Genomic DNA, 56,366 nt, shown 5'->3' with positions numbered 1-56,366 from the left:
GACGGGTATTGCGGAGTGCGGCAATGAGGCGTCTGGGCGAACGGGCCGGTTCGGTCCCCGGGACGCCCTGCCGGCCGATGGGACTTCACGCGAGAGCAGCGTGTCGATGGGAGTAGCGATGTCCAGAGTGGTTGGCGCACTGGAGAAGACCGATCTTGACAGCCGCGAGATGCTCGACCACCCGCATGCGCGCTACGCACATCTGCGGGAGAACCACCCCGTGTCCTGGGCGACGGCGACCGGCCTCCTGCAGGGCAAGGGTGGATACCTCGTGACGCGTTACGACGACGTTCAGTTCGTCTTCAACGATGAGCGGTTCTCCACCGACGTCATGAAGAACTCCCCGGCCGGCAAGTTCATCTGGCTGCTGCCGCCGAGCCTGCGCATGCTGGCCCAGACCATGGTGTTCAAGGACGACCCCGACCACAAACGCCTGCGCACGCTCGTGCACAAGGCATTCACACCGAAGCTGGTCTCGACCATGGCGGCCGACGTCACCAAGATCGCCGAGGAGCTCGCCGATCAGGTCGCCGCCAAACGGGACGTCGACCTCGTGCACGAGTACGCCATCAAACTCCCACTCGCCGTGATCGCCACGATGCTCGGCGTCGCGGATGAGGACCGAGACAAGTTCGCGTTCCTGGTGGAGAAGTTGGGCAACCAACAGGGCAACATGCTGCGCGGGTACCCGACGGCGCGCAAGCTCGCGAAACTGTTCGAGGAGCTCATCGACGACCGGCGGCTGAATCCCGACGACGGTCTGATCTCCGATCTGGTGCTTGCCAACGAGGGCGGCGATCGGCTCAGTCACAAAGAACTCGTCTCCATGGTGTTCCTGCTGCTGCTGGCGGGACACGACACCACGGCCAATCTGATCGGCAACGGCGTGCTGGCGCTCATCGAGAATCCCGAGCAGCAGGAGTTGCTGCGCGCACAGCCCGAACTCCTGGAGTCGACCGCCATCGAGGAACTGCTCCGATTCACCTCACCGGTGACCGGCGGTGCGGCGCGGTTCGCGTTGGAGGACATGGAGATCCAAGGAGTGCCGATCCCGCGGGGATCGCAGGTGCTGGGCGCGATCACTTCTGCCAACCGCGACGAATCGGTGTTCGAAAAACCCGAAGAACTGGATCTGACCCGGAAACCGAACCGCCACTTGGCCTTTGCATTCGGAATCCACTACTGCCTGGGACACCAACTGGCCCGGATGGAGGGGCGGACGGCCCTGGCGACGCTGGTTGAGCGTTTCCCGAACTGGGAACTCGCGGCCCGGTCCGACGACCTCCGCTACAAGCCCACGGTGACGCTTCGCGGGCTGACGAAGCTGCCGGTCCGAATGTACTGACACGCCCCCGTTGCGAAAGCACAGAAACGACACCTGTGCGGAAGCACCAAACGACACCTGTGCGGAAGCACCAAACGACACCTGTGCGGAAGCACAAATCGACTGGGAAGAGGAGACGATGACACAGACCGACGAGGCCCAGGACTTCGACCACGCGATCAAAGACGAGGACATCGAGCGCGCCAAGCTGCTCCTGGGCGTCGATGCGCCGACCAGTATCGACGAGTACTACCGCGAACTGAGCGTTGACGGCATCCGCAACTTCGCCCGCGCCTACGGTGACGACAACCCGTTGTTCGCGGATCCGCGTTACGCGGCCGGAACGCGTTGGGGCGGACCAATCGCGCCCCCGATGATCCACATCGCGATGTCGCGCAAGATGCTGGGAGACCCGGTACCGGACGACATCCGCAAGGCCACCAAGGGCCTGTTCTCCGGTGTGCACATGTTCGTCTCGGGACAGGACACCGAATGGTTCGCCCCGGTGTACCCGGGGGACACGCTGTACGGGTTCGGCGGCCTGGAGTCGATCGAGGAGAAGGCCAGCGAGTACGCGGGCCGCTCCATCATCCGGATCATCCGCTCGGTGCGGGTGAACCAGAGGGCCGAGGTGGTGGCGGTCACGCGCATGATCCTGATCGCGACCGAACGCAAGAAGTCGCGTGAACGCGGCAAGTACATGGATCTCACGGCCGCGACCTACACCGACGCCGAGATCGCCGAGATCGACGAGATCTACGCCGCGGAGGGACCCCGTGGCGCCGAACCCCGTTACTACGAGGACGTGAACGTCGGCGACGCGCTGCCGAAGATGGCCAAGGGACCGTTCACCCTGACCGACATGATCTGCTTCCACACCGGCGGATACGGATTGGCGCCCTACGGCATCGGGCCCGCCCGCGTCGGCTACAAGAACCGTCAGCGTGCACCGAAGTTCTACATCAAGAACGCCGCGGGCATCCCCGACGTGGCCCAGCGTCTGCACTGGGAGAACGAGTGGTCGCAGTCGATCGGCAATCCGATGGCCTACGACTACGGCGTCATGCGGGAGTGCTGGCTGACCCACTACCTCACCGACTGGATGGGGGACGACGGTTGGCTGGTGCGCCAGCACGACGAGATGCGCAAGTTCAACTTCATCGGCGATGTCCAGATCATCACCGGTGAGGTCGTCGGCAAGCGGGTGGAGAACGGCAACGGCGTCGTCGACATCGAGTTCCGGGCCACCAGTCAGCGCGGGGAGGTCACCGCGCCGGCCACCGCCACGGTGGCACTCCCGAGTCGCGAACTCGGGCCCGTGGTGCTGCCGAGGCCCGGCGAGGAACTCCAACGCAAGGCGGTCGCGATGACGGCCCGTCACAACGAGTTGGCTCTCGGAACGCCGCGGTGACCCAGGCCGACACCCACCGCATCGAAACGGGCACCGACACCGTTCTGGCGCAGGTCGCCGACGGTGTCGGAGTCATCACCCTCAACCGACCGCACCGGCGCAATGCGCTGCACAACGAGATCTACGACGCTGTGCCGCGCCTGCTCGAGCGATTCGGCGCCGACGACGGCATCGGCGCGGTGGTCATCACCGGAGCGGGCGGTGCGTTCTGCGCCGGCGGCGATGTGCGCGACGGCGGATCGTCCCGTCAGGTGTCCAGCGCTGACCCCGAGGGCGAGGTGGCGGCCCGCAGTGACCTGCTCTCCGAGAACGCGCGAATGGTCAAGCTGCTGAACGAGATTCCCAAGGTGACCATCGCGGCACTGCCCGGTGCCGCCGTCGGCGCCGGAATGAGCATCGCGCTGGCCGCCGACCTGCGCATCGCGGCGCGCTCGGCGAAACTGGTCCCGGGCTGGAGCAGGCTGGCGTTCTCGGGAGACTTCGGCGGTGCGTGGTTTCTGACCAGGCTTCTGGGACCGTCCAAAGCCTTGGAGATCCTCGTGGCCGACGTCCCGATCGAGTCCGCCGAAGCGGAGCGGCTGGGTCTGTTCAATCGCGTGGTCCCCGATGACGCACTGTCCGATGCCGCGCTGCGCTGGGCCGCCGCTATCGCTGCGGGGCCCACCGCTGCCTACGCCGGAGTCAAGGCGAACATCGCTGATGCCCAACAACTGCCATTGGATGTCGCACTGCGTCGGGAGAGTGAGCGGATGGTGCGCAGCGCCCTGACCGAGGAGCACCGACAGGCCGTCAAGCGGTGGCTGGCCGCGGCATCCAAGTCGGAGGAGCGCGGATGAGCAGACCCAAACCGGAAGTCCCAGACGACCTGCTCCGGTGGATCGGCGAGATCAGCGGTGCCGAGCACATCGAGGTCAAGCAGGTGTCCGGCGGCGCGAGCAGGCAGGCCTGGTTCGTCGATGCGGGCACGGGTGCCGACCGGCAGGAACTGTTCCTCCGGTACGACCCGCGAGATCCCGAGCCCGGCAGTGCATTCCACCCATTGCAGGTCGAGGCCGACATCATGACGGAGCTGCACCGCCACGGTGTCACAGTGCCGCGCGTGATCGCCGCGCATCCCGCCGCGCAGGCCGTCCTGATGGAACGGGTCGGCGGTGAGACCTGGTTCCGCCTCATCCAGGATGAAAGCGAGCAGGTGCGCACCGCGCAGGACTTCATCGCCAAACTTGCTGCGCTGCATCGGATCGATGCCGCCGAACTGCGCATCGACAGCCTGGGTCCGGCCGGTCCCGTCGAGACCCATGTCCGTGCCGAGCTCGACGCCATGCGCAGGCGTGTCGACCGATACGGCAAACCCGCACCGCTGCTGCGCTTCTGCATCGACTGGCTGGAACGTAACATCCCCGACTACGACGGCCCGACCGTCTTGGTGCAGGGCGACACCGGCCCCGGCAATTTCATGTACGCCGACGGTGCCGTCACGGCCATCGTCGACTGGGAGTTGGCGCACTTCGGCGACCCGATGGACGACATCGCCTGGTTGTCGCTGCGCACCGTGCAGGACACCTTCACCGACTTCCCGGCGAGGCTGGCCGAGTACGAGCAGCTCTCCGGGCACCGGATCGATGAGGCCAGGGTCTGGTACTACCGCCTGTTCGCCGAGACCAGGCTCGCCTCGGTCAGTCCCGGCAGCATCGACGTCCGCGCCTCGGCACCCGCGGGCTCGCCCGACGCGGGCAACAGCCTGATCTACGGCATGCTGCACCGACGTCTCCTGGTGGAGTCGCTGGCGCACGTCGTCGGGATCCCGGACGTTGAGGTCGAATTCCCCGATGAGGGGCAGATTTCGGAGAACGCGTCGGTCTACGAGGCCGCGGCTTCGGCCATGGCCGGTGCCGCCGCGAGATCCTCCGACGCGCTCGCGACGCGGTACGTCAAGGGTGCGGCGCGGCTGATCAAGTACCTGGCGGAGGTCGATCGCATCGGCGCCGTCGTCGACGCCGCCGAGACCGCCGAACTGGCGGCGTTCCTGGGCGCCGTCCCGTCTTCGGTGTCGCAGGGCCGCGCGGCGCTCGCGGACTTGGCCAGCCGAGGCGAGGTCGACGAACGGGACTACGTTGCGCAGTTGTGGCGGGGCATCAAACGCGACGACCACCTGACCCGCACCGCCTCCGGCGCACTCGCCCGGCGGACATGGCCGCCACTGACTCATCAGAGCAAGTTGGGAGAGCAGGACCGTTGGGCATCGCGATCACTGAAGACCACCGTGAATTAGCCTCTGTCGCGGAGTCTTTCCTAAAGGCCCGCGGCGCACGCGGGGCCGCGCGGATGCTGCTGGACGCCGCGGATGAGGACCGGCCCGACTTCTGGATGGAACTGGCCCGGCTGGGCTGGCTGGGCCTGCACGTGCCGGAGGAGTACGGCGGTGCCGGTTTCGGGCTTCCCGAACTCGTCGTCGTGGTCGAGGAGTTCGGCCGTGCGGTGGCGCCCGGCCCCTTTGTTCCGACCGTGATCGCGTCGGCGGTCATCGCGGCGGCGGGCAGCGACGAGCAGCGGGCCCGCTGGCTGCCGGGGTTGGTGGACGGCACCGTCACGGCCGGAGTCGGGATTGATGCCCACCTGACCGCTGAGGGCGACCAATTTTCGGGCGAGGCCGTGGTGCTCGGTGCCGGACTGGCCGATCTGGTCCTGCTGATCGCGGGCGACGACGTCCTGGTCGTTGATGCCACGGCCGATGGCGTGACAGTGGACGTGCCTGCCAGCCTGGACCCCACCAGACGGTCGGGGCGGGTGCGTCTGGCCGACGTCGAACTGGGGAGCGCCGAAAGTCTGCCCGGTGAAGCCGGGCTTGCGGTGGCGCTGACCCGGACCATCACCTCCGCCGAGGCTGTCGGCGGGGCGCACGACTGTGTGCAGGCAGCGGTCGAATACGCCAAAGTGCGCGAACAGTTCGGCCGGACCATCGGGACCTTCCAGGCGATCAAACACCACCTGGCCAACATGTTGGTGGCGGCGGAGACGGCGACCGCGACGGTCTGGGACGCCGCACGCGCGGCGACCGCGGGCGAGGACGAGTTCGAACTCATGGCGGCCACCGCGGCCACGCTGGCGTTCCCGGCCTACGTGCACAACGCCGAACTGAACATCCAGGTGCACGGCGGCATCGGGTTCACCTGGGAACACGACGCGCATCTGCACCTGCGCCGGGCGCTGACCCTGCGGGGGATCTTCGGCGGCCGGACGGCGCCGGCCGACGTGTATCGGCTGACGGGCAAGGGTGTGGCGCGGATCAACTCGATCGACCTGCCACCCGAGGCTGAGCAGTTGCGCACCGAGATCCGCGCGGAGTTCGCCACGTGGGCCGGCCTGGACGACACACAGTTGCGCGAGAAGCTGATAGACAGCGGCTATCTGATGCCGCACTGGCCCACGCCATGGGGCCGCGCCGCCGACGCCGTCGAGCAGTTGGTCATCGAACAGGAGCTGGCGGCAGCGGGAGTCAAACGTCCCGAACTCGGTATCACCAGTTGGACGGTGTTGACCCTGATCCAGCACGGCAGCCCGGAACAGATCGAGCGCCTGGTGGCCCCGGCGTTGCGCGGCGAGCAGGTGTGGTGCCAGCTGTTCTCCGAACCGGGGGCAGGCTCGGATGCCGCGGCTGTCAGCACGAAAGGAGTTCGGGCCGAGGGTGGTTGGATCGTCACCGGCCAGAAGGTCTGGACCAGCGGCGCGCAGCACTGCCAACTGGGGCTGGCGACGGTGCGCACCGATCCGGCGGCGTCCAAGCATGCGGGTATCACCACGATGATCATCGACATGTCAGCGCCCGGGGTCGACGTGCGGCCGCTGCGGCAGATCACCGGCGTCTCGGAGTTCAACGAGGTGTTCCTCACCGACGTCTTCGTGCCCGATCGCGACGTGGTCGGTGCACCGAACGACGGGTGGCAGGTGGCCCGCGCGACGCTGGGCAACGAACGCGTCAGCCTCGGTGGGAGCGGAGTGCCGGCGGGACGTGGCGGTGCGGCCGCGATCGTGGACGTGACACAGCGTTTCGGCGACCGCGTGGCCGGCGCGGCGGAGCGCGCCGGGAAGTTCCTGGCCGACGACCACGCGCTGCGACTGCTGAACCTGCGCCGGGTGGCGCGCAGTGTGGCCGGCGGCGAACCCGGGCCCGAGGGCAACGTGACCAAACTGCTGACCGCCGAGCACTTTGTGGCGCGGACTGGTCTTGCGGCCGAGATGTACGGAGCCGACGTCGCGCTGATCGCACCACCGGCGAAGGTCGCTGGCCTGTTCGTGCTGGGGTCGCGTGGCATGACGATCGCCGGCGGGACGTCGGAGGTCACCCGCAATCAGATCGCGGAGCGCATCCTCGGTCTCCCACGCGACCCGCTCATCAGGTGATGGGTCCGTGCGGTCAGTTCACAGGGGCGAACACCGGTACGAACACCTCGCCGTGCTGTTCGAAACGGACCGAGACGCGCAGGCCCGAGGTCACCGCATCGGGCTCACAGTCGACGATGTTGGCGACCACCCGCAGGTCCGCCTGCTCATCGAGCTCGACGAGCGCGACCACGAATGGTGTTGGCACATCCGGGCGGAACTGCTGATGCGCCACGGTGTAGGTGAACACGGTCCCGGACCCGGACACCGCTTCGAACGTGATCGGGCCCGAGCAGTCCGGGCACACCCGCGGCGGCGGATGGATGAAGCGGCGGCAGGCCCCGCAGTGCGCGATGCGCAACTGCCCCGACGCTCCCGACGTCCAGTACGGCCGCGTCGTCTCGTCCAGTTCGGGCAGGATCCGCGGTGCCGGGGCCACAGCGGCCGATTCGGCTGATACGGGCGATCTGGTCACGAATTAAGAGTACACTGAATTAACTTTATCCACGGAGGGTTCGGATGGTGGGTTCGGGCGGACGCCCCCCGGTGATTTCGGGCACCGGCATTTCCCAGATCAAACGCCGCAGCGGCATCCCGGCGGTGGAACTGACCGTGGAGGCGGCCCAGGCGGCCATCGCCGACGCCGGGCTGACACCGGCCGACATCGACGGCATCTGCACGCTCGGAGACACTCCGGCCGCCGAAGCCGCTGTCCGACTGGGCATCCCGGAGCCCGCCGAACTCGGCAAATCGATCGGGACGAGCGGCCTGCTCACCCCCTTGGTCCAGGCGTGTGAGGCGGTGACGGACGGGCGGGCCCGGCACGTGCTCGTGTACCGGACCGTGCAGATGATGGGCGGAACGGCCGACGCAGGACCGCCGAAGCCGCGCGGAGCCAAGGGCATGACGGCAATACCGGGCATGGGTGCCGACGTCGGACACCTCCTCGCCGCGCACGCGTACTCGGCGGCCAACTGGCTGGCCATGCACTGCCGCAGGCACATGGATCTCTACGGCACCACCAAGGAGCAACTCGGCTGGATCGCGCTCAACGCGCGCCGTAATGCGGGCCGCAATCCGCTTGCGGTGTACCGGGATCCGATCACCATGGACGACTACCTGACCGCACGGCAGATATCGTCACCGTTCGGGCTGCTGGACTGCGACGTTCCTGTGGACGGTTCGATCGCGGTGGTGGTCTCCACCCCAGAGCACGCGGCAGATGCCCCGAACGGTGCGGTCACGGTCGAGGCGACGGGGGGTGCGCCGGGCACGGGTGGCTGGATCAGTCGGCCCGACTACCCCAAGATGGCGGCCACCGACGCGGCGGCCGACATGTGGTCGAAGACGGCGCTCACCCCCGCCGACGTCGACATCGCCGAACTCTACGACGGATTCAGCTTCCTCACGCTGGCCTGGCTCGAAGCCCTCGGCTTCTGCGCCGACGGCGAGGGCGGGCCGTTCGTGGACGGCGGCGAGCGCATCGCGCTCGACGGTCAGCTGCCGCTGAACACCTACGGCGGCCAACTGTCCGCAGGTCGCATGCACGGCTATTGGGTCCTGCATGAGGCCTGCCAACAACTGCGCGGCCTGGCCGGGCCCACCGCTGTTGCTCGCCGTCCCGAAGTCGCGGTGATCTCGGCCGGCGGCGGACCGATCGCGGGATGCGCACTGCTGACATGCTGATCACCACCGTGGCCGACGAGATCTGCGCGACGGCCAGAAATCACCCGGGATCGCGGGTCGAGGTCCACAGCGACATTCGGCCCGACGCCACGAACCTGGCCGAACTGTTCGAGGAGAGCCGTCGGGTCGCGGCAGGCCTGACCGCCCAGGGCATCGGGCCCGGCGACGTGGTCGCGGTCCAACTGCCGAACTGGCGTGAATGTTTCACCACCCACGCGGGGATCTGGCTGGCCGGGGCCGTCGTGCTGCCGATCGTGCCGATCTACGGACCCGCCGAGGTGGCCTTCATCGTCAGGCAGTCCGGTGCACGCGCGCTGATCACCGCGCGTCGGATCCGCGACAGAGACGCCTCCGAGGTGTTCGCCGCTGCTGCAGCGGATCTCGCCGTGCGCGTTGTGGTGGGTGATCCGTTGCCCGACGCGGTGTCCTTCGCCGACTTGGCCGACACCTCGTCGGACGGCTTCATCCCCGTCACCGGCGTCGATCCCCACAGTCGGTGCCTGCTGGTGTACACCTCCGGAACCACCGCGGAACCCAAGGGAGTCCAGCACACGCACGCGAGCCTGCTCGGCGAACTGGCCTCCATGGACGAGATGCGCGGCACCGTCACGAAGTCCACCACGCTGTCGGTCTTCCCGGCCGGTCACATCGCAGGCACGCTGGGGATCCTTCGGATGTTCTGCAGGCCCGGCACCACGCTGGCGCTGGATGCCTGGAACGCGGAGAGGGCCGCGCGGCTCATCGACCGGCACGGCGTGACGACTTCCGGCGGTGCACCCATCCACCTCAGCGGCATCCTGGACATCGCCGAGCGCGACGGCCTGGACCTGAGCAGCCTTCGGGAGTACACCACGGGTGCCGCGGGTGTGGCGGGCGCTCTCATTCGTCGCGCCGCCGACAGCGGAGTGGGGGCGTACCGCTGCTACGGATCGTCTGAGCACCCGACGATCAGTTCGGGCCGGCCCGAGGATCCCCTGGACAAGCGTGCCGACACCGACGGCAGGATCACCCCCGGCACCGAGGTGCGGATCGTCGACGACGACGGCCGCGACGTCGAATCCGGATGCGCGGGTGAGATATTGACCCGGGGTCCGGAGCTGTTCACCGGGTACACCGATGTGCGGCACACCTCGGCGAGCATGCTCGACGGCTGGTTCCGCACCGGTGACGTCGGCCGCCTGGACGCCGACGGGTACCTCACCATCACAGACCGCAAGAAGGACATCATCGTTCGCGGCGGCGAGAACATCTCCTCCAAGGAGATCGAGGATGTGCTCAGCGCGCATCCCGCCGTTGCCGAAGCCGCTGCCATCGGTGCCCCCGACGACACCTACGGCGAACGGGTGTGCGCGTTCGTCGTCGTGAACCCGGGCCGCGACTTCGCGGTCGCCGACGCCGCCAGGCACTTCGCTGAGTGCGGGTTGGCTCGGCAGAAGACTCCCGAGCGCATCGTGCTCGTCCCGGAACTGCCGCGGACAGCCAGCGGAAAGGTGCAGAAGCATCTGCTGAGAGCGCAACTTGATCCAACCAATCGATCGAAGATCACGAACTGAAAGGTGCAGCAGATGGGTCGTGTCGAAGGAAAAGTGGTGCTGGTCACCGGTGCGGCGCGGGGCCAGGGCCGGCGCCACGCGGTCAAGCTGGCCGAAGAGGGCGCAGACCTGATCCTGTTGGACATCTGTGCCGACATCGAGCACAACTCGTACCCGCTGGCGTCCAGGGACGATCTCGAAGAGGCCTGCCGTGAGGTCGAGAAGTCCGGGCACCGAGTCATCTCGGCCGAGGTCGACGTCCGCAACCGCGAGTCGCTGCAGGCCGCCCTGGCGCCCGCGGTCGCCGAGATGGGAAGGCTGGACGTGGTGGTCGCCAACGCGGGTATCTGCCCGTTGGGTCAGGGGCAGCCGATCGGCGCCTTCGCCAACGCCTTCGACGTCGACTTCGTCGGTGTGGTGAACACCGTGCATGTGGCACTGGAGTACCTGACCGCGGGAGCGTCGGTCATCACGGTGGGTTCGGTGGCCGGTCTGCTGGCGGAGAAGGCCGGTGCGGGCGGCGGCATGGGGCCCAGCGGTGCCGGCGGTGCGGGTTACAACCTGGCCAAGCAGTTCGTCGATCGCTACACCATGGCCTTGGCCGCGCAACTGGCGCCGCTGTCGATCCGGGCCAACGTCGTCCATCCCACCAACGTGAACACGCCGATGCTGCACAACGAGCAGATGTACCGGATGTTCCGCCCCGACCTGCCCAACCCAGGAGTCGACGACGCGCTGCTGACCTTCCCGATGTTGCAGGGCATGCCGATCCCGTATGTCGAGCCCGAGGATGTGTCGAACGCCATCTGCTACCTGGCTTCTGACGAATCCCGCTACGTCACAGGGGTTCAGCTCAAGGTTGACGGCGGTGCGAGCGTGAAGTTCTGACGGTCGACCGCCATGCGATGGGGGATGCCTTGGCCTGGAGCGGATCTGGCAGCGGAATGCGAGGCCGCCGGGGCGGCAGCGTTCTGCTCAGGTGAGTTCGCCGACACCAGTGCGTATGTGACGGCCACCGAGATGGCGCGATCCACCAGCACGGCCCTGACGGGACCGGGAATCGCCTATGCGTTCGCCCGCGCCCCGTTCGTCCACGCGTCCTCGGTGCGGCACCTGAACAAGATCGCACCGGGCCGGGTCTTCTTGGGCCTGGGTTCGGGCACGGCGCGGATGAACCGGGACTGGTTCGGGGTGGACTCCAGCCATCCGGCCCGCCGGATGGCTGAGCTCGTCACCTGTGTCCGGGCCTTCCTGGAGGCCGAGAACGACGAGAAGATCAGCTTCGACGGCGAGTTCTATTCGCTCAACGCTCATGTTCGGGCGCCTGTGCTGGGCCGGATTGACGTGCCGATCCTGTTGGGGGCCTTCAACAAGCACATGATTCGCACCGCGGGCCGGGTTGCCGATGGCGTGCTCGGCCATCCGCTGTTCACCGACCGGTGGTGGGCCGAGATGGTCGAGCCGCAGCTGCGCGACGGTGCGGCCGGTGCCGGGCGTGATTCCGCCGGGCTGCGGCGCTGGGGCTGGATCACCACCGCGATCGACGACGAGGACCCGCAGCGCGCGGTTCAGGACGCCAAGCGCCAGATCGCCTTCGAGCTCACTGTCCGGACGTACGACTCCCTCGTGGAGCTGCACGGATGGCAGGACGAGGTGGCCGCCATCCGGACCGAGTTCGCGGGCGGTGACCTGAAGAATCTGGGCAGACACGTCTCCGACGAGATGCTGTGGGCCATCGCGGTGTGCGGCGACACCGACCAGGCCAAGGAGATGCTGGCCGCTCGCAACAGGTTGCCGGACATCGGATTTCTCTCGCCGCCGGGATTCCTCGTCAGCCCGAGGCGGCGCGGCCGCTACGGAACCCAGGTCGTCAGACTTTTCACCGAGGCAGGAGTGCAGGAATGACCACCGAACCGAAGACCAGGAGTGAGTCGGAGAACTTCGACCGACTGTGGACGGGCGCCAAGGACTCGCCCCCGATCGTCTGGCTGGCCAGGCTGGGGGCGGTTTTCGTCGTCTTCCAGACTTATGTCTACCTGCGCTGGATCTTCTCCGACAAGTTTGCGCCCGCGCCGAACGGACCCGACGAGATCCCCGGCTCAACCATGGCGTGGATCCGGTTCTGGGAGATCGGCTGCCTGGTGCTCGGCGTGGGACTCTTCTGGTTCATCATCCGAAAGATGCGCCGGGAGAGGGAGTTCCCCACCCTCGGTGTCTTCGTCCTGGCCTGGCTGCTGGCGGCGTGGCAGGACGTCGGCGTCAACGCAGTTCGACCGGTGTTCGGCTACAACGGTGGCTTCTTCAACATGGGCACCTGGGGCGAGTTCATCCCCGGCTGGGTCGAGAAGGGTGCGGAGAACCCGCAGCCACTCATCTACTTTTTGGCCAGCTACATCGTCCTGACGCCGCTGGCCATCATGGGTATCGACAAGCTGATCGAAACCGTGCGCAAGCGGTTCCCGCGGATCAACAAGGCGGGCGTGATCGCGTTCATGATCGCGCTCTTCACGTTTCTGTGCATCACGCTTGAGCAGTTCTTCCACCGGATCGGTGCCTGGCACTACCTGCGGGTGAACTCCGACTGGGCCATCTTCAGCGGCACCATGCACCAATTCCCGCTCTACGAGGGCATTTTCTTCGGCGGTGTGGTGACCGTGCTGTCCATCGGCATCTACTGCTTCCGCGACAACGACGGCCTGATGATCACCGACAAGGGGATAGAGCGCCTGGGCAGCACCAGATGGCTGCCCGTGATCCGGGTTCTCGCCCTGACCGCGGTGTTCAACCTGATCATGATGGTGTTCATGCTGGGCTTCAACTTCATCAACCAGCACGCCGACACGCAGCCACCCGCGGACGACATCCCGAGCTATGTACATCACAACATGTGTGGCATCGGCCATAACCCGCCGTGCCCGCCGCCGGCATGACACCGACTGACTGACACACCCATCGCTCGTGGGAATGAAAGTGAGCTGACATGCAGATCAGGCAGTGGATCGACTCCGAGCGACCGGCCGTCATCCTGCATCCGTCCGGAATCCGGCTCAGTTTCGCCGAACTCGAGGCCAGGGCCAACCGGTTGGCGCATCACTTCCGCGCCGCCGGCATGCGGGAGGGTGACACGGTCGCGGTGCTCATGGAGAACAACGAGCACATGCACGCCGTGATGTGGGCGGCGCGACGATGCGGGCTGTACTACGCCACCATCAGCACGCACCTGCACGCCGCGGAGACGGCGTACATCGTCGACAACAGCGGAGCAGATGCGATCATCGGATCACGTGCCACCGCAGGGGTGTGCGCGGAGTTGGAACAGTATCTGCCCAACGGCCTGCCGAAGCTGCGTCTGCTGGCTGACGACGATCTGGACGGCTGGCAGCGCTACCCGGACTGCGTCGCACACCAGCCGGCCACCCCGGTGCCCGACGAACGCGAGGGTGATCTGCTTCAGTACTCGTCGGGAACCACCGGACGGCCCAAGGGGATTCGTCGCGAACTGCCGCATGTGACCCCCGAGCAGGCGGGGGTCATGCTGGCGCCGCTGCTGGGTGCGGCAGGCATCGACGGGACGTCGGTGTACCTGAGTCCGGCGCCGCTGTACCACACCGCGCCGTCGTTCTGGTCGATGTCGGTGCAGGCACTCGGCGGGACCACGGTGGTGCTCGAGCACTTCGACGCCGAAGGTGCGCTCGAGGCCATCGAGCGCCACGGGGTGACGCACGGTCAGTTCGTGCCGACCATGTTCGTCCGAATGCTCAAGCTGCCCAGTGCAGTTCGTGACCGCTATGACGTGTCCAGTCTGCGACGCGTCGTGCACGCCGCAGCACCGTGCCCGGTGGACGTCAAACGCGCGATGCTGCAGTGGTGGGGTCCGATCGTCGACGAGTTCTACGGCTCGTCCGAAGGGGTCGGGGTGTCCTTCATCCGTGCCGAGGAGTGGTTGCAGCACCCGGGTTCGGTCGGCCGGCCGCTGGGCGGTGCGGCACACATCATCGGCGAAGACGGCGAAGAACTGCCCCCGGGGGAACCCGGCGAGATCTACTTCGAGGGCGGTCTGCCCTTCAGCTATCTCAAGGACCAGGAGAAGACCGCCGCGGCCCGCAACGCCCGCGGGTGGGCGTCGGTCGGTGACATCGGCTACCTCGATGCCGACGGCTACCTGTACCTGACGGATCGCCGCCACCACATGATCATCTCGGGCGGGGTGAACATCTACCCGCAGGAGGTCGAGGATCTGCTCATCGGACACCCCCGCGTGCTCGACGCCGCGGTCTTCGGCATCCCGGACGCCGCGATGGGCCAGTCGGTCAAGGCCGTGGTCCAGACGCTGGACCCGGCGGACGCCACCGATGACTTCGCGGCGGAGCTCATCGAATGGCTGCGCGGCCGGGTGGCCCACTACAAATGCCCGCGCTCGATCTCCTTCGAGGCGCAGTTGCCGCGCACCGAGACGGGCAAGATGATCAAGCGTGACCTTGTGGCGCGATACAGCGGGGGCGAAAGCCATTCTGTGACAACACCCGTGTAGCGCCCACCGCGCCATGCGGTTCAATGGGTCCATGAGCGACGGCACCGCAGAACGATCGGCTGGCCGGCCGCGCGACAGTTCGATCGACGAGCGGGTGTTGGAGGCGACCCGACAGCTTCTCCTCGAGGTGGGCTGGGACGAGCTGAGCATCCGCCTGGTGGCGGCCCGGGCCGGCGTCGGGCGATCCAGCATGAACCGGCGGTGGGCCACCAAGGCCGAGTTGGTGCTGCACGCGATCCTGGGTGAGGCCCCCGACCTGTCGCCGTTCGCCGGAACCGATCTCACGGGCTGGATCCAATGGCTGGTCGCGGGCAGCCATCAACTGTTCACGCGGCCGGACGTGCGGGCGGCTGTGCCCGGCCTGATGCTCGCGTTGCGCGAGAACCAAGAGCTTCGCACGACGCTGTGGGCGGACTTCAGCGGGCCGGCGGTGGCTCTCTACGCACAGCATGTCGCCGCGCGGACGCCCGCTGCGCGCCGACGCGCGGAACTCGACGCCCGTGCCCTGCTCGTGCTGGCCGCTGGGGCGTCACTGATCCTGACGACCGTTGCGGTGGAGGATGATTCGCCGGAGCTACGGAAGCGGATCGCTGCGCTGCTCACCGCTGCCGGCGGTCTGCCCGCGGACTGACGCAATGATCGCCGCACGCGGGTCCCGCCAGGTGATCCCGAGGTCCTCCTGAGTGCTGCGGTCGTCGGTCGGGGTGGCCGAGGTGAGCAGCATCGCGGCCTCGTAGCTCAGACCGTCGGTCAGCGGCACCAACCGGCCCGCGATGTCGGCGACACGGCCGAGCCCACGCAACACACTGGGATGCAGGGGGATTCGGCGAACCGGTCGACCCAGGCCGTCCTGGAGTGCGTCGATCATCTGGTCGAAGGTCAGCAGCACGCCCCCACAGACGTAGCGATGCGGTCCGCGGCCCTTCGACATGATGCGGGTGTGCACGTCGGCCACATCGCGCACGTCGATCATCTGCATCCCGCCCCGGACGCTCGGCGCGACGGCATAGCGCATGATCGGGGCCCACCCGCGTTCGGTCACCCCGGCCGCGGTGTGGAACGCCGGGCCCACGACACTTGACGGATAGGTCACCACCACGGGCGCGCCGTCGGCCTGCAGACGCCTGGCGACCCGGTCGGCGTAACCCTTCGTCTTGGCATAGGCGCTGCGCCCAGAAGCGGTCGGAGAGTCCGCCGAGATCACACCGTTCGGTGGCGGGTACAGCGCGCTGTAGCTGCTCACCGACACCACCGGATCGAGTCCTGCCTCGACGGCGCGGGACAGGATCTTCTCGGTCGCGTAGGCGTTGATCTCCCACATCGCCTGCGCCTGTCGCTCACTGGTCCCGACGATGCCGGCGGCGTGCAACAGTGCGTCGGCGCCGGAGAGCAGTTCGGTGATCGCGGATTCGGCCCGGATGTCACCGGACACCACGGTCACCGGACCGAGCAGTCGAAGCTGGTCCAGCACGGCGCCACCGGTGTCCCCGGGGGCGAGCAGCAGCCTGACCTCGTGCCCCTCGGTCAGCAGGGCCCTGACCGTATGGGCACCCAGGTATCCCGTCCCACCCGTCACCGCAATACGCACTGGCTGCTCCCTCATCTCAGATTTCGAGGCCAATGGTATCGAAACGGCCCGCATGGGTGACACGCAGCACCGCCGCGCCCTGCTCGTCGGACTCGCGCAGGTCGACCTCGACGGTGAAGCCCCAGTCGTGGTCACCCGCCGGGTCGTCCAGAATCTGCCGTACTCGCCACCGGTCCGGCTGGCGGTCGAAGACCAACAGGGCCGGGCCTCTGGCATCGGCTCCGGTGCCGACCTCGTCGTGTTCGGTGAAGTAGTCGGCGCCGACCTCGCGCCAGCGTTCCGCGGTCCAGCCGTCGCTGCCGTCGAGGGCGCCGAGGTCCTCCCAGCGCTCCCTGGCGAACAACTCCACCCGCCGGAACAGCGCATTGCGGACCATCGCGGTGAACGCACGTTCGTTGGAGGTCAGCGGACGGGGCGGCGTCGTCGGCGCCGAAACGGCGTGCGGTTCCTCGCCACTGGTGAGCTGTTCCCACTCATCGAGCAGGCTGGAGTCGACCTGGCGAACCAGTTCGCCGAGCCATTCCACGATGTCGGTGACCTGTTCGGTGCGTGCCGCGGCGGGGACGCCCGAGCGCAGGGCTTTGAACGCGTCGGACAGGTAGCGCAGCACTGCGCCTTCGGACCGGGTCAGACCGTACGCGCTGATCAGTTCGCGGAATGACCAGGCCTGCTCCCACATCTCGCGCACCACGGACTTCGGCGACAGGTGACCGTCGGCGGCCCACGGATTGGTCTGCAGGTAGACCTCGAAGGCGTGGTGCAGAAGCTCGTCGAGGGGTCGTGGATAGGTGATGTCGTCGAGGAGTTCGATGCGCTCGTCGTACTCGATGCCGTCGGCCTTCATCTCCGCGATCGCCTCGCCGCGCGCCTTCTTCAACTGTGCGGCCAGGATCTGCCGAGGGTCCTCAAGGGTGGCTTCGATGACCGACACGACATCGCAGGCGTAGGTCTCCGACTCCGGGTCGAGCATGTCGAGTGCGGCCAGTGCGAATGTCGACAGGGGCTGGTTGAGCGCGAAATCCGTTGGCAGATCAACGGTGAGGCGATACCGTCGCCCGTCCGGATCCGGTGTGGCGAGGCGTTCGACGACCCCGGCCTGCAGGAGCGAGCGCGCGATCCCGACGGCCTCGCGGATGTGTTTCAACTGTCGGCGGCGAGGTTCGTGGTTGTCGGTCAACAGACGTCGCATCGCCTCGAAGGGGTCCCCCGGACGATCGATGACGTCGAGCAGCATCGCGGTGGACACCCGCATGTTGCTGGTCAACTGCTCCGGTGCCGCCTCCACCAGCCGGGTCATGGTCGACTCGCCCCACGGCACCATTCCCTCAGGTGCCTTGCGGCGCACCAATTTTCGACGCTTCTTGGGATCGTCGGCGACCTTGGCGAACTGCTTGAGGTTGGCCACCTCGTGGTCGGGCGCCTGTACGACGACATTTCCGACGGTGTCGTAGCCCGCCCGCCCGGCTCGCCCGGCGATCTGGTGGAACTCCCGCGCGTTGAGCAGGCGCGTACGGGTGCCGTCGTACTTGGACAACGCGGAGAAGACGACGGTGCGGATCGGCACGTTGATGCCGACACCCAGGGTGTCGGTGCCGCAGATGACCTTGAGCAGGCCCGCCTGAGCCAGCTGTTCCACGAGCCGGCGGTACTTGGGCAGCATGCCTGCGTGGTGGACCCCGATGCCGTGCCGCACCAGTCGTGACAGGGTCGACCCGAATGCGGTGGAGAAGCGGAAGGCGCCGATGTGTGCGGCGATCGCGGCCTTCTCCTCCTTGGTGCAGACATTCACGCTCATCAGGGCCTGCGCCCGCTCCAACGCCGATGCCTGGGTGAAGTGCACCACGTAGATCGGTGCCTGATGGGTCTGCAGCAGTTCGCCGATGGTCTCGTGCATGGCGGTGGTGGCGTACGAGTAGAACAGCGGCACCGGGCGCTCAGCCGTGGCGACCAGCGCGGTCGGGCGGCCCGTGCGCCGAGTCAGGTCCCTGCGCAGGAATTCGACGTCGCCCAGGGTGGCCGACATCAGGAGAAACTGAGCGTCGGGGAGTTCCAGCAGCGGAACCTGCCAGGCCCAGCCCCGATCGGGATCGCCGTAGTAGTGGAACTCATCCATGACCACCATGGCGTCAAGGCCGCCGCCCCGCACTCCGCCCTCGCGGAGTGCGACGTTGGCCAGGATCTCCGCGGTGCAGGCGATGATCGGCGCTTCCGCGTTGACCGACGCGTCACCGGTCAGCATGCCGACGTTCGCCGCTCCGAAGACGTCGCAGAGTGCGAAGAACTTCTCGCTCACCAGGGCCTTGATCGGCGCCGTGTAGTAGCTGCGCCGCCGACCCGCGAGTGCGGCGTACAACGCTCCGGTGGCCACCAGGGACTTTCCGGACCCCGTCGGCGTGGCCAGCACCACGTTGGCGCCACTGACCAGTTCGATCAGCGCCTCCTCCTGGTGGGGGTAGAGCGTCGTGCCCGCCGCCTCGGCCCACGACGCGAACGACGTGTACAGCGCGTCGGCGTCGCCCCCCAGCGCGTGCAGTGATGACAGGTTCGACGGATCGTCGAGCAGGGCGGTGGGAGAGGAGTTCATCGTGAGGACAGCCTGCCTGATGCCGTGAGTCGGGGGAAACCGTGCGCAGCGGTTCAGGCCCGTCGGGTTTACCGGACGAGACACGGTATAGGTTCGGCGTATGAGCAGCGTTTCGGTGATCACCGGCGGGGCCGGTGGTATGGGAGTGGCCACCGCGAAGATTGTGGGTCGAGAGCACGCGCTGGTGCTCTGCGACAACCGCAGAGACCGTCTGGACCTGGCCGAGGCCACGCTGCGTGACCTGGGGATCACCCCCACGATCGTGCACGCCGACGTCACCGATCCCGCCGCGGTCGCCGAGGTGTTCGCCACCGCGGCCGACCTGGGGGCGCTCGCCTCGGTGATCCATACGGCCGGGGTCAGTCCCAGCATGGGGGACGCGGAATATGTGATGCGGACCAACGCCCTGGGGACCGTGAACGTCAATGAGGCGTTCTTCAGCGCGGCCCCGGAGGGCGCCGCGGTGGTCAACGTCGCCTCGATGGCCGCCCACATGCTGCCCGACGAGCTGATCCCGGTTGCTCGGTTCCCGCTGGCTCAGGACAACCCCGAGGAGTTCATGTCCGAACTGCTCGCCGCCTGCAACATCGTGCCGGAGGAGGCACGTTCGGGGATCAGCTACGCCCTGAGCAAGTCGTACGTCAAGTGGTACAGCAGCGCGCAGGCCGAGCGCTTCAATGGCCGTGGGCTCCGGGTCGTGTCGGTGTCACCGGGTTCGATCGACACCGAGATGGGCAGGCTCGAGGAGCAGGCCGGCGCCGGCGCGATGGTCGCCGACGCTGCGGTGCCACGCTGGGGCCGACCCGAGGAGATGGCCGAACTCCTGGCGTTCTGCGCCAGCGACAGGGCGGGTTACCTCACCGGTACCGACATCCTCAACGACGGCGGGGTCATCGCCTCGATGCGCGAACGTGCGCGCATCGCCGCCGAAACCGGCTGAGTCGGAAGGCCATTCACCCGCCAGCCGGCACGGGGTCGCGGTCGTTGACGTCGGCATTGGTGTCCTTGCGCGCGCAGTGCGCGCAACAGAAGATGCCGGCGTCCGTTTCGATGCCGTGGCCGAGGATCCGGCAGCCGCAGTGCCCGCATTCCGGGGCCAGCTGAGCCGCGGCGCACTCGACACAGTCGAAGGCCTCCGAGTGGCCGTCGGGCCACGTCACAGTGAACGTCTTGTCGTAGTCGTTTCCGCAGGTGGCGCAGATGGTCATGAGTCGATCTCCCTCCTCGGCTGACGGCGGCTCGCGTGGCCCTCATCGGACCCGCCCGACGGCGTGGCTTCCCACCTGGACCGCGCGCTACCCGGTTCGAGGCATTTGTCACACCTCGCTGATCCGGTTACCCGTGCTGCCGGTTCGGGTAACCGACTCCGGGAGCGGTACCTACGCCGCTGACACACCAAGCCAAACAAAGGGGTGGAACAGAACTATGGCAACAACGAAGACACAGGTTGACACAGGAACCCTGTTGGCTCAGCTCCGGACTGTCCTGGATCTCACGCACACCGAGATCCAGGTCGCCGAGACGCGAGTGGCACAGGCCCGCACCGAAGCGGTGCGCACCGAACTGACCCAGAACGCCGAGCACGGCCGCCTCCGCGCTGAGGCGATCGAGAAGGCGATCCGCGACCTCGGCGGATTCCCGGATGTGATCGGGCCCTTCCTGGGTCGCGCCGCGGCGGCCGTCAAGGCGCTGACCGAGCAGGCCGAACCGTTCGACGAGGCTCTTCTCGGCGATCTTGCGCTGGAGAACCAGCTGCTGGACCGGTCTCGGTACATCAAGGCGCTGGCCGTCGCCGCGAAGAACAAGGACATCGAGGAACTCGCCACCAGATTGATCACGGCGCACTCCGCGACCGTCGACTGGTTGACCACGGTTCTGGCCGAGGATGCGCTCGGAGGGCCCGCGGCGCTGCGGCGCACTCCGGTCCAAGCCGCCGCGGGAGCGGTCGTGAAGGTCGTGAACCTGCCGATGACGTGGTCGGCCCGCGGAGTCGAGCGGGCGGCCGAGGCTGTACGTTCTGTCCGTCCGGCCTTCTCCGAGTTGGTCGACCGCGGCTCACGCACCACGGAGATCGCGACGAAAACGCTGGCCGGGGCGCGTGATTCGGCGCTTGAGGCGGCCGAGAAGATCACCCGCGACGAGGGCGCCGGGCGCGCGGCTGACGCGATCCACGCGACCCGCGGAGCCGCAGGAGTTCTCGAGGCCGACGAGCTTCCCGTCGCCGATTACGACGACCTGAACGTCAATGATGCTGCGACGGCCGTCAAGGACCTCACCGACCCGTCCGACATCCGGGTGATCATCGCCTACGAGGAGGCGCACAAGAATCGCGCCCGGGTGGTCTCGGCGGCTCAGACCAGACTGGCCGCCATCGCGCAGTCCGTCGTTGGGATCAACTGAGCCCCAACCCAGGACACTGTCGGATCCAGACGCACCGCCCCGGGACCATACGGCCCCGGGGCGCTGCGTTTGTTGCGGCCCGGTTTCCGCGTCATTGCCGAGAAACGTTTGGTCAGGACGCGATCGGGGCATGCGAGAAGTGAACTCCGCTCGACGAATATAGAGGGGCAACCTGTGACGACTGCGAGAAGTGGCATCTGGCCGGCCTCGGTGCCAGAAGACGTGTATCCCCCTCAGGAGGATTCACAACTGCTCATCGACACCGCCGTGAGCAGCGGCCGAATCGCAGGCCAGTGCGTCGCCGACCTCTGTGCCGGCAGCGGCGTCGTGGGGATCGCCGCGGCCGCTGAAGGCGCCGCTGATGTCCGGGCGTTCGAGATCTGTCCGCGCGCCGTGCACGAGGCAAGGGCCAATGCCGCGGTCGCCGGGGTGGACATGCATGTCCATCTCGGACCGTGGACTCGCGCTGCTGAATTCGCGCCGTTCGACGTGGTGCTCAGCAACCCGCCGTATGTCCCCGACTTCGAGGACGAGCGGGAGCGCATCCCGGCGCACGCGGGCCCCCCACAGTCCTACAACGGCGGGTACGACGGACGCTCGATCCTGGATCCGCTGTGCCTGGCGGTCGAAGAGCTGCTGGCACCCCAGGGCACACTCTTCCTCGTGCACTCGGAGTTCTCGGGGGTCGACCGATCCCTGAACCTCCTTCGCGGCACCGGCCTGAGCGCCGATGTCATTGCCCGGCAGATGATTCCGTTCGGCCCCGTCCTGAACGCGCGGGCCGCGTGGCTGGAACGGACTCGCCTGCTGGAGATCGGCCGCCGCGTCGAGGAACTCGTCGTGATTCGTGCGGACAAGCAGTGACAGCGCCCGAGCCTCGAGTCGTCCGACTGGTGCCGGGGGGACCGATGATGGTTGAGGGGCCGGTCTGCATCGAGATGGCCGACGGGACCGTCGTGCGGTCGGACCGCTTCATGGTGGCGATCTGCGCATGCCATCGGAGTAAGAACTATCCGCTGTGCGACACCAGCCACCGGCGTCGCGCGCGAGGCGGGCGGACTGCGGCCGGACAAGCCTGAAGCCCAGCGTCAGCACGCGTCGTGCCTCGGACGCTGTTCCAGGTCGTCAGCCGATGTCGCGTCGCAGCGAGGTCGCACCCGCATTCCAACGAGCCAACATGTGGTCTGCCAAGCGGCTCTCGACCACGTCGCGAGCGCGGATTCCGAACACCACGTCACGGTCCAGGCTGGGGTCGCGTGCGACCAGGTCACCGACGACGTCCGTGCGCACCACCTGCTCGTGCACGGCATCGGCCTCCACGTGCTCCCGATAGAACGCGGCACAGACCTCCGGCGCGCCGAGGCGTTCCATGGCCTCGACCAACCGCCGCGATCCCGGGGGTGACGTGATCTCGGTCGCGGCGAAGTGCCCGACGGCGGCGGCGCGCCAGCGCCTGTGCAGACCGAACAGCGACATCAGATTGACGACGGCCAGCGTCTCGGCGGGCACGTCGTCGAGGTACCCGAGGTAGGAGGAGTCGAGCCCAGCGGCATCCAGCAGATCGGCAAACAACTGCTGGTGCAAGCGAGCTCCACGCCCGCCGCCGAACTCGTCGAACTCGACTGCCACGAAGGACGCCTTGGCCTGTCCGGTCAGCCGCGGGATCGCCCACGCGTGCGGGTCGCCCTCCTTGAGGTGATACAGCGAGCCGTGGACGAAATACTCCCGCATCTGATCCCAGGATCCGTTGTCGCGCAGGTGATACGACAACCCCTTGCCGTCAGCGGGCTCCACTGCCAGCGCGGACATCTCGTCGGCCGCGGTCGCATCCGCGTCGATCTCGCCGACATCGGTGCGCACGGCGTCGAGGAAGGCCCGCTCGAGGCCGGCCCTCAGGCTCAACAGGGCAGGGTTCCACTCCCACCCCGGATCCACGCCGGCGAAGCCGCGGTAATGCAGTTCATAGCAGGTGTACAGGGCCAGCTGAAGATCCAGGCCGTACGGGTCCGTCTCATCGGGCAGGGCCGACGTGGCTGTCAGCACGCCGGCACTGCCCGTCTGCAGGGCGTCGATGACGTGCCTGGTGACAGGGCCGACTGCCTGGGGAAGGCGCGGAGCAACCACAGTGAGCATGTGCTGCACATACCCAGATCGGCCGACGGGAAAACGCCGGGCACTCCTACTCGGAGTCGCGGCCCTGCCGGCTGCTGCGGTATGCGCGACGCCGCACGGCTGCCAACCAGTCGGGCAGCAGCGTGACCCCTGGCGTGGTGTTCAGCGTCGGGTCGAACGACACATCCTCGGGCGGCCAGGAACTGTCGAGTTCTCGCCCGAACTCGAGGGTGGCCAGCGGTTCGAAGTTGTTGCGGCCCTGCGCCTGCTCGATGTCGAACACGACCGACTCGGCGGCGATGTGCCGGCGCAGGGCACCGACGTCGAGGCCGTGGAGTTCCTCCGGGGATGTCATTCGGGCGCGCAGCCAGAACACGCCACCTCGGTACCCGTAGGGCATGAGGGTGGAGAACGTCGGTGCAGACCAGGAGCGGGTCGGATGCAGCAGCAGGCGGGCGCTGGCCGAGACCATCAGCACATCCCATGGTCGGGTGCTGCCCTGGGCGTGCGATCGCCATGCCAGCCCCGCGAAGTCGGGCAGTCCGCCGGAGGTGCCGACGCCTTTCGAGATCCGGCCCACCACGTCGCTGTCGGCGAGTGGCAGGCCGGAGTCCGAGGCGGCGGTGCGCCGGAGCGTGCCACCGCAGAGCACGCCGTCGGGATGGAACAGTCGCGCGTGCCGCATCGCGGCGCCGGCGCGGAAGGGCAGTGCGGCAACTTCGGAGGCTTTCATGGCCCTCGGGTGCCCACGCTCGGGACGGTCAAACCAGCGGGGCCGCCGGCGGTCACCGCCTGCGGCGCTTGGCCACCGGCGCGCTGCGCACCGGAGGCGCGGCCGAGGCCGTGATCTGCTCGGCCCGCTCCCACACCCTGTGCATGCCCAGCGCTGCGGTCAACGCCTCGCCGAAAGCGCGGTCCGCCTCGGCGGACACCAGGACGCCGGGATCGGAATCGGAGATACCGGCCGCCGTTAGGGCATTCACCCCCGAACCCCAGGCGCCGACCGGTTTGCAGTGCCGGTAGGCCTCCTGCAGCAGCACGACCAGTTTGATGTCGGGGGGCGTTTCGAGACCACCCGCGACGATCACGGCGTCGAACTCGATGGATCGTGCCGTGAGCAGCGTGCGCTCGACAACGAGGCTGCGCCGCCCGTTCTTCAGGGTGCCACCGGTGGGTGCGGTGACCAGCGGGATGGCGCCTGCCTTGAGCAACGCCTTGACCAGCTGCGAGATCCCGGCCAGATCCGATTCGGAGTCGGCGATGATGCCGACCTGCCGCCCGGTGATCGGCCCTGGGACCGTGACCACCTGGGAAAGCGCGGGGGAGGGCGTCACGTCGGCGGGCGGGTTGCCCTTCGGGGCGGGAAGCCCCAGCCCCGCGGCCACCTGAGCGCACAGATCGGCGTCGACATTCGCCAACACCTGCAGTTCACGCTCCTTGACCGACTGCTCGTAGCACTTGCCCAACTCGAACGTGAAGGCCTCGATCAGGTGCACTCTCTCGACCTCGGTCAGGCTGCGGTAGAACATCGCGGCCTGGCTGAAGTGATCGTCGAAGGACTGCGGCTGTGCTCGGACGACGGGGCCCTCGACCTCGCGCGGTGTGGGGACGTAGCCGCCCTCGTCGGCGGTGGCGACTTCGGGCAGTCCGTCGTCGAGGCTGTTGCGGCGGTACGGTGCCACTCCGGTGTGCACACCGGTCTGGTGCATGCCGTCCCTCAGCATGTCGTTGACGGGGCAGTGTGGGCGGTTGATGGGCAGTTGCGTGAAGTTCGGCCCGCCCAGACGTGTGAGCTGCGTGTCGAGATACGAGAACAGTCGGGCCTGCAGCAGTGCGTCATTCGTCGGTTCGATGCCCGGCACCAGATTGCCGACGTGGAAGGCCACCTGCTCGGTTTCGGCGAAGAAGTTCGTCGGGTTGCGGTTCAGCGTCAGCTTGCCGACGAGGTGGACCTCCGCGAGTTCCTCCGGCACGATCTTGGTCGGGTCCAGCAGGTCGATGCCCGCGAAGGTGTGGGTGCCGTCGTCCGGCATCACCTGAATCCCCAACTCGTACTCCAGGAATGCGCCCGCATCGATGGCGTCGGCCATGTCCCGGCGGTGGAAGTCTGGGTCGCATCCCGCTGCGATCTGAGCCTCCTCCCAGACCAGGGAGTGCACACCGGCCACGGGCTTCCAGTGGAACTTCACCAAGACCGTCTGGCCCTTGGCATTGGCCAGGCGGAAGGTGTGCACGCCGAAGCCCTCCATGGTCCGGAACGACCGCGGGATGCCGCGATCACTCATGTTCCAGAACACGTGGTGGGTGGCCTCGGGGTGCAGGGACACGAAGTCCCAGAACGTGTCGTGGGCCGACTGTGCCTGCGGTATCTCCCTGTCCGGGTGCGGCTTTCCAGCATGGATGACGTCGGGGAACTTGATGCCGTCCTGGATGAAGAAGACCGGAATGTTGTTGCCGACGAGGTCGAAGTTTCCCTCGCTGGTGTAGAACTTCACCGCGAACCCCCGGGTGTCGCGGACGGTGTCGGCCGATCCGCGCGACCCCAACACGGTCGAAAAGCGGCAGAACACATCGGTCTTCGTGCCCTTGGCGCCGAGGAAGGCGGCCCGGGTGTAGCGCGATGCGGTGCCGTAGGACTCGAAGACGCCGTGTGCGGCGGCGCCGCGCGCATGTACGACACGTTCGGGTATGCGTTCGTGGTCGAAGTGAGTGATCTTCTCGCGCAGGTGGAAATCCTCCAGCAGCGTGGGTCCGCGTTCTCCGGCCTTGAGCGAATGATCGGTGTCGGGAATCCGAAGTCCCTGTGCGGTGGTCAGATAACCGCTCGTGCCTGGGCCGACGGCGCCCTGCAGATCGGTGCCGGGAACCGGCGTGGTGTCCTCGGGCTTCGGGGCGGCGGCCATATCTCCTCCAGCGTCGGGGGGCTGCGCCATGCTGGGACGGCCCGCGCAGGATGGATGGCGCGGGTCGACGGGCGCCCCTCCGAGATACCCGCAGTGTCCGGTGCGCAAACTCGTCGGGCGGTATTCGTCACCGTCGCCGCAGCCGGTCGGTGGTGCCCGACGTGGGGAGACCGACGCCCTCGAAGGCCCGCAGCCGCCCCTGCATGGGGGCCAGGGTCCCGGGACGTGAGGCGCTGAAGAAGGGCAGGCTGGCAACAACGCATCGGGTGAGCGGTGATGCCAGCCTGTGCGTCGAAAATCGTTGGGATGAAAGAAAGACTGCGGGATGTGGCCACGGCGCAGTGCACCGTGGCCACATCCGCGCACCGTCAGGTGTCGGCGTCCACCGTCGTCGGTTCGATCGAGCGGGCCTGTGACGAGTGGGAGACTTCGATGCGCCTCGACTTGGCGCGTTCGGCCAGCGGGATCGTGATCGTGAGCACGCCGTTCTCGTAGGTGGCGGTGATCTTTTCGGCATCGACGCCCTCGCCCAGCGACAACTGTCGCCGGTAGGTGCCGAAGAACCGTTCATTGGACAGCCACTGGACGGATTCCTCGGAGCGGGCGGTGCGATGCGCCGTGATGGTCATGGTCCCGTTGTCGACGCCGACGTCGACCGATCCGGGATCGACACCCGGGAGGTCGGCGGTGAGGACATAGTGGTCGTCGACCTTGTACAGGTCCATGGGCATGAATCGGGGCGCGCGACCTGATCCGGTCTGGTTCGTCAGCAGTCCCCGGGTGATCGAATCAAGGTCACTGAAAGGATCAAAACGGAGCACAGTAATCCACCTCCTCGACCATGAAAGCCCGCCACCCTGGCGGGCGACTCAATCACTGTGCAGGGGTCAGATTAGCACTCTCATACCGAGAGTGCCAGACGTGTTTGGCAGTTTTTTCTCCGCTCCGAATTCCCGAAGGTGTTCCTCCGCAGGGACATTGGCCCCGGTGTCAGCCGGTGAGGGCGTATCTGCTGAACAGGAACTGCTCGTGTACCAGGACGTGGCGCAGCGAAAGATTCCCGGGGCGGGGCAGGGTGCTGATCGTCGAGGCGGCGCCCACCGGCTGAGTCCCGGCCAACCTGGGGGCCGTCGTCACGCAGAGTTCCGTGAGCAGGCCCGCGGCCACCAGCTCGTTCAGCAGGGTCGGGCCGCCCTCGCACAGGATCCGTCCCATGCCCGCGTCTGTCAATGCCTCGATCGCAAGGCTCAGATCGACGTCCTCGTCGCCGGCCAGAACGACTTCGCGGCGTGTGTCGGGGCGCAGGCCGTACCGTTTCACCGCCTCTGTGCTGGTGATGAGGATGGGGCGCTGCGTCGGATCATCGAACAGGGACTCGGGCAGGCGACCGGTGCGACTCACCACCGCGATGGGTGGCAGCGCCGTCCTGCCGTCGGCTGCACGTTCGGCCCGCTGTTGTTCGGAGAGTCGCACGGGTCCGTACCCCTCGGCCCGGGCGGTGCCCGCTCCGACGAGGACGACGTCGGCGTATCCGCGGAGTTCGCCCAGCAGGCGCTGGTCTGCAGGGCAGGAGAGTGGTCCCGCTCGACCGGCGAACGCCGCGGCGCCGTCGGCGCTGAAGATCATGTTGGCCCGCACTCCAGACGGTGCGTCTCGATAGAACTCACGCAGCCTCGTGCTGTCGGTGATGGTCTCGACGAGCGGTTCTTCTGTCCGGCTCACGCGTCGTGGCCCGGTTCCAGGTCGCGCACGTCGGCGAAACTGATCCAGTTCTGCAGGCCGTCGGGCGCCGTGCCGGCGGTCGGCGCCAACAGATGCCCGACGTGGTCTCCCAGGTCGAATCGGTCACGGATCTCGCCGACGAACCACGCGGCGGCCCCGTCGAGTATGGGCAGTCCGGCGGGCCCCTCGTGCCACTCGCATTGGTCGAACTTGTTGACCCGGTCCCCGGTCTGGCTCCCGAAGAGGGCCGCGAGGCCTTCGGCTTCGCGGCCCAGCAGGTGCACGGCCAGATGCGATGCGTCTTGGGCGACGCGGTAGGTGCGGTTCCGTCGCGACAGGCCGACGAGGAAGCGGGGCGGATTGATGCTGGTCTGGCTGGCGAAACCGACCAGACAACCCGACGGGCCGTCATCGCTCGCGGTCGTCACCACGAACACCGGATAGTCCAGCGCCGCGACGATCTTCTCGAACGGCTCAGACGCGCCCTCGTTCGTCACTTCTCCCATCCCTTCGGCTACGCGTGAGTGTCTCGCGGGAACACCCCGGCACGGTGTGCTTCGCACCGACGTGAGTCCTCGCTTTCATCCCGTCAGTCGGACACTGATACCCCGCCCAGCGCCACGGGTAACGCAACTGTGAGGCGTCACAGGTCGGGTGCCTCGGTGAGGTGCCGGGGTGGGAAGCTGCTGATGGTGGCTGTCGCGCGTCACCGCTGTCCGCCCCGCATTCTCAAGGAGCCTCGTGTTCTTGGTCGTCCTCGCAGTGATCCTGGCACTCATGCACGCCTACCTGTGGAAGCGCCTCGTCAGGGACACCACAGCACCGGGTCGGGCCCGCCGGTTCGGCACCGCGGCCATCGTCATCGGGGCGGTCCTCCTCGTCGGTGCACTCGTCGGCCCCCGCGTGGCCGGACTGACGGGCGCGGGTTGGTATGCCTGGCCGGGTTATCTGTGGTTCGCGCTCGCGGCATATCTGGTCCTGGCGCTGCTGGCCTTCGAACCGGTGCGGCTGGTCCTGCGGCGCTGGACCCGCCGCACTGTGCCGGAGAGGCTCGAGACACCCGAGTGCAAGGCCACGCTGGATCGCAGGCTCTTTCTCGCGCGGACCGGCGCGGTCGCTGCGGGGGCGGTGTCGGTAGGACTCGTCGGCGTGGGCGCCGCGACGGCACTGGGCAGGCCGGACGTGCTGAACGTGCCCGTCCGCCTGCGTCGGCTGGACCCGGCCATGGCCGGCTTTCGGATCGCGGTCGTATCCGACATCCATCTCGGCCCGCTGGCCGGGCGCGCGCACACCGAACGGATCGTCCGGATGATCAACGAGGCAGAGCCTGACCTGGTCGCGATCGTGGGTGACCTGGTCGACGGCACAGTGGCCGAACTGGGTTCTGCCGCAGCACCATTACGTGACTTGGCCCCATCTGAGGGGACATTCTTCGTGACCGGCAACCATGAGTACTTCATCGAGGATTCGGTGTCCTGGCTGCGGGAACTCGAGCGCCTCGGAGTGCACACGCTCAGCAACGAAAGCACGCCGATTCGGCGCGGGCGCGGGGCGTTCACCCTTGCCGGGGTCAACGACGTCGTCGGTGCCCGGCGGGCCGACGGGCCCGATTTCGACCGGGCGCTGGCCGGCGCGGACCCTCTCCGGCCGACGGTGCTGCTCGCACACCAGCCGGTGCAGGTGGCCGAGGCCGCCCGGCGTGGGGTTGATCTGCAGTTGTCCGGCCACACCCACGGCGGGCAGATGTGGCCCTTTCATCATGTTGTGTCGATGGTGCAACCGTCCCTCGCCGGGTTGTCGCGGGTGGACTCCACCCAGCTGTACGTCACGCGGGGGGCGGGCTTTTGGGGTCCGCCGGTGCGGATCGGAGCCCGGCCGGACATCACCGTGGTGTCGCTGCAGCGCGAACACGATTGACCCGGCCGGGCCACGATCTGCGGTGCTACTTGAGCATGCTGCCCGCGTCGACGGTGACCGGAAGCCCTGTGATGTAACGGGATTCGTCGGAGGCCAGGAACAGCACGGCGTTGCTGACGTCGACGGGCTCGACCCAACCGACGGGCAGCACGTGCATGAACTGCGCAGCGACGGCCATATCGTCTGGGCCTGGGTTCTCCAGATCGGGACGGAACAGCTTCATCGTGCCCTCGTTCATGAACAACGGGGTGTTCACGTTGGTCGGGCAGACGGCGTTCACGCGGATGGAGTGCTGGCCCAGCTCGACGGCGAATGTGCGCATCAGGCCGATGACACCGTGCTTGGCGGCGATGTAGTGGCCCGTGTGCGGGTAGGGCTTGAGGCCGCCGACTGAGCTGGTGAGGATGATCGAACCGCCCCGGCCTCCCGAGAGGAGATGCGGCACAGCGGCTTTGACGGACTTCCAGACGCCCGAAAGGTTGACGTCGATCATGTCGTCCCAGTCACTCTGGCTGGTCAGGTCCAGGGTCTGGCCGCCGTTGCCGATGCCGGCGTTGGCCACGACGATGTCGAGCCGACCGAGCTGTTCGACGCCGCTGTCGACCGCGCTCTTGACGGCGTCGTAGTCGCGGACGTCGACCTCCGCGGTGACGATGCGCCGGTTCAGGGCCTTGACAAGATCTGCGGTCTCGGCCAGATCGTCAGGACTGGCGGCCGGGATCTCCTCATTGGTGCTGATGCGCTTGCACACATCGATGGCGATGATGTCGGCGCCTTCTTCGGCCAGTCGCACGGCGTGACTGCGCCCCTGGCCGCGTGCTGCGCCCGTGATGAACGCAACTTTTCCTTCTACTCGTCCGCCCACCGGGAATACCTCGCTTCTGAGATGTGGATGTATTGGTCGATCGATCAGGAAGCGTGGCACCAGCGGGGGGGAAGTGTCAACCATGTGAGGCGGGGTCGGTGTCGGTCGGACCGCCGAATCGCCGGCCTCGGGGTCCTCAGGACCTCGGGGACGGCGGATTGGATTCAGTGCCGTGCGGTGGCTGCGCCGACAGTGCGGCCAGCTGACGCGCAACGAGTTCACGCAGTTCTCGATGGCCCAGCCTCACCCCGACGGCCTCCTCGTTGCTCAGGCTGCGGGCGGTCTGGGCGATCAGCATGGACACCGCGACCGGCGGAAACTTGGACAGATCGAGTCCGCGGGTGCGCAGTGCGACCGCGACGGCGGCGGTCTCAATGTCGCGGACGCGTTCGGCGTAAGCCTTGAGTTCTGTGCGAATCACCTTACGGTGGTTGGCAAGTGCCATGAATTCGGTGTTCAGCACGGTGGCCCTGGGGTCGCCGTTGAGTGACCACAGTGCGGTCAGCGGATCGTCGTCGTTGAGGGCCTCCCGCATACGTTCCAGCGAGGCCTCCGCCCCTGACCGCAGCACTTCCACGAACAGGTCGTCCATGGTGGGGAAGTAGTAGTAGACCAGGGCCTGCCGGACGCCGGCCTCGGCGGCGATGCGGCGCGAGGTGGCCGCGGCGTAGCCCTCGTCGCGCATGAGTTTGGCGGTCGCGTCGATCAACCGCTGCCGCGCGTTGACGTCGGTGGCTCTGGTCTTTCGGGGGGTGGCCACTTCAGTGCGTCCTCAACGCGGGTCTCCTTGACCGATTTCGGCGCGCCGTGCTAAGCATGCTGCATTCTAGCAATTTGATCGATCGATCAGGGGCGAAGGGGTGTCGCAGTGGCGGGACACAGGAGAGTCTGGGTGGATCCCCACCTGTGTGAGGGGCATGCGCTGTGCCTGGAATCCGCGCCCGCGCTGTTCGATCTCTCCGACGAGGAGGTGGCGGTCTGCGTCGAAGCCCCCTCAGACGAAGAGCAGTGGCAGCTGGCACTGGCTGCCGTTGACGCGTGCCCTCGCGGCGCGATCAGCGTCATCGACGAACAGTGCTGAACACACCATCGACTCACGAAAGGACGGCCCGTCCATGACGGACCTGGCAGCAGCCGACTTCTTCTCCGACCCCGATATCGCTCAGAACCCCTACGGCTACTTCGACGCGTTGCGTGAGAAGAACCCTGTCTACCGTGAACCGCACTACGGCGTGGTGGCCGTGACGGGTTACCAAGAGGTCATGGCGGCCTTCAAGGACCACGACACGTTCTCGGCGGTCAACGCCATCGGTGGACCGTTCCCGCCGCTGCCGTTTGAGCCGGTGGGCGACGACATCAGCGATCTCATCGAGGCGCATCGCCACGAGTTCCCCATTCATGAGCACATGGTCGTGATGGATCCGCCTGCGCATGAGAAGGCCCGTTCCCTGCTGAGCCGGCTCCTGACGCCGCGTCGGCTCAAGGAGAACGAGGACTACATGTGGCAACTGGTGGACCACCAACTCGACCAGTTCATCGACAATGGCCGATGCGAGTTCCTGTCCGAGTACGCCAAACCGTTCGCCACCTCGGCAATCATCGACCTGCTGGGGGTGCCGGAGGAGGACCGTCCCGAGTTCCTGGCCGCCCTCGGCGCGGGTGAGCCCCGAGAGGGCAACCGGGTGGGGGCGCTCGACGGTGAACCGGTGGGCCTCGACCCGCTGCAGTACCTCGACGACAAGTTCGCCGGGTACCTCGCCGAGCGGCGCCGCCAGCCGCGGGAGGACGTGCTGTCGGGGATGGCCACGGCGCTCTACCCGGACGGTTCGACACCCGAACTCATCGAGGTCGTCAAGCCCGCCACGTTCCTGTTCGCGGCGGGGCAGGAGACCGTGACCAAGCTGCTCAGCGCCGCCGTGCTGGTGCTCGCCGACCGTCCCGAGTTCCAGCAGAGGCTGCGGGAGAACCCGGACGGCATCCCGACGTTCATGGAGGAGGCGCTGCGGATGCACTCGCCGACCAAGGTCGACTTCCGCCTGGTGCGCAGGACCACGACGCTGGGCGGCGAGCGGCTTCCGGCCGGGACGATCGTGATGCTGTGCCTCGGGGCGGCCAACCGTGATCCCCGAAAGTTCGACGATCCCCACGAGTTCCGGCCGGACCGTAAGAACGTGCGGGAGCACATCGCGTTCGGTCGCGGCATCCACACCTGTGCCGGGGCTCCGCTGGCACGCGTGGAGGGCCAGATCACGATCCGCCGGATGCTGGATCGCATGAGCGAGATCCGGCTCGACGAGAACGTGCACGGCCCCGCCGGTGCTCGCAACCTGCGTTACGAGCCGACCTTCCTGCTGCGTGGTCTCAGCGAGCTGCGCATCGAGTTCACCCGGTCATGAGAGTTCGGCCGCCCACTCGGCGCTGACCCTCTGCTTCTGCTCTTCGATGACCTGCGCGAGATTGGCGCCTTTGGGCCAACCGTAGTGCGCGGCGAAATGCAGTGCCAGCTCGTCCATCTCGTCGAAGGACACGTCGCGGCTCTTGAGCGCCGCGTACACGTGGCTCATGATCGGGTAGGGCGCGTCCTGGAAGGCGACGCACGCCACCGTGATCAGGCGGCGCTCCTTCATGCCGAGGCCCGGGCGCAGCCACATCTCACCGAACACGAAGTTGAGGATTCCGGCGCCGTGGAACGGATTGTCGCGAGTCGGCGCGTAGGGCAGGCAGTTGACGTCCTGGAACGCCCGCTCGCCGGCTGTGAGACGCTCATCGGGGTCGCTGGCCGTCGTGAGCGGCAGCAGTGGCTCGGATGCCGGCACCGGCACTCCGCGCTCGCCGTGGATGCGGGCCCACTGCTCATCGACGACCATGTTGAAGCGTGACGCCTTCGGCCAACCGGCGTACACCGCGAAATGGAGTACTGCTTCCTGCATTTCGACGATGGTCAGGTCCCCGCTGTTCAATGCCGCGTACACGTGATCGCGCAACGGTGCCTCGGCGTCCGCGGCGGCCACGCACGGCAGCGTGACGAAACGCCTTTCGCGCCGGGTCAATCCGGGCCGCTGCCACACGTCGGCGAAGACGAACTCGAGCATCCTGGCTGTCGTGGGCGAGATGTCCGCCGGTGCCGGAACGGTCATCACCTCGGCGAACGCCTTTCGGCAACGGTCGGTGCGGCTGGCGTCGGTGGTGGTCATAGGTGTCCGTTCTCGGTGCTGCTCCCGCTCACAGCTTGTTGCAGAATCCGGCGTCGACGGGGAACGTCACGCCGGTCACGTACTTCGCGGCATCGGACACCAGGTAGGCGATCGCCGCGCTGATGTCCTCGGGTTCCAGGAGGTCGACGGGCATGGGGTTCTTCAGGTGGGGCCCGCCGTCGGGATAGGCCTCCAGGAACGCCGTCATGGCGGGGTTGACGGCCATCATGGTGTTGACCGCGGTCGGGTGCACGGTGTTCACCCGGATGCTGTATGGCGCAAGGGCGTTCGCCAACGCCCGCATGAGTCCGACGAGTCCGTGCTTGGAGGCCGCATAACCCAGTCCGCCGCCCTGCATGCCGCCGAAGCCCCGCAGTCCCGCGGTGGAACTGGTGAAGATGATCGATCCGCCGCGCCCGCCGGTGATCAGATGGGGGATGGCGGCTTTGGCGGCGTGGAACGATCCGGACAGGTTGACGCCGACGACGTCGTTCCACATGTCGAGTTCTTCGGCGATGTCAATCTCGCGAAATGCCGTCGGCGCGATGCCGGCGTTGGCGCAGACGATGTCGAGGCGACCGAAGTGCTTGACGCCGGCGTCCATCGCATTCCTGACTGCGTGGAAGTCGCGGACGTCGGCCACCGATGCGAGCATCGTGGAACCTGCCGCCTCGACGAGTGCGACGGTCTCGTCGAGTTCGTCTCTGGTCGCCATCGGATAACCGTTGGAGGCGATGTCGGCGCAGATGTCGATGCCGATGACGGCCGCACCATCGGAGGCCAGGCGCACCGCGTGACTGCGGCCCTGCCCACGCGCGACCCCCGTGATGAAGGCGACTCTGCCGTCGAGAGGACCCATGAAACCTCGCTTCGCTGCGGGTGGGAACGCGGAGTAACCGTGTTACTGGGCGTACTGTAACCGCGTTACTCGGCGGCGACAAGGGGTGCTCAGCGGTGGACGAAGCTGGCGGAGACGCCCGGGGCGAGGACCGGATCCTGGTCGTCGTCATGGAGATGCTGGAGACCGACGGCTATGAGGCCGTGCAACTGCGTGAGGTCGCGCGGCGGGCGCGCAGTTCGCTCGCAACGATCTACAAGCGCTACGCGACTCGCGACGAACTGATCCTGGCGGCGCTGCAGGCATGGATGGAGCGGCACCGTTACTCAGCCGTGGCCCCGTTGCGGAGTCAGCCGGCCAGCTCGCTCTACGAGGGGCTGATGGAACTCTTTCGCGCGATCTTCGAACCCTGGGAGCGCCACCCGGGGATGTTGGCGGCGTACTTCCGCGCCAGGTCGTCGCCCAACGGTCAGCAGTTGTTCCGCTTCGGCCTGGACTTCGTGGCACCCGCGGGTCGGGAGATCCTCGACGGCGTGGACCCCGCGTTCATCGCGGATCTCGACACGGTCGTCTCCAGCGTGGTCTACGGGCTGCTGGGACGATTCGCGGCCGGCGAGATCACGGTGACCGAGATCCTGCCAGCGCTCGACCGCACGGTGTACTGGATGACCCGCGGTTACGCGGCGAGCGGGCCACCGTGAGCCGATGACGGGAGCGCGCCTGTCAGGGTCGAGGGCCGGCACCACATCGCGATGCCGATGCAGAGCGCGGCGGCGACAGCGAAGGCCGCGTAGACGCCGAGGACATCGGCCGTCCCACCGAGCACCGCGGCAGCGATGGGGCGCGAACCCAGGAAGCCCACCAGCCACAGCGCCATGATGCGGCCGCGCAATTCTTCGGGTGCACGTTCCTGCACGACCGTGCTCAGGCCCGTCATGGCCCAGCCGAAGCCCAGGCCCGCCAGCGCGAACCCCGTGATGGCGACGGCCGGAGCCGAGGCGGCCGCGAGCACCGCGCACCCCGCACCAAGGCCGATCAGGCCGATCGATGACACCCGAGCCGAGGCGATCCGCCCGCGCAGCAGCGCCAGCATTCCCATGCCGATCGCCGCACCGACGCCGAACACCGCCGACAACGTCCCCACCAGGCTGGGTCCGCCACCGAGCGCGTCGGCGATGGACGGCGTCAGCGTGATCGACGAGTCGGACGCGACGCCGACGGCCGTGACCGCCAGCAGCGACAACAGCAGAGGGCGGTCCCTCATCACATACCGGACCGCGACCCGCACGCGGTAGTCGGCGCCCTCGCGAAGCGGACGCGGCGCCGGGAACCGCACCACGATCAGAAGAAGCGCGAAGAGCAGATGCAGGCCCGTGCTGACCGCGAATGCCACGGCGGGCCCCAGCTGGGCTGCGAGGTAGGCCCCCGCCGCAGGGCCGATGATGCGGCCGATCGTCATCGGCATGCTGTTCAGCGCCATGGCCGTGGACAGCTCACCGGGACGGATCAGGTTCGGCACGATCGACTGCATGGCCGGTCCACCGGCCACGAAACCAAGTCCCACCAACAGCGAACCGATCAGCACGGGCATGGCCGCCGGCATGCCGTGCAGTTCTGGCGACACGAAGAACCAGGCCGCGGTCGACCCGGACCCCGCGACGCACAGGAGCCTGCCGACAAGGATCTGGCGGGCCGGGTTCCCGGTGTCGGCCCACTTGCCGCTCGTCGGGGTCAGGATCAGCTGAGGGCCGAACTGCATGACGCCCACGAGACCCACCATCAGGGCCGACTGCGTCGCGTTGTACATCACGATCGCCGCCACGATGCTGTGTGTCCACACCGCCACGACGGAGAACACCTTGCCCCAGAAGAGCACACCGAAGACTGGGTCGAACATGAGGCCCACTGCGTTGCGGGGCTGTGTCCGACCCAGACTGTGCTTCTCGTCGGCTGTCATGCCCGGCCCCTGCTCGGGACGGGCTCGCGGCAGCGGACGTACCGCGGATGGATCACTGAATATACATAGCACATCAATATTTATTCGCCGTTTGGTGCTGGCCGGCTGGCGGGGACGGTCCGCGCGCCGCAGGCGACCCATGGACCCAGATCGGGTTCCGGTCGCCGGCGTCGGCGCTCCACCACGTCATCGCGCGGGCTGCTCCGCTGCGGGTCAGGATGCCTGGCCACGGGCCTGCGGGGGGTGGCCGGCGATGCCGCGACCGGTGCTGCGGAAGAGAACCCGGGCCGCGATGGCCACGGCGTGGTCGGCGAACCGCTCGTAGAACCGGCCGAGCAGAACCATGTCGACGGCCGTCGACACCCCGTGGTGCCACTGCGGGGACATCACGGTCGCGAAGAGACCGCGGTTCATGTTGTCCATCGCCTCGTCGTCGTCGCGGATGCGGCTGGCCCGAACCGGATCGCCGTCCTCGATGACCGCGGCGGCGTCCTCAGCGAGATCGGTCGCCAGGTTCCCCATCTCGGCGACCTGCCCGACCACCTCGTGAGGCAGAACCGGGGTGGGGTGGAGCCGTCGCACCGCGCGGGCGACATGGGCCGCGAGTCCCCCCATCCGGTCGGCGTCTGACGCGATGTGTACGGCCGCCACGACCGCGCGCAGGTCGCTGGCCACGGGAGCCTGCAGCGCGAGCAGTGCGAGTGCATTGTGCTCGACAGTGCGCCTCATCAGCGACAGCTCGTCGAGCATGGACAGTGCCCGTTCGGCGGAGTCCAGGTCCACCGCGACAAGACCCTCGGTGGCGAAATGCATTGCCGCACCTGCCGTGTGGCACATCTGCGCCAGGTCCGTGTTGAGTGCGTCCAACTGCCGGTGAAATTCAGAGCGCACTGCGCTTCTCCTGTCCTGGCTGGGCGGCGGTCACGCGTGGTGATCGATGCCACAACAAGGAGATACCCACAAACCCCCTGGTTGTACGCCTCGACACCGACGGGGTTTCGCGCGCGGCGGCCGGGTGGGTGCACGCTGACCTGGGGATGTGCCTCCACGGCGCCCGGCCAGTAGACTCGCGGCTGCCGGCGGAGCCGGTGCGCCGCTCAATGACGTTGTGGCGCTGACCAGTTCAGGTGTGCGCGAGTCGGTCTCGTGCGTGAGGCGTCCCGGCGCCCGCTCTGAAGGTGACGAATTCCTTGAGTTCTCCTGCGCGAAACCTGTGACGACCAACGCCGCTAAGGACTGCAGTTTGCTCCCCGAGCCACCACGGCACGCCGCGCAGGTGCGCCGGCGACATGTTCTGAAACTGCCCCTGCTGTTGGCGCCCGCAGTGGCGCTGTCCCGGCCGGCCGTGGCGTCGGCAGCGCCGAACCGCTGGTCTCCCGAACGCGCACGTCGCTGGTACGACCGGCAGGGCTGGCTGGTCGGCACGAACTTCATCACCTCCAACGCGGTCAACCAGCTGGAGATGTTCCAGCCGACCACCTACGACGCACTGCGGATCGACCGAGAACTGCGGTGGGCCCGGTTGGCCGGACTGAACACCGTGCGGGTCTTCCTGCATGATCAGCTGTGGGCGCAGGACCGCGCCGGGTTCCAGCGGCGACTGGCGCAGTTCGTGACGATCGCCGCTCGGCACCGGATCAAGCCGATGTTCGTGCTGTTCGACTCGTGCTGGGATCCCGCGCCGAAACCCGGCAGGCAGCGGGCGCCTCGGCCCGGCGTACACAACTCCGGTTGGGTGCAGAGTCCCGGGGCTGCCCGCCTCGCCGACCGCCGCCAGCGGCTCCTGCTGTGCGACTACGTCATGGGCGTCTTGACACAGTTCCGCGACGACGATCGGGTGCTGGCCTGGGACCTGTGGAATGAGCCCGACAACCCGGCCCCGCAGTACAAGCGGCATGAACGGGCCGACAAGGAACAGTTGGTCGCCGACCTGCTTCCCAAGGTGTTCCGCTGGGCCCGAGAGGTGGCCCCGTCACAGCCCCTGACCAGTGGAGTCTGGGAGGGGAACTGGTCGGATCCAGCGCGTCGCACGGCCGCGGCGGCCATCCAGCTCGCTGAATCCGACGTGATCTCGTTTCACAGCTATGCCGGACCCGTTGGCTTTGAGAACCGCATCGCCGAACTCGCGCCTCTGGGCCGGCCGATCCTGTGCACGGAGTTCCTGGCCCGCAGCCTGGGCAGCACCGTCGAGGGCATTCTTCCGATCGCCAAACGGCACAGGGTCGGCGCGTACGCGTGGGGTCTCGTCGCGGGGAAGACCCAGACCAATCTGCCGTGGGACTCGTGGCGACGGCCTTACCCGAAACCTCCGAAGACCTGGTTCAGCGACCTCCTGCACCCAGACGGCTCCGCATACCGGCCGCGGGAGATCGAGCTGATCCGGACGCTGACTCAGAACACCGCCGGGTGAGTGGGGTGGCATCATCGGAGAGCGTGACGTCGCCGGAGCGGCCGATGCCGCCGTTGAACGCTGATGAACGCACGACGCTGGAGAAGTGGCTGGACTTCTACCGGGTGACCTTGGCGTCCAAATGCGAGGGACTTGATGACGAGCAGCTGCGCGCTGCGTCCGTGCCACCGTCGGAGCTGACCCTGCTGGGATTGGTGCAGCATGCCGCGGAGGTGGAACGCAACTGGTTTCGCCGGGTGCTCACCGGCGAGGACGCGCCACCGATTTTCGGACCACGAGATCATCCCGACGGCCACGACGGCGGATTCGAGGTGTCGCCGCAGTCCTCCTACCGGACCGCGGCGCAGATCTGGCAGGACGAGATCGGCCATGCCCGCACCAACTGCGCATCGCGTTCGCTCGATGACACCAGCCCATTCGGTGGCGGCGAGGTGAGCCTGCGCTGGATCTACACCCACATGATCGCCGAGTACGCCCGCCACTGCGGGCACGCAGACCTGATCCGTGAACGCATTGACGGAGCGGCCGGGGTCTGAGCCCGCGCGCTCATGTCCGATCGGCTCGGCCGACGACGGCGTGCCGGAGATCGTCAGTCAACGCGGCCAACGCCGTTTCGCGGTCAGCCGGTCTGCCGCGCAGGATGGCCGATGGGTGCACGGTGGGCACCATCAGCGGATCGAGTTCGACCGGAATCGCGCCAGCGGGCAGATGCAGCACCTCACCGCGATGAGCGGTGACGCGAAAATCGTTGCCCATCAGTGCCTTGGCCGCAGTGGCGCCCAGGAGCACAACCACCTCCGGTTCCACGCTGGCGATCTCGGCGAACAACCAGGGCCGGCACGCCACCACCTCGGTGCGGCTGGGCGTCTGGTGGATTCGGCGCTTGCCCTCCCTGGTGAACTTGAAATGTTTGACCGCGTTCGTCAGATAGACCGTGGACCGGTCGATGCCAGCGGACTGCAGCGCGACATCGAGGATCCGCCCCGCCGGTCCCACGAAGGGCTCACCGGCGAGATCCTCGCGGTCCCCGGGCTGCTCGCCGACGAGCATCACCTGCGCGGAGCGTCTCCCCTGGCCGAAGACTGCCTGGGTGCTGTCCCGATACAGCGGACAGCCACGGCAGTCCTGGACTGCTCGCGCCAATGTCGTCAGTGAGCGAGTGCGCGGGACGAAGTCCCCTGCCCCCGGCGTGCTCATCGGAATCGGTCCTCATTCCTGCACCGTGGCTCGTCACCCTCCCGGTTACCCCCGACGGGGCCGGCGGAACCGTCATGTTTGCGCCGGTCACCGGGCGGGCACGCAGGTCAGGAGACAAAGCGAGGAGATCCCGATGAGTACGACATCGCATTCGGCCCCGACCGCCTCGACGGCGGAGCTGCTCACTCAGCTGTCGTCGCAGACATCAAGGCTCATCCGCGACGAGATGCGGCTGGCGCAGAAGGAACTGCAGCAGTCGGCACGGCACGCCGGAATGGGTGCGGGCCTGCTCGGGGCGGCGGGGGTGGTCGCGGTCCTGGGGGCGGCCGCGTTGGTCGCCGCGGCGATTGCGGCGCTGTCCCTAGTTCTGCCGGTGTGGGCGGCGGCCACGATTGTCGCGGTGGTGCTGTTCATCGCCGCAGCCGTGATGGCCGCGGTGAGCCGCAAGCAGGTTGACCAGGTACCGCCGCCTGCCGCCGAGTCGATCGACAGCATCAAGCGGGATTTCGATGAGATCAAGGAAGCGCGTCGATGAACCCCAACCCCAACCCCGAGCCCGGACCGTCCGCCGACATCGACGAACTGCGTGCCGACATCGACGCGACCCGTCAGCAGCTCGGCGAGACCGTCAGTGCCCTGTCAGACAAACTCGACGTCAAGGGCCGGGTCGAACAGAAAGCCGCCGACACGAAGGCCGACATAGCGCATCGCGCCGCAGAACTGAATGCCTCCGTGAGGGGGCGGCCCGCGGTTCCGCTGGGCGCCGTCCTCGCGGTGGCTGCCGTCCTCGGCGCCGTCATCTGGTTCCGCCGGCGGCGCTGAGCGTGGTCAGGCCGGCAGGCCGGCCGGGCGTTCCGTTCCGCCGACGTAGACGATTCCTGACGGTCTGGCCGCCGACGTGGTCTGCGCGATGACCGACGCGAGGCTGCGGGACGTACGGCTGCCATGGGCCCCGAGCGCGGGAGCGCGCCGGACGGCTGACCGCGGGGGCTGCCGAAGGTCGCCCGAGACCACGGTGAAGTGCACACCTCGACGGTCGAACTCGGGCTTCATCGCGTACAACGTGGTTTCGCCGGCCCGCTTGCTCGCCGCGATCGCGGCGTACCCCTTCGGCACCGCCTTGTGCGGATAGAAGTGGGCCTGGTGGCTGGTGACGAACACGATGTGAGCGCCGGCGGGCATGAGTGGCAGCGCCAGGCGGGCGAGTCGACGCTGCGCCTCCCGGTTGCTGCGCATCGCGCACGCCACACCCGCATCGGCTTCCGGCAGGCTCGAAGCGTTCAGGATCAGCGCGTCGAGACGACCGAACCGGCGTGCGATCGCGTCGAGCATGCCTGCCGCGGCGGCCTCGTCGGCGATGTCCGCGGCGAAGGTCGAAGCCTCACCCCCCGCCGATCTGACCTGTTCGGCGACGAGTTCCGCGTCGGCGTGGTCGGACCGGCAGTGCACGATGACGTGTGTTCCGGGGCGGGCGAAATGTCGCGCGACCTCGGCGCCGGTGCCTCGCGAGGCTCCGGTGACCAGAACGATCCGGGTGCTGCCGTTCGGTTCCATGGGTTCCTCCCGTCGCTCGCCGGTAGTTCGTTGAAGCGCGGTGCGCTGCCCGGCATGTGGAGGCCACCCTACCTGGAAAATAAGAAAATTAAGGCAAAAATAAGATCACGATAAAGTCGCGTCGCGGGCTCAGGTCCGAGCCCGGTCGGCGGACGGAAGCCTGCCCGCGGCGAAATCCGCCGCCTGATCAGTCATGCCGTTGTGGGCGTAGAAGGTGTGCGTTGCGTTGTCCCCTCCGGTCGGTGAGCACACCGGATCCGTGGGGATGCACAGGTCGAGGGTCTTGTCGACATAGTGCGAACCGACCGTGATCGGCGGGGCGCCCGTGTAGATCATCTGCAGGAAGCCGCTCGACGGCTTGCCGAACAGGGCGACCGCGGCGACGTGATCGGACACCGAGGCCGGCATCGGTCCGGTGAGGCCCGGTGGGAGCACGAACCCGGCGGGCACCGAGTCCGCGGTGATGTAGGCCGCCACCGCCGCTCCCTGGGAGTAGCCGCCGATCACCACCTCGGTGTCCGGGCACCTCGTCGCGACATCGCGGACTTTGTTGCTCGCGTCGATGACGCCGTCGGCGGCGGTGGCGAAGTCGAGCGACGCGGGATAGTTCACCGCGTAGACATCGACCGATCGCCCCTGCGTTCGGGCCCGCAGCGCATCGACGAACGACTGTCCGGTCTCGCCGACTCCCACCGGTTCGAAGGTTCCGCGCGCGAAGACCACCTGCACGTCAGGACAGGGTTCGGCGTGCGCCGCCGGGATGACCAGGGCGGGAATGCCCGCGATAGAAAGTGTCAACGTCAGGACTGGAAGCCAACGATGAAAGATCCGCATCACAATCGCCTTAGTCATCGAAACCGGAACCCTGCGAGCCGCGACGCCCCCCGGGCGGACGGCATCGGTGTACCCGACCGACCATCCGCTGAAACCGTGTGTTCCGACACCTGTTGACAATGCAAATGATGATTTGCCTAACCTGGCCGCGTGGGTGATGTCTGCGAGGCGCTCGCGGATCCGTGACCGGGACCCCGGAAAGGGCGTGACATGAGAATCAACCTCACCAGCATCATGGTCGATGACCAGGACAAGGCGTTGCGGTTCTACACCGACGTCCTGGGTTTTGTGCCCAAGCACGACATCCCCATGGGAGCGCATCGGTGGATCACCCTGGTCTCCCCGCAGGCCCCTGACGGCACTGAACTCGTCCTCGAACCTGACGAGCATCCCGCCGCCAAACCCTTCAAGGCCGCGCTGGTGGCCGACGGCATCCCGTTTACGTCGTTCGAGGTCGACGATGTGCAGGGGGAATACGATCGACTGAGCGCCGCCGGGGTGCGGTTCACTCAACCGCCCACGGATTTGGGTCCGGTGATCACTGCCGTCTTCGACGACACGTGCGGGAACCTGATCCAGATCGCACATCCAGCCCAATAGGGCTGCGTCACTTCGTGATTCGGCGAGCTGACTTCATCAGTACCCGGCGCAGCCGAGGCGACAGATAGACCGCGAACAGGCCGTTGAACACGTCCTCCCGCAGCCGGGTCAGTGCCGAGGTCTTGATCCGCCAGTGCTCGCCGGACTTCTCGTAGGTCTCGGTGTAGTGGCCGTAGCCGCGAAGGTTGACGCCGGGCCCGAACCGCACCACGTCCTCGAGTGCCCAGATGCCACGCGCCGTGGTCGCCGAGGTCAGCTCGATCTCTGGCGCGTGCACCTGATGAACCGTGGGCTGTGCCCGCAGGCTGCGCCGGGTGAACGCGACGAACTCGTCCGCGCCGTGGATGACCCTGCCGCCGGCGTTCGAGGTGTCGCTGACGAAGTCGTCGGTGAACAGCGCTCGCCAGGACTGCCAGTCCTTGGTGTCGAGCAGTCGGCAGTAGCGGGACTTGAGCGCTTTGATCGCTTCGATCTCGCACAGTGTCGTGACGTCGTCCATCGGATCCCCTCCAGCTGGGCGGAGTGTCGGTGTCAGAGGTGCGCCCCCGCCCCTGGCGGGTCGAGCGAATCTGACACAGTGTCAGGTGAATTCGACGTGATGTCAACGGTGAACGCTGCACGCGGTATCCTCCGCCAAACCGACTGACACACCAGGAGTCGCGATGTTCGGACCCGAGATTGTGCGCACGGCAGGAGATCGGCGCGCGCCCCGTCGCGGCGAACTGCAGCGCGCACGACTGGTGGGTGCGGTACTGGATCTGCTGTGCGACCACACGCTCGCCGAACTCTCGGTCCTGCAGATCACCAGGCACGCCGGGGTCACCAGGCCGGCGTTCTACTTCTACTTCGAATCCAAATACGCTCTGCTCTCCGCGGCCATGGGCCAGGTCTGGACCCGGTTCGTGCAGGCCAGGCCCCTGTTGAACGGACTCGACCTCAGAGGGGCGCCGGGCGAACTGATCCGCCAGATCACACGCGACGCGGTCGAGATCTGGCATCAGCACCACGGTCTGCTGGCCGCCGTCGTGGAGGCGCGCGGATCCGACGCCCAGATTGCGCGGCAGTGGAGCGACCTGACTGCGCAGACCAGCGCGCAGATCTGCCAGATCCTGAGCCTGCTTCAGGCCACTGGCAGGGTGAAGCCGGCCAGCGACGACCTGTCGGGTCTGGTTTCGGCATTGATGGGTATGACGGTGTGGACGCTGCTGGAGCGCGGGGCGACAGCGGACGCCCGCCAACGCGAGGAGATCGTCGAGGTGATCAGCGCGGTGTGGTTGGCCGCGGTGTGGGGCCTGCGCCGATGACGTATCTGGCTGAGCTGCGGACACATTGGCGCCCTCTTGCGGCGGCCACCGCGGGCCTGAGCGTCGGGCTCAGTCTGAGTGCGTACACCAACGCCGCAATGGGGCCGCAGTTTCTTGCCGCGTTCGGCTGGGACCGGGCCGATTTCGCACTCACCGGGACCATCGCCCTGCTGACGTTCGTGTTTCTTCCGTTGTGTGGTCGGCTCACCGACCTCTTCGGCGTGCGCCGTACCGCGATCGTCGGGGTGGTTGGTCTGCCTCTGTGCTGGGTCGGCTACGCACTGATGTCCGGGTCCATCTGGCAGTACTTCGCGATCACCGCGGCCACCGTCTCGCTGGGGGTGACCACCACACCCGCGATCTACAGTCGCATCGTGGCGGTCTGTTTCGCCAAGGCCCGAGGGCTGGCACTGGCCGTGGCCATCTCGGGCCCGCCGCTGCTGGGTGCCGTCGGGGTGCCGGCAATCGACGCCATCAACCGCACCTACGGATGGCGCGCGGGATGCCTCGCCATCGCGGTGACCCTCGCCGTCATCGGTGCGTTGGCGATGGCGCTCATCCCGGCCACCGATGCCAAGGTCAGATCCGGTGCGCGCGAGCGCCGTGCAGTCGCCGACTACCGGGGCATCGCCCGCAGTCGGGTGTTCTGGATTCTGATGATCGGCGTGCTGCTGTGCAACCTGTACCACAGTGTGACGACCAGCCAACTGGGGATCATGCTGCGGGATTCGATGCCCGATGGGCAGACCGTGGCGGCTCTCGTCTCGACCTTCGCGGTCGCCGTGATCGCCGGCCGGTTCATCTGCGGTGTGGCGTTGGACCGCCTGCCGCCGCACCTGGTCGCTGCGGTCGCCATGGCGCTGCCGGGCCTCGGATGCATACTGCTGGCGTCCTCCCTGGACGGAATCCCGGTGTTGGTGCTGGCCGTGTGCTGCCTCGGGGCGGCGTGGGGGGCCGAAGGCGATGTCATCGCCTACCTGGTGGCCCGCCGCTTCGACATATCCGTCTACAGCACGGTGTTGAGCATCCTGTCCGCGGCGATCGGCGTGTCGTCGGCGCTCGGGGCGCTGGTGCTGAGCCGAATGCTGCACGCGACAAACAGTTTCGACGGATTCCTCGTGCTGTCGGGCGTCGCGGCGTTCCTCGGCGGGGCGGCGCTGCTGCTGTTGGGGCGACGGCCCACCGCTGCCGGACGACTCGCAGATTCGGGGGCGTCGAGCCCCTGGCCCGACGCCCCCGATTCTGTTGTGCCGGAACGGCGTCCGTGAACGGTGCCGCAGTCCGATCATGAGCCTCCCGCGGCGAGCCAGGTGTGCTCCTGGCCCGGCTCCGGCAGTACCCGGCCAGCTTCGATGGCGTGATGCGCGGGGCTGTTCTCGATCACGACGAGGACCCTCTCGGCCGGCACGCCGGTGACGCGTGTTGCCGCGTCGGCGATGCCACGCACCAGCTGTGACGTCTCCTCATCCGGGTGGCCGGTGCGGACCCACCCGTTGATGATCAGCGGTCGGCCGGGCTGGCCGCCGGTGAAGACGTCGGTCGGCGGAAGCTCGTTGAACACCACGTTGACGTAGTGGCCGGGTACGTGGTTGACGGTGGAGTGGATCGTGGTGATCTCGCCGGCCAGATCGGACTTGGCCTCGGTGGACAGCGTTCCCTGAGCGAGGGTGCAGGTGTAGACGGGCATGTTCTCGTTCTCCTTTGGATGCAGTGCCATCGGCGGGGCACCGGTCGGGCCCCGCCGATGAACATCGGGTCAGCCGAGGTGCGGCAGTTGCGGGATGGTGGGCACGACCAGGACAGTGGGCCCGTCGGCGGCCAGGGCGGCCTTGAACTCGTCGGCCAACATGTCGCTGCTCTCCACGTTGACTGTGCGGCAACCGAATCCGGTGGCCAACGAGGCGATGTCGAGCCCAGGAAGCTGCAGGCCCGGGACGCCTGGGGTCTTCTCCAGTTCGGCGAACGACTTGAGGATCGCGTACTCGCCGTTGCGCAGCACCACGAACACGATCGGGAGCTTGTGCTGTGCTGCCGTCCAGATCGCCTGGATGGAGTACTGGAACGAACCGTCACCGATCGTCGCGACGATGTGGCGGTCGACGCCGCGGGCCCGATCACCGAGGGCGAGGCCGACCGCGGCCGGGACACCCCAGCCGATCCCGCCGCTGCCCGTGGCGAAGAAGCTGCCGGGGTGGGTGGTGGGCAGCCAGTTGAACAGGTCGAGCATCGTCGACGTCGACTCCATCACCAGCGCGGCGTCGTCGGGCTTGACGGTGCTCAGCGCCTCGTAGACCGCGTTCGAGGTCATCGGCGCCGTCGCGGGCAGATCGGAGTGCCGCTGTCGCACCAGGGGTGCGGGCGGCTCACGGTCGGCCGGCGCCTCGACCAGATCGGTCAGCGCTGCCAACGCCATCCCGACATCGCCGAGCAGGCTGTCACCCACCGGCGCGGTCGCCGACAGGTGGCTGTCGGACGTGATCTGCAGCAGATCGGTGCCCTCCGGCAGGTACTCGCCCGCGACATAGGGGTAGTAGCGGAAGACCTGGGCGCCGATCGCCACGACAAGGTCGTGGCCGTGCACGGTCTGTTCCACCTCGGCGATGGTCATGGGCAGGGGGCCGGCGTAGAGCGGATGGTCCTCGGGGAACGAGATTCGGTCACCGAGTGCGCTGCCGTACACGGGGGCGCGGAGTTTCTCCGCGAATGCGATTCCCGCGTCCCACGAGCCGGTGCGGTCCACCTCGGGGCCGAGCAGAAGCAGGGGGTGTTTGGCGGCGTTGATCCGTTCGGCGAACTGGGCGAGCCGGGAGGCGTCTGGGGCCACCCGGTCGCTGACGGTGCGCACGGTTGCGGGTCCGAGGGCCGGCTTGTCCCAGTCGTCCAGCGGGATGGACAGGAACACCGGACCCATCGGGGGTTGCGTGGCGATCGCGTAGGCCTGCATGAAGGCCGCTGGCACATCTTCGGCGCGGGCCGGCTCGTAGGACCACTTCACCCAGGGCTTGGGCATGGTGGTCGCGTCAGGATTGTTGAGGTACGGGTCGATCAGAGACATCTCACGGGTCTGCTGTCCCGCGGTGATGATCAGCGGAGTGTTGGCGCGGTAGGCGGCCACCAGGCTGCCCATCGCATTGCCGGTGCCCGCCGCGGTGTGCAGGTTCACCAGCGCGGGCTTGCCGGTCGCCTGGGCGAACCCGTCGGCCATCGCCAGTGCCGACGCCTCCTGCAGCGCCAGCACATAGGTGAAGTCTTCGGGAAAGTCCTGCAGAAAGGTCTGCTCGGTCGAACCGGGATTGCCGAAAAACGTTGTCAGTCCCAGTGTTCGGAGCAGGTCGTAGGTCGCTTCGTGAACGGTCTTCTGATCGGCCATCGGTCTCACCTGTCTTGTCGAGGAAATGATGTCGACTGCCGAGTCGTTGTGTTCGACAGCTGGACAAACCATCCCCTGGCTCGACGGCCGGGGCATCGACGCTGGCGGGCAAGTTGCTGGGTGGGTGGCCACCAACGATCGGGTACCGCTAGCCGGTAGTCGGGTGCTGCCCGGCGAGTTCGGCCAACACCGTTGCGGTGGGTGCCCGGCGGATCTCCCGGTGGCCGACGCCCGCCCACAGGTGCACCAGATCAGCATCGCCCGCGGCTGCCGCCGCCTTGCGCAGGGCGCTCGTCAAGTGGTGGATCGCCGGATATCCCAGCGGTGCTGACGGTTCGAAGGTGTCGATGAATCGGTTGCGAAGCCCACGCGCGGGCCGGCCCGTGAACGCGCGGGTGAGCACCGTCGTCGTCCGAGACGGATCGGTCAGGGCGTCCTGGTGGGTGGCGGAGGCTCCGCTCTCGTCGGCGAGCAGCAGGGCGGTGCCCATCGCGACCGCGTCGGCACCGGCACCGAGTGCCGCGACGACCTGCTCTGGTCGAGAGATCCCACCGGCAGCGATGACGGGCAGACGAACCGCATCGGTGATCTGTCGCACGAGGTCGGTGAGCGCGACGGGCGGCGGCATCCGGTCCGGTGTGAAGGTGCCGGAATGTCCACCGGCGGTGTCGGCCTGCACGATCAGCATGTCCACTCCCGCCGCGACGGCCAGGTCGGCTTCGGTCGGGGACGTGACGGTCTGGGCGACCGCGGTCCCGGCGCGCTGCAGATCCCCGATGACCCGATTCGGGGGAAGGCCGAACGTGAAGCTGACGATCGGCACCGGATCGCGGCGCAGCATATCGATCTTGGCGTCGAACGCATCGTCGTCATCGACCGGGTCGGCGGGCAGCGCGACCCCGAGCCGGTCGGCATACGGTTGCAGCGCGGCGCGGTATCGGCGGTATGCGTCGACCTCGACCGGCACGGGATTGGGGGCGAAGACGTTGACGCCGAACGGAACCGAGGCCGCACGCACGGCGGCGATCTGGTCACCTAGGGATTCGGCGGTCCGGTATCCGGCCGGAACGAACCCGATGCTGCCCACACCCGCGGCGGCGATCACCATCTCCGGTGTGGTCGCTCCGCCCGCCATCGGGGCGGCGATCACCGGGATGCGCAGGTTGAGGTCCGACAGCGGTGATGTCATGCCGGTGTCGAGAGTACTGACGCCATCCGCACCGCGCTGAACTCCGGCAGGTCAGCGTCCCGGGCCGTTGGGCCACTTGAGCAGCGACCCGGCGTCGACCCGGATCTGCTGGCCGGTGATGTACCGGCTCTCGTCACTGGCCAGGAAGACACCCAGGTTGGCCGAGTCCTCGGGTTCGATGTAGGGGATCGGCATGGCCTGGAAGATCGTGAACAACGGCTCGGCGTCCTCGCGGGTGGCCTGCTTGCCCTCGGCCGTCAGATCCGGCCTGAACATGCTGTACATGCCGTCGTTCTGCAGCAGGCTGGTGTTGCAGTTGGTGGGGTGGATGGCGTTGACGCGAATCATCCGCGGGGCGAGGTGCAGGCACATCTCCTCGACGTACTCCATCACGATGCGCTTGCTCCAGCCGTATCCCGCGCCGCCGGGGCCCATATTTGGGTTGTCGGTGGTGCCGCGGATCATGCCCGCGGTTGAGCCCGTCACGATGATGGATGCACCGTCGGGCAGGTGCGGGACCGTCACGGCGAAGGTGTTCATCACTCCCACCAGATCGACGTCGCTGGCGTCAACGAACTGCATCGGATCTGGTCGGCCCATGGCCATCGGAAGGATCCCGGCGTTTGCGACCACGATGTCGATCTTGCCGAGGTCGGCGAGGCCGGCTTCGACGGCTTCGCGCAGTTCGTGGCGCTCCCGGACGTCGGCCACCCTGGCCACGACACGACGGCCGAGTTCCTTCACCGCTCGTTCGGTTTCGGCCAGATCGTCCGGTGTGGCGAGGGGATACGGGTTGGACTCGATCTGCCTGCAGATGTCGACGGCGATGATGTCTGCACCCTCCCTGGCCATCGCGATCGCGTGGGCGCGGCCCTGGCCGCGGGCCGCTCCGGTGATGAACGCGACCTTGCCTTCGAGCCGTCCGGGCATACTCTCCACCAACTCTCCTGGGACGCGGGCCGATCCCGCACTCGCACGGCTATCAAACTAGCGCCGGCGTGGCCCCCTATCAACGGTGTGGGACAAATCTTTGGTTACGAATGACGCGAACCAGGAGGGGGGTGGCGCCAGGGCTGGCGGTGTCGACCAAAGGCTTGGTCACATGTGTGGGGGTGAGGGTGGTGCCGGCCATCCGGCAGGCGCCGGTTGCGCTGCGCTGCCTATGGTCAAGACGTGACGATCACCTACACCGATGCGCTTCGGGACCAGATCAGGACGCGTCTGGAGCGGCATGAGCGGCGCGTCGTCGTCGATCCCAGCAAGCGGCACGCGGCGGTTGCCGTGGTGTTGGTCGACTCCGAGGTGGGGGAGGACCGCGTCGATCCGGCTCCGGTCGAGGACTGGGTCGCCGGGCGGATCCCAGACTCCAATCTCGACGGTCGCATGGTCGATGTGTCTGGCGGCGCGGCATTTCTCCTGTGCCGTAGGGCATCTCGACTCACCTCGCATCCGGCGCAATGGGCGCTGCCGGGTGGCCGACTGGACCCGGGGGAGTCGGTGGTGGATGCGGCCCTGCGCGAGTTGGATGAGGAGGTGGGTGTCCGGTTGGCCGATTCGGCCGTGCTCGGAATGCTCGACGACTACCCGACCCGGTCGGGTTACGTCATCACGCCAGTTGTGGTCTGGGGCGGTGGACGGCTGGATCTGCGGCCGTCTCCCGACGAGGTCGTCGCGGTCTACCGGGTGGGGCTGCATCAACTGCAGCGTGAAGATTCCCCGCGGTTCATCGAGATCCCCGAGAGTCCGCGCCCGGTGGTGCAGATCCCGTTGGGCAACGATCTGATTCACGCTCCTACCGGCGCGGTTCTGCTGCAGTTGAGGTGGCTGGGGCTGGAGGGACGTACGGAGCCGGTGGGTCACCTGGAGCAGCCGGTCTTCGCGTGGCGCTGACGCCACGATTCGGATTTTTTCTGTCCGAAGCAATGGCTGGTCACCCGCACTTTTCACACACCTGAACCCAGTCGATTCCGGGCGGGCTGATAACGACACGGGTACGGGACCCGACATACACATCGGGGGGTCGAGGTGTTGCTTTGCCGTCCACTACCGAGACGGTGAGACCGCCGACTACACGGCGGTCAGGCAATTTCCTAAACCGAGACGCCGCGCGTCACCGAACAAGGGTGAGCGTCGTGGCGCTACAAGGCGAAGGAGAGACCATGAATCTCAAGAAGATCACAGTGACCGCCACGATGGCGGGTGCGGTGGGATTCGGCGCGGTGGGCCTGGGAACGGGCCTGGCGCACGCCGATCCGATTGTGCCGCCCCCGCCTCCGGTTCCGGGCGTGAATGTGCCGGGTGTGCACGTTCCCGACGTGAATCTGCCTGGTGTGCACGTTCCCGACGTGAATGTGCCTGGTGTGAATGTGCCCGACGTGAATGTGCCTGGTGTGAATGTGCCCGACGTGAACATCCCTGGTGTGAACGTCCCGGACGTCAACCTTCCGGAAGTGAATGTGCCGGACGTCAACGTTCCCGGCGTCAATCTCCCGGACGTCAACGTCCCGGACGTGAACCTGCCGGATGTGGACGTGCCCGTCGTGAAGTTCCCGGGCCTGGGCGACTTCTTCCGGTTGCCGGCGGACGGGCACATCCCGCCCGGCCAGCTGAAGAACGCGCCCTTCATCAATGGCGTTCCTAATCCCTTCTTCGGCATTCCGCCCGGTCAGCTGAAGAAGATGCCCACAGTGAACGGCGTCATCAACCCGTTCTTCGATGAGGCACCGGGTCACTGGGCCATCCCGGGGGCCTGACCTGCGGCGATGGCCGCTCCGCTGCTGAGCGGGGCGGCCATCGGCCCGTCCGGGGTGTAACGAGCGCCCAGCGCCGCAGCGATTCCACTCCTGAGGCGGCCGCCAGTCGTATGGCCGCCGGTGGGAGGACAGCTGTGGAGGGAACTGTGGTGTTACGGCGAATCGGGGCGGCGGCGCTGGCAGCGGCCGTCTGGGCGGCCGCTTGGGCCTGCGGCACCGCGGCGGCTGCGCCCACGGCCCTCTCGTGTGCCGACTTCCACTGGATCGGTGCCGCGGGCTCGGGGCAGCGTGACGGCGCGAAACTGGCCGTGAACGACGGTATGGGTGACGTGGTCTACCAGACCTATCAGCAGGTGCGGGCCAACGTGGTGGCGAGCGGTCGCACCATCACGGCCGAAGCCGTGCAGTATCCCGCGGCCCCGGTGCCGTTGGAGGGCGGGTTCGGTGGCTGGCTGGATTTCCTGGGCAGCGTCGATGAGGGCACTGACGCCACTGCCGCACAGTTCGAGGCGTTCACCGAGCGCTGCCCGGACACGTTGGTGGTGCTGGCGGGGTACTCGCAGGGTGCCATGATCGTTCACCGCAACCTCTACGACATCGGTGAGGACCCCCAGCTCGCGGCGGCGCTGCTGATCGCCGACGGTGATCGCCTGCCGAGCGATACGACGATCAAGATGGGGTCGACGGCCTACACCCCGGGGGTGGGCATGGGAGTGGCGCAGGAGCACTCCTTCCTGGCCTCCACCAACACCTCACCTCTTCCGCCGGCTGTCGGGGCGCGCACCATCAGCGTGTGCGATGTGGGGGACCCCGTGTGTGATTACGACCCGGACAGTGACGAGGTGTCGCCCGCGAGCGTCGCGATCCACACCGCCTATGCCCCCGCGGCCAGCGGTGCGCACGCCTGGGGCGCACCACTGCTCAGCCTTCTGGCGCGGGCCGAGGCTCAGAGTCCCGGGCGGCCGGTCGCCTGAGTTGGGCGGATCTCACCCGATCCTGGTCAGCGTGAACGGCATACGGACCTCGAGGTTGCGGTTGACTCCGCATGCGCCGCTCGGGCCCAGCGTGGTGTCCCAACCGATGAACAGATCCCGGTGGTCGGGGGCATCGGCGCGCTTGGGCCAGAAGATGAATATCTGCTCAGCGTCTGAGAACGTGCCGTCGGGGCACGGTATCCAGCGCGGCACCATGTGCCGCGCGGTCCATTTCCCGCTGCGGAACACCAGGTTGGCCGTCCACCCCTGATCGCTGCTGACTGTGCCCGTGCAGTCCTGGTACGTCGTGCAGCTCGACGAGACCGTCCAGGTGGCGACGACACGCGCCTCGTCCCGGAAACTCTCGTTGGTCTTGGCCCACGCGCCGTCGGACACCGCGCTGAACATCCCGTTGAGCGCGGTCTCCTCCGGCGTGGCGCCGGCTGAGGGTGGGCAGCAGATCATCGCGGTGCCAAGCAACGCTGCGCCCGAGATCGCTCGAAACACCTTGCCGCCCTTCACGGTTTCGGCCCCGCGAACACCATGTCCTCCCAGGTCTTGGGCGCTCCGGCGGAGCTCAGGTCGCTCTGTTCGAAGACGGTGCCGGCGGGGCCGGCGACACGCCCCGTGGTGGGGTCGTAGATGGCCACTCCCGCCCCGGGAACCGGGGCCGCCTCCGGGCCGGGCACCGGTGCTGACGAAGGAGGCGGGGCTGGGGTCCCCTCCACCGGGCCGAAGATGCCTTCGTGACCCGGCACCCTTCGGTCCGGCGGGACACCCTGAGCCACCAGATTGGGGTCGAATGGATAGGGGCCAGTGGCATGCTGGCGCGTCGCCAACGGCTGAAAAGGCTTGTTGCTCTTACACATCGCCACGGTGGGAGCGTATTTTCCCGGGGCGTCCATACAGGGTGTGTTCCGAGCGCCGCGCACCGCGATGGGGGAGTCCTGCGGCAGCTTGCAGTACAGCCCGTCCGGCGTGTCGATGGTTGTGGTGTCGGCGGGGGTCCGCCATGCCGATGGCGGCAGGAACCCCGTCGTGCACGCCGGTGGGTCACTGACCGAGATCCGGAAGTCGCCGATGGGGATCCCGGTGGCGTTTTGGCCGGGTGCTGACGCCAGGTAGAACGCCGCGGCCGGCGGCAGCAGCACCAGCAGCTGTTCCAGACCGGGGTGGTAGGTCACCGCGACCTGGCCGATCGAGGTGAGGTTGGCCAGCAGCACCGGCAGAGTGGGTTTGAGCTGATTCAGCAGCCGGGACACCTCGTCTGCGGTTCCCGGCCCGTTGTCCAGCAGGCCGCGGACCTGTGGATCGTTGATGACCAGCTGTCGGCCCACGCTGGCCAGCTGTGCGGACCAGGCGCGCAGGGTGTCGGCGCTGGCGGCCTGGCTCTCCAGCACCGGCACCGAGTCCTCGGTGAGGGCGACCAGCGGTTGGTTGACGGACTCGGCGTCCGTCGCGATGCGCGAGGTCGAGTCGGCCAGCGACTGCATGTCATAGCCTGCGCCGTCGAAGGCGCGGAACGTCTCGTCCAGCAGCAGCGTCATCTGGTCCTTGGGAATGGTGCCGACCAGGCCGTGCAGGCGGTCCAGCATCGGTCCCACGGGTTGCGGCACGACGGTCCCGGCAGCCGGGATCACCGACCCGTTGCGCAGGTACGGCCCGGAATCGCGGCGGGGCTGCAGATCGACGTACTGCTCGCCGACGGCGGACACGCTGCGCACCTCGGCCACCAGGTCATCCGGCACCCTGGGCGATGCGTCCAGGGACAGCGTGGCCGTCGCGCCGCCCCGGTCGACGTCGATCGCCGTCACCTTGCCGATCTGCACTCCGCGGTAGGTGACGTTGGCGAACCGGTACAGGCCCCCGGCACGGGGCAGTTCGAGCGTGACGGTGATGCGGCCGATCCCCAGCAGGGTCGGCATCTGGATGTAGTTGACGACCATCACGGCGACGCCGATCACCGAGGCGATGACGAACATCGCGAGTTGGGTACGGACGAAGCGCGTGAGCATCAGCCACCTCCGTCCCGCGGCGGGAGCCGATCGGGCCCCATCACGCCCGGTGGGAGCGCGACGGCTTCGCCGCGGGCGTTCTTGAACGGGAACGAGTCGTAACCCGGATCGCCGGGCGCGGGCACCAGCGGCGCGTTCTCATCCCCGAACGACGTTCCCAGCAGCAGACCGCGCCGGAACCGGCTGAGCGTGAGATCGACCGTCACGAAGAGGTTCATGTAGTCACCGCGGATCCCCTGGTCGATCAGGCCCTGCCCGAGCGGAAACACCGGAAGGAAGGCCAGCGCGGTGCTGATGTCAGGTCCGACATCGACCAGCGCGCGGAAGACTGGTTCGAGGTGGCGCAGATTCTCGACCAGGTCGCCCTGGACGTCCGTGACCACTGTTCGTGCGGTGTCGCTGAACCGCCGCAGTGCCTCGAGTGCCGCGGTGAACCGGGGCCGCTGGGTGATCAGCACGTCCAGCATCGGCGGGATGTCATGCAGCGCCTGGTCGATCAGCTCGCGGTGCGACGACATGGTGGCCGTGAACCGGTCGAGTTCGGTGATGGTCGCAATGATGTTGTCCCGCTGCGTGTCCAGCGCGCCGACTAAGGTGTCGAGCTGACCGAGCAGGTCGCGGAGTTCGGTCTGCCGTCCGGTGAAGACGGCATTGAATTCGGAGATGATGTCACCGATCTTGCCCAGCCCGCCCGCGTTGACCACGGAGGCCAACGCGCCCAGCGTCTGCTCGGTGGACGGGTATGTCGATGAGCGGTCCAGCCCGATGGTCGAACCCGCCGCGAGCATCCCGGACGGCGCCTCGCCCAGTGGCGGATTGATCTCCAGATGCATCGAGCCCAGCAGACTGGTCTGTCCCACGGCCGCCACGGCATTGGCCGGCACCACGACGTCGGGGCGCACCGAGATGCGCACCACCGCGTGTCGGTTCTCGATGGCGATGCCACGGATGTTGCCGACGACGACGTCGTTCATCAGCACCGGTGCATTCGGTTCGAGATTGCCGACGTTCTTCAGTTCCACCGAGTACGTGTGGGCGCCCGGACCGTTGCCGACCGTGCCGGGCAGGGGCAGGGAGGTGATCCCGTGGAAGCTGCAGCCAGTCAGACAGGCCACCACCAGCACCGCGACAGCGCTGCGGGCAGACCAGGTCAGCCTCACGGGGTGCCCCCTTCGGCGGGCAACAGCATGTCGGTGACATTCGGGGGCGGGCCAGGCGGGGG

Annotated in this window: 57 protein-coding genes; 30 read left to right on the top strand and 27 right to left on the bottom strand. The window is 67.6% G+C overall.

The annotated features are described in order from the left end of the window. The first annotated feature begins 118 nt into the window (after positions 1 to 118). From A5727_RS22935 to A5727_RS22915, 5 genes are all read left to right on the top strand, one after another. Positions 119 to 1,345: a cytochrome P450 family protein gene (locus tag A5727_RS22935; protein WP_068255616.1), complete on the top strand. Its 1,227-nt coding sequence runs from the start codon at positions 119 to 121 to the stop codon at positions 1,343 to 1,345. 118 nt (positions 1,346 to 1,463) lie between these two features. Beyond that, complete coding sequence (locus A5727_RS22930; RefSeq protein ID WP_068255613.1) at positions 1,464 to 2,735, top strand: FAS1-like dehydratase domain-containing protein; 1,272 nt, start codon at positions 1,464 to 1,466, stop codon at positions 2,733 to 2,735. Further along, on the top strand, positions 2,732 to 3,571 hold the full coding sequence (locus A5727_RS22925; RefSeq protein WP_068255608.1) for an enoyl-CoA hydratase-related protein: 840 nt from the start codon (positions 2,732 to 2,734) through the stop codon (positions 3,569 to 3,571). The genes A5727_RS22930 and A5727_RS22925 overlap by 4 nt, the downstream gene beginning before the upstream one ends. Beyond that, complete coding sequence (locus tag A5727_RS22920; RefSeq protein ID WP_068255605.1) at positions 3,568 to 5,007, top strand: phosphotransferase family protein; 1,440 nt, start codon at positions 3,568 to 3,570, stop codon at positions 5,005 to 5,007. The genes A5727_RS22925 and A5727_RS22920 overlap by 4 nt, the downstream gene beginning before the upstream one ends. After that, the gene (locus A5727_RS22915; RefSeq protein WP_068255602.1) at positions 4,971 to 7,136 is read left to right on the top strand and encodes an acyl-CoA dehydrogenase family protein; all 2,166 of its coding nucleotides are present in this window, start codon (positions 4,971 to 4,973) and stop codon (positions 7,134 to 7,136) included. Before A5727_RS22920 ends, A5727_RS22915 begins: the two co-directional genes overlap by 37 nt. A 13-nt stretch (positions 7,137 to 7,149) precedes the next feature. Here A5727_RS22915 and A5727_RS22910 read toward each other — a convergent pair whose 3' ends face one another. Beyond that, entirely contained in the window at positions 7,150 to 7,536 is a 387-nt protein-coding gene (locus A5727_RS22910; RefSeq protein WP_082949981.1) for a Zn-ribbon domain-containing OB-fold protein, read from the bottom strand. Between the two features lie 98 nt (positions 7,537 to 7,634). Between A5727_RS22910 and A5727_RS22905 the strand changes: the two genes are divergently transcribed. Genes A5727_RS22905 through A5727_RS22875 form a run of 7 tightly spaced genes read left to right on the top strand, consistent with a single transcriptional unit; the run spans position 7,635 to position 15,495 of the window. Then, positions 7,635 to 8,801 (top strand): thiolase family protein, encoded by a 1,167-nt coding sequence (locus A5727_RS22905; RefSeq protein ID WP_068255596.1) that lies wholly within the window; start codon positions 7,635 to 7,637, stop codon positions 8,799 to 8,801. Then, on the top strand, positions 8,780 to 10,354 hold the full coding sequence (locus tag A5727_RS22900) for a class I adenylate-forming enzyme family protein (RefSeq protein WP_231992198.1): 1,575 nt from the start codon (positions 8,780 to 8,782) through the stop codon (positions 10,352 to 10,354). The genes A5727_RS22905 and A5727_RS22900 overlap by 22 nt, the downstream gene beginning before the upstream one ends. 12 nt (positions 10,355 to 10,366) lie before the next feature. Further along, positions 10,367 to 11,221 (top strand): mycofactocin-coupled SDR family oxidoreductase, encoded by an 855-nt coding sequence (locus tag A5727_RS22895; RefSeq protein ID WP_068255773.1) that lies wholly within the window; start codon positions 10,367 to 10,369, stop codon positions 11,219 to 11,221. Positions 11,222 to 11,233: 12 nt separating this feature from the next. Beyond that, positions 11,234 to 12,238 carry an LLM class flavin-dependent oxidoreductase gene (locus A5727_RS22890; protein ID WP_068255594.1) on the top strand — a complete coding sequence of 335 codons (1,005 nt, stop codon included), beginning with the start codon at positions 11,234 to 11,236 and terminating at the stop codon, positions 12,236 to 12,238. Next, positions 12,235 to 13,263, top strand: a complete 1,029-nt coding sequence (locus A5727_RS22885) for a spirocyclase AveC family protein (RefSeq protein WP_157521529.1) — start codon at positions 12,235 to 12,237, stop codon at positions 13,261 to 13,263. The genes A5727_RS22890 and A5727_RS22885 overlap by 4 nt, the downstream gene beginning before the upstream one ends. Before the next feature lie 50 nt (positions 13,264 to 13,313). After that, entirely contained in the window at positions 13,314 to 14,864 is a 1,551-nt protein-coding gene (gene fadD4 / locus A5727_RS22880) for a fatty-acid--CoA ligase FadD4 (RefSeq protein ID WP_068255591.1), read from the top strand. A gap of 31 nt (positions 14,865 to 14,895) precedes the next feature. Beyond that, positions 14,896 to 15,495 carry a TetR/AcrR family transcriptional regulator gene (locus A5727_RS22875; protein ID WP_068255768.1) on the top strand — a complete coding sequence of 200 codons (600 nt, stop codon included), beginning with the start codon at positions 14,896 to 14,898 and terminating at the stop codon, positions 15,493 to 15,495. Here A5727_RS22875 and A5727_RS22870 read toward each other — a convergent pair. Continuing rightward, positions 15,439 to 16,452: an NAD-dependent epimerase/dehydratase family protein gene (locus A5727_RS22870; protein WP_068255588.1), complete on the bottom strand. Its 1,014-nt coding sequence runs from the start codon at positions 16,450 to 16,452 to the stop codon at positions 15,439 to 15,441. The genes A5727_RS22875 and A5727_RS22870 overlap by 57 nt on opposite strands. 16 nt (positions 16,453 to 16,468) lie before the next feature. Further along, complete coding sequence (locus A5727_RS22865) at positions 16,469 to 19,036, bottom strand: DEAD/DEAH box helicase (protein WP_068255585.1); 2,568 nt, start codon at positions 19,034 to 19,036, stop codon at positions 16,469 to 16,471. A gap of 100 nt (positions 19,037 to 19,136) precedes the next feature. Here A5727_RS22865 and A5727_RS22860 point away from each other — a divergent pair, with 100 nt between their 5' ends. Next, entirely contained in the window at positions 19,137 to 19,976 is an 840-nt protein-coding gene (locus tag A5727_RS22860) for an SDR family oxidoreductase (protein ID WP_068255583.1), read from the top strand. Positions 19,977 to 19,989: 13 nt separating this feature from the next. Here the strand turns inward: A5727_RS22860 and A5727_RS22855 are convergent, their stop codons facing one another. Continuing rightward, positions 19,990 to 20,244, bottom strand: coding sequence for a metallothionein (locus A5727_RS22855; RefSeq protein ID WP_068255580.1), 255 nt, complete (start codon positions 20,242 to 20,244; stop codon positions 19,990 to 19,992). A 217-nt stretch (positions 20,245 to 20,461) separates the two neighbouring features. On the opposite strand from A5727_RS22855, the gene A5727_RS22850 reads away from it, so the two are divergent. From A5727_RS22850 to A5727_RS27165, 3 genes are all read left to right on the top strand, one after another. Further along, on the top strand, positions 20,462 to 21,436 hold the full coding sequence (locus tag A5727_RS22850; protein ID WP_068255577.1) for a hypothetical protein: 975 nt from the start codon (positions 20,462 to 20,464) through the stop codon (positions 21,434 to 21,436). A 174-nt stretch (positions 21,437 to 21,610) separates the two neighbouring features. Continuing rightward, positions 21,611 to 22,300 (top strand): HemK2/MTQ2 family protein methyltransferase, encoded by a 690-nt coding sequence (locus tag A5727_RS22845; protein ID WP_068255573.1) that lies wholly within the window; start codon positions 21,611 to 21,613, stop codon positions 22,298 to 22,300. Positions 22,301 to 22,344: 44 nt separating this feature from the next. Further along, complete coding sequence (locus tag A5727_RS27165) at positions 22,345 to 22,515, top strand: CDGSH iron-sulfur domain-containing protein (protein WP_082949976.1); 171 nt, start codon at positions 22,345 to 22,347, stop codon at positions 22,513 to 22,515. Between the two features lie 46 nt (positions 22,516 to 22,561). Here A5727_RS27165 and A5727_RS22840 read toward each other — a convergent pair whose 3' ends face one another. The 6 genes from A5727_RS22840 to A5727_RS22815 form a co-directional block, all read right to left on the bottom strand. Continuing rightward, a complete protein-coding gene (locus A5727_RS22840; RefSeq protein ID WP_068255570.1) occupies positions 22,562 to 23,569 on the bottom strand; it encodes an iron-containing redox enzyme family protein in 1,008 nt (335 codons plus the stop codon). Between the two features lie 46 nt (positions 23,570 to 23,615). After that, on the bottom strand, positions 23,616 to 24,281 hold the full coding sequence (locus A5727_RS22835; protein WP_068255566.1) for a phosphodiesterase: 666 nt from the start codon (positions 24,279 to 24,281) through the stop codon (positions 23,616 to 23,618). A gap of 52 nt (positions 24,282 to 24,333) precedes the next feature. Then, entirely contained in the window at positions 24,334 to 26,481 is a 2,148-nt protein-coding gene (locus A5727_RS22830; RefSeq protein WP_502687704.1) for a catalase, read from the bottom strand. A 338-nt stretch (positions 26,482 to 26,819) separates the two neighbouring features. Beyond that, positions 26,820 to 27,272, bottom strand: a complete 453-nt coding sequence (locus A5727_RS22825; RefSeq protein WP_068255562.1) for an Hsp20/alpha crystallin family protein — start codon at positions 27,270 to 27,272, stop codon at positions 26,820 to 26,822. A gap of 169 nt (positions 27,273 to 27,441) precedes the next feature. Next, positions 27,442 to 28,173: a pyrimidine reductase family protein gene (locus A5727_RS22820; RefSeq protein WP_502687703.1), complete on the bottom strand. Its 732-nt coding sequence runs from the start codon at positions 28,171 to 28,173 to the stop codon at positions 27,442 to 27,444. Continuing rightward, complete coding sequence (locus A5727_RS22815; RefSeq protein ID WP_068255559.1) at positions 28,170 to 28,679, bottom strand: flavin reductase family protein; 510 nt, start codon at positions 28,677 to 28,679, stop codon at positions 28,170 to 28,172. The genes A5727_RS22820 and A5727_RS22815 overlap by 4 nt, the downstream gene beginning before the upstream one ends. A gap of 235 nt (positions 28,680 to 28,914) precedes the next feature. Here A5727_RS22815 and A5727_RS22810 point away from each other — a divergent pair, with 235 nt between their 5' ends. Continuing rightward, entirely contained in the window at positions 28,915 to 30,090 is a 1,176-nt protein-coding gene (locus A5727_RS22810; RefSeq protein ID WP_068255556.1) for a metallophosphoesterase, read from the top strand. A gap of 25 nt (positions 30,091 to 30,115) precedes the next feature. Here A5727_RS22810 and A5727_RS22805 read toward each other — a convergent pair whose 3' ends face one another. Then, complete coding sequence (locus A5727_RS22805; protein WP_068255553.1) at positions 30,116 to 30,955, bottom strand: mycofactocin-coupled SDR family oxidoreductase; 840 nt, start codon at positions 30,953 to 30,955, stop codon at positions 30,116 to 30,118. 136 nt (positions 30,956 to 31,091) lie between these two features. Then, the gene (locus A5727_RS22800) at positions 31,092 to 31,715 is read right to left on the bottom strand and encodes a TetR/AcrR family transcriptional regulator (protein WP_068255550.1); all 624 of its coding nucleotides are present in this window, start codon (positions 31,713 to 31,715) and stop codon (positions 31,092 to 31,094) included. Positions 31,716 to 31,847: 132 nt separating this feature from the next. Between A5727_RS22800 and A5727_RS22795 the strand changes: the two genes are divergently transcribed. Continuing rightward, positions 31,848 to 32,036: a ferredoxin gene (locus A5727_RS22795; protein WP_231992197.1), complete on the top strand. Its 189-nt coding sequence runs from the start codon at positions 31,848 to 31,850 to the stop codon at positions 32,034 to 32,036. 34 nt (positions 32,037 to 32,070) lie between these two features. Continuing rightward, positions 32,071 to 33,351: a cytochrome P450 gene (locus tag A5727_RS22790; protein ID WP_068255544.1), complete on the top strand. Its 1,281-nt coding sequence runs from the start codon at positions 32,071 to 32,073 to the stop codon at positions 33,349 to 33,351. Here the strand turns inward: A5727_RS22790 and A5727_RS22785 are convergent. Both A5727_RS22785 and A5727_RS22780 read right to left on the bottom strand, forming a co-directional pair. Beyond that, positions 33,346 to 34,149 (bottom strand): carboxymuconolactone decarboxylase family protein, encoded by an 804-nt coding sequence (locus A5727_RS22785; RefSeq protein WP_068255540.1) that lies wholly within the window; start codon positions 34,147 to 34,149, stop codon positions 33,346 to 33,348. The genes A5727_RS22790 and A5727_RS22785 overlap by 6 nt on opposite strands. A 28-nt stretch (positions 34,150 to 34,177) precedes the next feature. Continuing rightward, entirely contained in the window at positions 34,178 to 35,008 is an 831-nt protein-coding gene (locus A5727_RS22780; RefSeq protein WP_068255537.1) for a mycofactocin-coupled SDR family oxidoreductase, read from the bottom strand. A 95-nt stretch (positions 35,009 to 35,103) separates the two neighbouring features. Here A5727_RS22780 and A5727_RS22775 point away from each other — a divergent pair, with 95 nt between their 5' ends. After that, positions 35,104 to 35,688, top strand: a complete 585-nt coding sequence (locus A5727_RS22775; protein WP_286150243.1) for a TetR/AcrR family transcriptional regulator — start codon at positions 35,104 to 35,106, stop codon at positions 35,686 to 35,688. On the opposite strand, the gene A5727_RS22770 is transcribed toward A5727_RS22775, so the two are convergent. After that, on the bottom strand, positions 35,664 to 36,944 hold the full coding sequence (locus A5727_RS22770) for an MFS transporter (protein ID WP_068255534.1): 1,281 nt from the start codon (positions 36,942 to 36,944) through the stop codon (positions 35,664 to 35,666). The genes A5727_RS22775 and A5727_RS22770 overlap by 25 nt on opposite strands. 213 nt (positions 36,945 to 37,157) lie before the next feature. After that, on the bottom strand, positions 37,158 to 37,835 hold the full coding sequence (gene phoU, locus A5727_RS22765; RefSeq protein WP_068255532.1) for a phosphate signaling complex protein PhoU: 678 nt from the start codon (positions 37,833 to 37,835) through the stop codon (positions 37,158 to 37,160). Positions 37,836 to 38,220: 385 nt separating this feature from the next. Between phoU and A5727_RS22760 the strand changes: the two genes are divergently transcribed. Both A5727_RS22760 and A5727_RS22755 read left to right on the top strand, forming a co-directional pair. Then, entirely contained in the window at positions 38,221 to 39,354 is a 1,134-nt protein-coding gene (locus A5727_RS22760) for a glycoside hydrolase 5 family protein (protein WP_068255746.1), read from the top strand. Between the two features lie 23 nt (positions 39,355 to 39,377). Further along, positions 39,378 to 39,890 carry a DinB family protein gene (locus tag A5727_RS22755; RefSeq protein ID WP_231992196.1) on the top strand — a complete coding sequence of 171 codons (513 nt, stop codon included), beginning with the start codon at positions 39,378 to 39,380 and terminating at the stop codon, positions 39,888 to 39,890. A 10-nt stretch (positions 39,891 to 39,900) separates the two neighbouring features. Here the strand turns inward: A5727_RS22755 and A5727_RS22750 are convergent, their stop codons facing one another. Beyond that, positions 39,901 to 40,551: a UdgX family uracil-DNA binding protein gene (locus A5727_RS22750; protein WP_157521528.1), complete on the bottom strand. Its 651-nt coding sequence runs from the start codon at positions 40,549 to 40,551 to the stop codon at positions 39,901 to 39,903. 133 nt (positions 40,552 to 40,684) lie between these two features. Between A5727_RS22750 and A5727_RS22745 the strand changes: the two genes are divergently transcribed. Then, positions 40,685 to 41,086 (top strand): phage holin family protein, encoded by a 402-nt coding sequence (locus tag A5727_RS22745; protein WP_068255523.1) that lies wholly within the window; start codon positions 40,685 to 40,687, stop codon positions 41,084 to 41,086. Continuing rightward, positions 41,083 to 41,373 (top strand): DUF3618 domain-containing protein, encoded by a 291-nt coding sequence (locus A5727_RS22740; protein WP_068255520.1) that lies wholly within the window; start codon positions 41,083 to 41,085, stop codon positions 41,371 to 41,373. The genes A5727_RS22745 and A5727_RS22740 overlap by 4 nt, the downstream gene beginning before the upstream one ends. 6 nt (positions 41,374 to 41,379) lie before the next feature. On the opposite strand, the gene A5727_RS22735 is transcribed toward A5727_RS22740, so the two are convergent. After that, a complete protein-coding gene (locus A5727_RS22735) occupies positions 41,380 to 42,105 on the bottom strand; it encodes an SDR family oxidoreductase (protein WP_068255517.1) in 726 nt (241 codons plus the stop codon). A 129-nt stretch (positions 42,106 to 42,234) separates the two neighbouring features. Continuing rightward, positions 42,235 to 42,939 (bottom strand): cutinase family protein, encoded by a 705-nt coding sequence (locus tag A5727_RS22730; RefSeq protein ID WP_157521532.1) that lies wholly within the window; start codon positions 42,937 to 42,939, stop codon positions 42,235 to 42,237. A 210-nt stretch (positions 42,940 to 43,149) separates the two neighbouring features. Here A5727_RS22730 and A5727_RS22725 point away from each other — a divergent pair, with 210 nt between their 5' ends. Next, positions 43,150 to 43,539: a VOC family protein gene (locus A5727_RS22725; RefSeq protein WP_068255511.1), complete on the top strand. Its 390-nt coding sequence runs from the start codon at positions 43,150 to 43,152 to the stop codon at positions 43,537 to 43,539. Between the two features lie 7 nt (positions 43,540 to 43,546). On the opposite strand, the gene A5727_RS22720 is transcribed toward A5727_RS22725, so the two are convergent. Next, positions 43,547 to 44,038 carry a nuclear transport factor 2 family protein gene (locus A5727_RS22720; RefSeq protein WP_068255508.1) on the bottom strand — a complete coding sequence of 164 codons (492 nt, stop codon included), beginning with the start codon at positions 44,036 to 44,038 and terminating at the stop codon, positions 43,547 to 43,549. Positions 44,039 to 44,201: 163 nt separating this feature from the next. Here A5727_RS22720 and A5727_RS22715 point away from each other — a divergent pair, with 163 nt between their 5' ends. Together A5727_RS22715 and A5727_RS22710 are read left to right on the top strand one after the other, a co-directional pair. Beyond that, positions 44,202 to 44,843 carry a TetR/AcrR family transcriptional regulator gene (locus A5727_RS22715; protein WP_068255505.1) on the top strand — a complete coding sequence of 214 codons (642 nt, stop codon included), beginning with the start codon at positions 44,202 to 44,204 and terminating at the stop codon, positions 44,841 to 44,843. After that, positions 44,840 to 46,111: an MFS transporter gene (locus A5727_RS22710; protein ID WP_082949974.1), complete on the top strand. Its 1,272-nt coding sequence runs from the start codon at positions 44,840 to 44,842 to the stop codon at positions 46,109 to 46,111. Before A5727_RS22715 ends, A5727_RS22710 begins: the two co-directional genes overlap by 4 nt. 17 nt (positions 46,112 to 46,128) lie before the next feature. Here the strand turns inward: A5727_RS22710 and A5727_RS22705 are convergent, their stop codons facing one another. From A5727_RS22705 to A5727_RS22690, 4 genes are all read right to left on the bottom strand, one after another. Next, positions 46,129 to 46,560, bottom strand: coding sequence for a tautomerase family protein (locus tag A5727_RS22705; RefSeq protein ID WP_353612275.1), 432 nt, complete (start codon positions 46,558 to 46,560; stop codon positions 46,129 to 46,131). Between the two features lie 39 nt (positions 46,561 to 46,599). Next, positions 46,600 to 48,213: a benzoylformate decarboxylase gene (gene mdlC / locus A5727_RS22700; protein ID WP_068255502.1), complete on the bottom strand. Its 1,614-nt coding sequence runs from the start codon at positions 48,211 to 48,213 to the stop codon at positions 46,600 to 46,602. Between the two features lie 148 nt (positions 48,214 to 48,361). Next, entirely contained in the window at positions 48,362 to 49,402 is a 1,041-nt protein-coding gene (locus tag A5727_RS22695) for an NAD(P)H-dependent flavin oxidoreductase (protein ID WP_068255498.1), read from the bottom strand. A 51-nt stretch (positions 49,403 to 49,453) separates the two neighbouring features. Further along, positions 49,454 to 50,332, bottom strand: a complete 879-nt coding sequence (locus A5727_RS22690) for a mycofactocin-coupled SDR family oxidoreductase (protein ID WP_068255495.1) — start codon at positions 50,330 to 50,332, stop codon at positions 49,454 to 49,456. 243 nt (positions 50,333 to 50,575) lie between these two features. Between A5727_RS22690 and A5727_RS22685 the strand changes: the two genes are divergently transcribed. The 3 genes from A5727_RS22685 (at position 50,576) to A5727_RS22675 (ending at position 53,129) form a co-directional block, all read left to right on the top strand. Continuing rightward, entirely contained in the window at positions 50,576 to 51,292 is a 717-nt protein-coding gene (locus A5727_RS22685) for an NUDIX hydrolase (protein WP_068255492.1), read from the top strand. Positions 51,293 to 51,561: 269 nt separating this feature from the next. Continuing rightward, the gene (locus A5727_RS22680; protein ID WP_068255489.1) at positions 51,562 to 52,155 is read left to right on the top strand and encodes a hypothetical protein; all 594 of its coding nucleotides are present in this window, start codon (positions 51,562 to 51,564) and stop codon (positions 52,153 to 52,155) included. A 134-nt stretch (positions 52,156 to 52,289) separates the two neighbouring features. Beyond that, positions 52,290 to 53,129 (top strand): cutinase family protein, encoded by an 840-nt coding sequence (locus A5727_RS22675; protein ID WP_231992195.1) that lies wholly within the window; start codon positions 52,290 to 52,292, stop codon positions 53,127 to 53,129. Positions 53,130 to 53,141: 12 nt separating this feature from the next. Here A5727_RS22675 and A5727_RS22670 read toward each other — a convergent pair whose 3' ends face one another. From A5727_RS22670 to A5727_RS22660, 3 genes are read right to left on the bottom strand one after another with little or no spacing between them, the layout of a single operon-like run. Continuing rightward, positions 53,142 to 53,636, bottom strand: coding sequence for an Rv2253/PknI dimerization domain-containing protein (locus A5727_RS22670; protein ID WP_231992194.1), 495 nt, complete (start codon positions 53,634 to 53,636; stop codon positions 53,142 to 53,144). Between the two features lie 11 nt (positions 53,637 to 53,647). Continuing rightward, positions 53,648 to 55,144 (bottom strand): MCE family protein, encoded by a 1,497-nt coding sequence (locus A5727_RS22665; protein WP_068255483.1) that lies wholly within the window; start codon positions 55,142 to 55,144, stop codon positions 53,648 to 53,650. Next, positions 55,144 to 56,304 carry an MCE family protein gene (locus A5727_RS22660; protein ID WP_068255480.1) on the bottom strand — a complete coding sequence of 387 codons (1,161 nt, stop codon included), beginning with the start codon at positions 56,302 to 56,304 and terminating at the stop codon, positions 55,144 to 55,146. The genes A5727_RS22665 and A5727_RS22660 overlap by 1 nt, the downstream gene beginning before the upstream one ends. Between the last annotated feature and the right edge of the window lie 62 nt (positions 56,305 to 56,366).

Source organism: Mycobacterium sp. ACS4331 (assembly GCF_001667265.1).
In the GTDB taxonomy this organism is placed as follows: Bacteria; Actinomycetota; Actinomycetes; order Mycobacteriales; family Mycobacteriaceae; genus Mycobacterium.
The sequence above is the reverse complement of the archived record's forward strand: the minus strand, read 5'-3'. Positions and strand labels throughout refer to the sequence as shown.

Bases quoted from the DNA above. Each gene is read 5' to 3' on its own strand.
- A5727_RS22705 (WP_353612275.1), bottom strand. From the start codon at position 46,560: ATGGCACTGCATCCAAAGGAGAACGAGAACATGCCCGTCTACACCTGC.
- A5727_RS22750 (WP_157521528.1), bottom strand. From the start codon at position 40,551: ATGAGCACGCCGGGGGCAGGGGACTTCGTCCCGCGCACTCGCTCACTG.
- A5727_RS22715 (WP_068255505.1), top strand. From the start codon at position 44,202: ATGTTCGGACCCGAGATTGTGCGCACGGCAGGAGATCGGCGCGCGCCC.
- A5727_RS22740 (WP_068255520.1), top strand. From the start codon at position 41,083: ATGAACCCCAACCCCAACCCCGAGCCCGGACCGTCCGCCGACATCGAC.
- A5727_RS22790 (WP_068255544.1), top strand. From the start codon at position 32,071: ATGACGGACCTGGCAGCAGCCGACTTCTTCTCCGACCCCGATATCGCT.
- A5727_RS22815 (WP_068255559.1), bottom strand. From the start codon at position 28,679: ATGGGAGAAGTGACGAACGAGGGCGCGTCTGAGCCGTTCGAGAAGATC.
- fadD4 (WP_068255591.1), top strand. From the start codon at position 13,314: ATGCAGATCAGGCAGTGGATCGACTCCGAGCGACCGGCCGTCATCCTG.
- A5727_RS22895 (WP_068255773.1), top strand. From the start codon at position 10,367: ATGGGTCGTGTCGAAGGAAAAGTGGTGCTGGTCACCGGTGCGGCGCGG.
- A5727_RS22665 (WP_068255483.1), bottom strand. From the start codon at position 55,144: ATGCTCACGCGCTTCGTCCGTACCCAACTCGCGATGTTCGTCATCGCC.
- A5727_RS22725 (WP_068255511.1), top strand. From the start codon at position 43,150: ATGAGAATCAACCTCACCAGCATCATGGTCGATGACCAGGACAAGGCG.
- A5727_RS22900 (WP_231992198.1), top strand. From the start codon at position 8,780: ATGCGCACTGCTGACATGCTGATCACCACCGTGGCCGACGAGATCTGC.
- A5727_RS22850 (WP_068255577.1), top strand. From the start codon at position 20,462: ATGGCAACAACGAAGACACAGGTTGACACAGGAACCCTGTTGGCTCAG.
- A5727_RS22890 (WP_068255594.1), top strand. From the start codon at position 11,234: ATGCGATGGGGGATGCCTTGGCCTGGAGCGGATCTGGCAGCGGAATGC.
- A5727_RS22680 (WP_068255489.1), top strand. From the start codon at position 51,562: ATGAATCTCAAGAAGATCACAGTGACCGCCACGATGGCGGGTGCGGTG.
- A5727_RS22695 (WP_068255498.1), bottom strand. From the start codon at position 49,402: ATGACATCACCGCTGTCGGACCTCAACCTGCGCATCCCGGTGATCGCC.
- A5727_RS22860 (WP_068255583.1), top strand. From the start codon at position 19,137: ATGAGCAGCGTTTCGGTGATCACCGGCGGGGCCGGTGGTATGGGAGTG.
- A5727_RS22735 (WP_068255517.1), bottom strand. From the start codon at position 42,105: ATGGAACCGAACGGCAGCACCCGGATCGTTCTGGTCACCGGAGCCTCG.
- A5727_RS22785 (WP_068255540.1), bottom strand. From the start codon at position 34,149: ATGACCACCACCGACGCCAGCCGCACCGACCGTTGCCGAAAGGCGTTC.
- A5727_RS22830 (WP_502687704.1), bottom strand. From the start codon at position 26,481: ATGGCGCAGCCCCCCGACGCTGGAGGAGATATGGCCGCCGCCCCGAAG.
- A5727_RS22840 (WP_068255570.1), bottom strand. From the start codon at position 23,569: ATGCTCACTGTGGTTGCTCCGCGCCTTCCCCAGGCAGTCGGCCCTGTC.
- A5727_RS22935 (WP_068255616.1), top strand. From the start codon at position 119: ATGTCCAGAGTGGTTGGCGCACTGGAGAAGACCGATCTTGACAGCCGC.
- A5727_RS22710 (WP_082949974.1), top strand. From the start codon at position 44,840: ATGACGTATCTGGCTGAGCTGCGGACACATTGGCGCCCTCTTGCGGCG.
- A5727_RS22920 (WP_068255605.1), top strand. From the start codon at position 3,568: ATGAGCAGACCCAAACCGGAAGTCCCAGACGACCTGCTCCGGTGGATC.
- A5727_RS22730 (WP_157521532.1), bottom strand. From the start codon at position 42,939: ATGCGGATCTTTCATCGTTGGCTTCCAGTCCTGACGTTGACACTTTCT.
- A5727_RS22780 (WP_068255537.1), bottom strand. From the start codon at position 35,008: ATGGGTCCTCTCGACGGCAGAGTCGCCTTCATCACGGGGGTCGCGCGT.
- A5727_RS22930 (WP_068255613.1), top strand. From the start codon at position 1,464: ATGACACAGACCGACGAGGCCCAGGACTTCGACCACGCGATCAAAGAC.
- A5727_RS22720 (WP_068255508.1), bottom strand. From the start codon at position 44,038: ATGGACGACGTCACGACACTGTGCGAGATCGAAGCGATCAAAGCGCTC.
- A5727_RS22855 (WP_068255580.1), bottom strand. From the start codon at position 20,244: ATGACCATCTGCGCCACCTGCGGAAACGACTACGACAAGACGTTCACT.
- A5727_RS22770 (WP_068255534.1), bottom strand. From the start codon at position 36,944: ATGACAGCCGACGAGAAGCACAGTCTGGGTCGGACACAGCCCCGCAAC.
- A5727_RS22690 (WP_068255495.1), bottom strand. From the start codon at position 50,332: ATGCCCGGACGGCTCGAAGGCAAGGTCGCGTTCATCACCGGAGCGGCC.
- A5727_RS22905 (WP_068255596.1), top strand. From the start codon at position 7,635: ATGGTGGGTTCGGGCGGACGCCCCCCGGTGATTTCGGGCACCGGCATT.
- A5727_RS22875 (WP_068255768.1), top strand. From the start codon at position 14,896: ATGAGCGACGGCACCGCAGAACGATCGGCTGGCCGGCCGCGCGACAGT.
- A5727_RS27165 (WP_082949976.1), top strand. From the start codon at position 22,345: ATGATGGTTGAGGGGCCGGTCTGCATCGAGATGGCCGACGGGACCGTC.
- A5727_RS22835 (WP_068255566.1), bottom strand. From the start codon at position 24,281: ATGAAAGCCTCCGAAGTTGCCGCACTGCCCTTCCGCGCCGGCGCCGCG.
- A5727_RS22865 (WP_068255585.1), bottom strand. From the start codon at position 19,036: ATGAACTCCTCTCCCACCGCCCTGCTCGACGATCCGTCGAACCTGTCA.
- mdlC (WP_068255502.1), bottom strand. From the start codon at position 48,213: ATGGCCGATCAGAAGACCGTTCACGAAGCGACCTACGACCTGCTCCGA.
- A5727_RS22885 (WP_157521529.1), top strand. From the start codon at position 12,235: ATGACCACCGAACCGAAGACCAGGAGTGAGTCGGAGAACTTCGACCGA.
- A5727_RS22745 (WP_068255523.1), top strand. From the start codon at position 40,685: ATGAGTACGACATCGCATTCGGCCCCGACCGCCTCGACGGCGGAGCTG.